The sequence below is a fragment of the Adlercreutzia sp. ZJ176 genome (genome assembly GCF_011038975.1).
Classification (GTDB): Bacteria; Actinomycetota; Coriobacteriia; order Coriobacteriales; family Eggerthellaceae; genus CAAEEV01.
In genome coordinates this window covers 56,747-114,417 of the sequence record NZ_JAAKEC010000009.1, presented here as the reverse complement: position 1 = coordinate 114,417, position 57,671 = coordinate 56,747, and the positions used below count along the sequence as shown (strand labels likewise).

Annotated in this window: 48 protein-coding genes (2 of these 48 running past the window's edge); 28 read left to right on the top strand and 20 right to left on the bottom strand. The window is 64.5% G+C overall.

Annotated elements, in window-relative coordinates; genetic code table 11:
- On the top strand, nt 1–706 hold the 3' portion of the coding sequence (locus tag G7Y50_RS06405) for an ATP-binding protein (RefSeq protein WP_165056989.1). It extends 704 nt beyond the left edge of the window; the window shows 706 of its 1,410 coding nt (coding positions 705–1,410); the start codon falls outside the window, past its left edge; the stop codon is at nt 704–706.
- Nucleotides 707–1,554: 848 nt separating this feature from the next.
- Here G7Y50_RS06405 and G7Y50_RS06400 read toward each other — a convergent pair.
- On the bottom strand, nt 1,555–2,109 hold the full coding sequence (locus G7Y50_RS06400) for a TetR/AcrR family transcriptional regulator (protein ID WP_165053164.1): 555 nt from the start codon (nt 2,107–2,109) through the stop codon (nt 1,555–1,557).
- Between the two features lie 117 nt (nt 2,110–2,226).
- Here G7Y50_RS06400 and G7Y50_RS06395 point away from each other — a divergent pair, with 117 nt between their 5' ends.
- Nucleotides 2,227–2,919, top strand: a complete 693-nt coding sequence (locus G7Y50_RS06395; protein ID WP_165053167.1) for a hypothetical protein — start codon at nt 2,227–2,229, stop codon at nt 2,917–2,919.
- A gap of 1,552 nt (nt 2,920–4,471) precedes the next feature.
- On the opposite strand, the gene G7Y50_RS06390 is transcribed toward G7Y50_RS06395, so the two are convergent.
- Nucleotides 4,472–7,312, bottom strand: coding sequence for an EAL domain-containing protein (locus G7Y50_RS06390; protein ID WP_165053170.1), 2,841 nt, complete (start codon nt 7,310–7,312; stop codon nt 4,472–4,474).
- Between the two features lie 166 nt (nt 7,313–7,478).
- Here G7Y50_RS06390 and G7Y50_RS06385 point away from each other — a divergent pair, with 166 nt between their 5' ends.
- From G7Y50_RS06385 to G7Y50_RS06375, 3 genes are all read left to right on the top strand, one after another.
- Nucleotides 7,479–7,952: an SOS response-associated peptidase family protein gene (locus G7Y50_RS06385; protein WP_165053365.1), complete on the top strand. Its 474-nt coding sequence runs from the start codon at nt 7,479–7,481 to the stop codon at nt 7,950–7,952.
- 134 nt (nt 7,953–8,086) lie between these two features.
- Nucleotides 8,087–8,620, top strand: a complete 534-nt coding sequence (locus tag G7Y50_RS06380; protein WP_165053173.1) for a type IV toxin-antitoxin system AbiEi family antitoxin domain-containing protein — start codon at nt 8,087–8,089, stop codon at nt 8,618–8,620.
- Entirely contained in the window at nt 8,617–9,435 is an 819-nt protein-coding gene (locus G7Y50_RS06375) for a nucleotidyl transferase AbiEii/AbiGii toxin family protein (protein WP_165053176.1), read from the top strand. Before G7Y50_RS06380 ends, G7Y50_RS06375 begins: the two co-directional genes overlap by 4 nt.
- 207 nt (nt 9,436–9,642) lie before the next feature.
- Here G7Y50_RS06375 and G7Y50_RS06370 read toward each other — a convergent pair whose 3' ends face one another.
- On the bottom strand, nt 9,643–9,849 hold the full coding sequence (locus G7Y50_RS06370; RefSeq protein ID WP_206214788.1) for a diguanylate cyclase domain-containing protein: 207 nt from the start codon (nt 9,847–9,849) through the stop codon (nt 9,643–9,645).
- Nucleotides 9,850–10,461: 612 nt separating this feature from the next.
- Between G7Y50_RS06370 and G7Y50_RS06365 the strand changes: the two genes are divergently transcribed.
- Entirely contained in the window at nt 10,462–11,238 is a 777-nt protein-coding gene (locus G7Y50_RS06365) for a MerR family transcriptional regulator (protein ID WP_165056987.1), read from the top strand.
- Here the strand turns inward: G7Y50_RS06365 and G7Y50_RS06360 are convergent.
- Together G7Y50_RS06360 and G7Y50_RS06355 are read right to left on the bottom strand one after the other, a co-directional pair.
- Complete coding sequence (locus G7Y50_RS06360) at nt 11,166–11,597, bottom strand: hypothetical protein (protein WP_165053200.1); 432 nt, start codon at nt 11,595–11,597, stop codon at nt 11,166–11,168. The two genes, G7Y50_RS06365 and G7Y50_RS06360, sit on opposite strands and share 73 nt — an antisense overlap.
- A gap of 177 nt (nt 11,598–11,774) precedes the next feature.
- Nucleotides 11,775–12,761: a TDT family transporter gene (locus tag G7Y50_RS06355; RefSeq protein ID WP_165053203.1), complete on the bottom strand. Its 987-nt coding sequence runs from the start codon at nt 12,759–12,761 to the stop codon at nt 11,775–11,777.
- Between the two features lie 468 nt (nt 12,762–13,229).
- On the opposite strand from G7Y50_RS06355, the gene G7Y50_RS06350 reads away from it, so the two are divergent.
- Complete coding sequence (locus G7Y50_RS06350; protein WP_165053206.1) at nt 13,230–13,913, top strand: ATP-binding cassette domain-containing protein; 684 nt, start codon at nt 13,230–13,232, stop codon at nt 13,911–13,913.
- A gap of 1 nt (nt 13,914) precedes the next feature.
- Nucleotides 13,915–14,712 carry an iron export ABC transporter permease subunit FetB gene (gene fetB, locus G7Y50_RS06345; RefSeq protein WP_165053209.1) on the top strand — a complete coding sequence of 266 codons (798 nt, stop codon included), beginning with the start codon at nt 13,915–13,917 and terminating at the stop codon, nt 14,710–14,712.
- 10 nt (nt 14,713–14,722) lie between these two features.
- On the opposite strand, the gene G7Y50_RS06340 is transcribed toward fetB, so the two are convergent.
- The 3 genes from G7Y50_RS06340 to G7Y50_RS06330 form a co-directional block, all read right to left on the bottom strand.
- Nucleotides 14,723–15,544, bottom strand: a complete 822-nt coding sequence (locus tag G7Y50_RS06340) for a MerR family transcriptional regulator (RefSeq protein ID WP_165053212.1) — start codon at nt 15,542–15,544, stop codon at nt 14,723–14,725.
- A gap of 132 nt (nt 15,545–15,676) precedes the next feature.
- The gene (locus G7Y50_RS06335) at nt 15,677–16,399 is read right to left on the bottom strand and encodes a cyclopropane-fatty-acyl-phospholipid synthase family protein (protein ID WP_165053215.1); all 723 of its coding nucleotides are present in this window, start codon (nt 16,397–16,399) and stop codon (nt 15,677–15,679) included.
- A gap of 310 nt (nt 16,400–16,709) precedes the next feature.
- A complete protein-coding gene (locus tag G7Y50_RS06330) occupies nt 16,710–17,324 on the bottom strand; it encodes an HXXEE domain-containing protein (protein WP_165053218.1) in 615 nt (204 codons plus the stop codon).
- Between the two features lie 113 nt (nt 17,325–17,437).
- On the opposite strand from G7Y50_RS06330, the gene G7Y50_RS06325 reads away from it, so the two are divergent.
- The 6 genes from G7Y50_RS06325 (at nt 17,438) to G7Y50_RS06300 (ending at nt 24,273) form a co-directional block, all read left to right on the top strand.
- The gene (locus tag G7Y50_RS06325) at nt 17,438–17,983 is read left to right on the top strand and encodes a TetR/AcrR family transcriptional regulator (protein WP_165053221.1); all 546 of its coding nucleotides are present in this window, start codon (nt 17,438–17,440) and stop codon (nt 17,981–17,983) included.
- 283 nt (nt 17,984–18,266) lie between these two features.
- Entirely contained in the window at nt 18,267–18,722 is a 456-nt protein-coding gene (locus G7Y50_RS06320; RefSeq protein WP_206214787.1) for a hypothetical protein, read from the top strand.
- Between the two features lie 65 nt (nt 18,723–18,787).
- Nucleotides 18,788–19,381, top strand: coding sequence for a GNAT family N-acetyltransferase (locus G7Y50_RS06315; protein ID WP_165053224.1), 594 nt, complete (start codon nt 18,788–18,790; stop codon nt 19,379–19,381).
- Nucleotides 19,382–19,498: 117 nt separating this feature from the next.
- Nucleotides 19,499–19,753, top strand: coding sequence for a type II toxin-antitoxin system RelB/DinJ family antitoxin (locus G7Y50_RS06310; RefSeq protein ID WP_165053227.1), 255 nt, complete (start codon nt 19,499–19,501; stop codon nt 19,751–19,753).
- 825 nt (nt 19,754–20,578) lie between these two features.
- A complete protein-coding gene (locus tag G7Y50_RS06305) occupies nt 20,579–23,410 on the top strand; it encodes an EAL domain-containing protein (RefSeq protein ID WP_165053230.1) in 2,832 nt (943 codons plus the stop codon).
- A gap of 272 nt (nt 23,411–23,682) precedes the next feature.
- Nucleotides 23,683–24,273 (top strand): TIGR00730 family Rossman fold protein, encoded by a 591-nt coding sequence (locus G7Y50_RS06300; RefSeq protein ID WP_165053232.1) that lies wholly within the window; start codon nt 23,683–23,685, stop codon nt 24,271–24,273.
- 91 nt (nt 24,274–24,364) lie between these two features.
- On the opposite strand, the gene G7Y50_RS06295 is transcribed toward G7Y50_RS06300, so the two are convergent.
- The 3 genes from G7Y50_RS06295 to G7Y50_RS06285 are packed head-to-tail and all read right to left on the bottom strand — an operon-like array spanning nt 24,365 to nt 29,111.
- The gene (locus G7Y50_RS06295) at nt 24,365–26,158 is read right to left on the bottom strand and encodes an ABC transporter ATP-binding protein (RefSeq protein WP_165053235.1); all 1,794 of its coding nucleotides are present in this window, start codon (nt 26,156–26,158) and stop codon (nt 24,365–24,367) included.
- Nucleotides 26,155–27,156, bottom strand: coding sequence for a BadF/BadG/BcrA/BcrD ATPase family protein (locus G7Y50_RS06290; protein WP_165053238.1), 1,002 nt, complete (start codon nt 27,154–27,156; stop codon nt 26,155–26,157). The genes G7Y50_RS06295 and G7Y50_RS06290 overlap by 4 nt, the downstream gene beginning before the upstream one ends.
- 2 nt (nt 27,157–27,158) lie before the next feature.
- Nucleotides 27,159–29,111: a fructose-1,6-bisphosphatase gene (locus G7Y50_RS06285; RefSeq protein ID WP_165053241.1), complete on the bottom strand. Its 1,953-nt coding sequence runs from the start codon at nt 29,109–29,111 to the stop codon at nt 27,159–27,161.
- A gap of 752 nt (nt 29,112–29,863) precedes the next feature.
- Between G7Y50_RS06285 and G7Y50_RS06280 the strand changes: the two genes are divergently transcribed.
- Entirely contained in the window at nt 29,864–30,742 is an 879-nt protein-coding gene (locus tag G7Y50_RS06280) for a TIGR02452 family protein (RefSeq protein ID WP_165053244.1), read from the top strand.
- A gap of 8 nt (nt 30,743–30,750) precedes the next feature.
- Nucleotides 30,751–31,791 (top strand): RsmB/NOP family class I SAM-dependent RNA methyltransferase, encoded by a 1,041-nt coding sequence (locus tag G7Y50_RS06275; protein WP_165053246.1) that lies wholly within the window; start codon nt 30,751–30,753, stop codon nt 31,789–31,791.
- A 649-nt stretch (nt 31,792–32,440) separates the two neighbouring features.
- Here the strand turns inward: G7Y50_RS06275 and bfr are convergent.
- Nucleotides 32,441–32,911 carry a bacterioferritin gene (bfr, locus tag G7Y50_RS06270; RefSeq protein WP_165053249.1) on the bottom strand — a complete coding sequence of 157 codons (471 nt, stop codon included), beginning with the start codon at nt 32,909–32,911 and terminating at the stop codon, nt 32,441–32,443.
- 209 nt (nt 32,912–33,120) lie between these two features.
- On the opposite strand from bfr, the gene G7Y50_RS06265 reads away from it, so the two are divergent.
- A complete protein-coding gene (locus G7Y50_RS06265) occupies nt 33,121–33,540 on the top strand; it encodes a peptide deformylase (RefSeq protein WP_165053252.1) in 420 nt (139 codons plus the stop codon).
- 87 nt (nt 33,541–33,627) lie between these two features.
- Here G7Y50_RS06265 and G7Y50_RS06260 read toward each other — a convergent pair whose 3' ends face one another.
- On the bottom strand, nt 33,628–36,354 hold the full coding sequence (locus G7Y50_RS06260; protein WP_165053255.1) for an RNA helicase: 2,727 nt from the start codon (nt 36,352–36,354) through the stop codon (nt 33,628–33,630).
- A gap of 104 nt (nt 36,355–36,458) precedes the next feature.
- On the bottom strand, nt 36,459–37,115 hold the full coding sequence (locus tag G7Y50_RS06255) for a phosphatase PAP2 family protein (protein ID WP_241156461.1): 657 nt from the start codon (nt 37,113–37,115) through the stop codon (nt 36,459–36,461).
- A 118-nt stretch (nt 37,116–37,233) separates the two neighbouring features.
- Here G7Y50_RS06255 and G7Y50_RS06250 point away from each other — a divergent pair, with 118 nt between their 5' ends.
- A complete protein-coding gene (locus G7Y50_RS06250; protein ID WP_165053258.1) occupies nt 37,234–38,607 on the top strand; it encodes a Na+/H+ antiporter NhaC family protein in 1,374 nt (457 codons plus the stop codon).
- A 634-nt stretch (nt 38,608–39,241) separates the two neighbouring features.
- Here G7Y50_RS06250 and G7Y50_RS06245 read toward each other — a convergent pair.
- Nucleotides 39,242–39,724, bottom strand: a complete 483-nt coding sequence (locus tag G7Y50_RS06245) for a YkgJ family cysteine cluster protein (RefSeq protein ID WP_165053261.1) — start codon at nt 39,722–39,724, stop codon at nt 39,242–39,244.
- A 31-nt stretch (nt 39,725–39,755) separates the two neighbouring features.
- Nucleotides 39,756–40,979, bottom strand: coding sequence for an LL-diaminopimelate aminotransferase (locus tag G7Y50_RS06240; RefSeq protein ID WP_165053264.1), 1,224 nt, complete (start codon nt 40,977–40,979; stop codon nt 39,756–39,758).
- 311 nt (nt 40,980–41,290) lie between these two features.
- On the opposite strand from G7Y50_RS06240, the gene upp reads away from it, so the two are divergent.
- From upp to fdhF, 4 genes are all read left to right on the top strand, one after another.
- Nucleotides 41,291–41,920 (top strand): uracil phosphoribosyltransferase, encoded by a 630-nt coding sequence (gene upp / locus G7Y50_RS06235; protein ID WP_165053267.1) that lies wholly within the window; start codon nt 41,291–41,293, stop codon nt 41,918–41,920.
- A gap of 5 nt (nt 41,921–41,925) precedes the next feature.
- On the top strand, nt 41,926–43,209 hold the full coding sequence (locus G7Y50_RS06230) for a radical SAM protein (RefSeq protein WP_165053270.1): 1,284 nt from the start codon (nt 41,926–41,928) through the stop codon (nt 43,207–43,209).
- A 243-nt stretch (nt 43,210–43,452) separates the two neighbouring features.
- Nucleotides 43,453–45,291, top strand: a complete 1,839-nt coding sequence (locus G7Y50_RS06225) for an NAD(P)-binding protein (RefSeq protein WP_165053274.1) — start codon at nt 43,453–43,455, stop codon at nt 45,289–45,291.
- Between the two features lie 7 nt (nt 45,292–45,298).
- Nucleotides 45,299–48,013: a formate dehydrogenase subunit alpha gene (gene fdhF / locus G7Y50_RS06220; protein ID WP_165053372.1), complete on the top strand. Its 2,715-nt coding sequence runs from the start codon at nt 45,299–45,301 to the stop codon at nt 48,011–48,013.
- Between the two features lie 55 nt (nt 48,014–48,068).
- Here fdhF and G7Y50_RS12050 read toward each other — a convergent pair whose 3' ends face one another.
- On the bottom strand, nt 48,069–48,929 hold the full coding sequence (locus G7Y50_RS12050) for a 5-formyltetrahydrofolate cyclo-ligase (RefSeq protein WP_241156463.1): 861 nt from the start codon (nt 48,927–48,929) through the stop codon (nt 48,069–48,071).
- 122 nt (nt 48,930–49,051) lie between these two features.
- Here G7Y50_RS12050 and ettA point away from each other — a divergent pair, with 122 nt between their 5' ends.
- The 4 genes from ettA (at nt 49,052) to G7Y50_RS12155 (ending at nt 54,740) form a co-directional block, all read left to right on the top strand.
- Nucleotides 49,052–50,731 (top strand): energy-dependent translational throttle protein EttA, encoded by a 1,680-nt coding sequence (gene ettA / locus G7Y50_RS06210; protein WP_165053277.1) that lies wholly within the window; start codon nt 49,052–49,054, stop codon nt 50,729–50,731.
- 394 nt (nt 50,732–51,125) lie between these two features.
- On the top strand, nt 51,126–52,250 hold the full coding sequence (locus G7Y50_RS06205; protein ID WP_165053280.1) for an AAA family ATPase: 1,125 nt from the start codon (nt 51,126–51,128) through the stop codon (nt 52,248–52,250).
- A gap of 815 nt (nt 52,251–53,065) precedes the next feature.
- On the top strand, nt 53,066–53,521 hold the full coding sequence (locus G7Y50_RS06200) for a hypothetical protein (protein ID WP_165053283.1): 456 nt from the start codon (nt 53,066–53,068) through the stop codon (nt 53,519–53,521).
- 256 nt (nt 53,522–53,777) lie between these two features.
- Nucleotides 53,778–54,740: an ORF6N domain-containing protein gene (locus G7Y50_RS12155; RefSeq protein ID WP_165053285.1), complete on the top strand. Its 963-nt coding sequence runs from the start codon at nt 53,778–53,780 to the stop codon at nt 54,738–54,740.
- Between the two features lie 84 nt (nt 54,741–54,824).
- Here the strand turns inward: G7Y50_RS12155 and G7Y50_RS06190 are convergent, their stop codons facing one another.
- From G7Y50_RS06190 to G7Y50_RS06180, 3 genes are all read right to left on the bottom strand, one after another.
- On the bottom strand, nt 54,825–54,974 hold the full coding sequence (locus G7Y50_RS06190) for a hypothetical protein (protein ID WP_165053287.1): 150 nt from the start codon (nt 54,972–54,974) through the stop codon (nt 54,825–54,827).
- 75 nt (nt 54,975–55,049) lie between these two features.
- A complete protein-coding gene (locus G7Y50_RS06185; RefSeq protein ID WP_165056985.1) occupies nt 55,050–55,757 on the bottom strand; it encodes a hypothetical protein in 708 nt (235 codons plus the stop codon).
- A 60-nt stretch (nt 55,758–55,817) separates the two neighbouring features.
- Entirely contained in the window at nt 55,818–56,516 is a 699-nt protein-coding gene (locus G7Y50_RS06180) for a hypothetical protein (protein ID WP_165053292.1), read from the bottom strand.
- A gap of 162 nt (nt 56,517–56,678) precedes the next feature.
- On the opposite strand from G7Y50_RS06180, the gene G7Y50_RS06175 reads away from it, so the two are divergent.
- Nucleotides 56,679–57,026: a hypothetical protein gene (locus G7Y50_RS06175; RefSeq protein ID WP_165053295.1), complete on the top strand. Its 348-nt coding sequence runs from the start codon at nt 56,679–56,681 to the stop codon at nt 57,024–57,026.
- A 271-nt stretch (nt 57,027–57,297) separates the two neighbouring features.
- Nucleotides 57,298–57,671 carry the start of a hypothetical protein gene (locus G7Y50_RS06170; protein WP_165053298.1) on the top strand. 766 nt of this gene lie beyond the right edge of the window, so 374 of the gene's 1,140 nt are visible here — the first part of the coding sequence; its start codon is at nt 57,298–57,300; its stop codon lies beyond the right edge, outside the window.

The following is a 57,671-nucleotide window of genomic DNA, read 5'->3' as shown; positions in this document are numbered from 1 at the left end:
CGAATTCTGCGCTCGGTTCTTATTCCTTCAGCGTTGGCGCAGCGGCAGCATTGCGCGCGAGCATATATCGAGTTTGATTCCGCGTCTGGAAAACCAGATGAAAGAGGCTCGCAAACTATATGAGACGACACCGGGCGGTAAGCTGCTCAGCGCTGATGAACCCGTGAAGGTTTTTTCCTTGCTAGATGCGAACCTGGATCAGAAAAAGCTGGTCCCGCTTATCATCGCAAAATACGTGTACCGGGAGCAGCGCTCACGCGGTCGCAGCGAGCAAGACTCAAGCGTTCATCTCATCGTTGACGAGGCTCATAATATCCTCTCGTACGATTCCCAGCGCGAAAGCGAAAGCTGGCGTGATTACCGACTGGAGACCTTCGAGGAGATTGTGAAAGAGGGTAGGAAGTTCGGAATGTATCTAACGGTGAGCAGCCAAAGGCCTTCTGATATCTCGCCGACAATCATTTCCCAGATGCATAACTATTTCATTCATCGGTTGGTAAATGACGACGATCTTCGTGCCGTCGGAAAAGCCGTGTCGTTCATCGATCATGCAACTAGCAGCATGATTCCCGTTCTTCCACAAGGCGCGTGCATTGCCAGTGGCACCGCGATCCCTTATCCAACGCAGGTCCAAGTGGACAAGATGCCAACGATCAAGCAGCCGCACAGTTATGATCGTGACTTAGCTACCGCATGGGGCTTCTAGAGCGTAATAAGGTTGGTTCACTCCTGTTCGCTATCTGAATCCGACCAGGAACTGGCCTATCAAGGGGCGAGGCGCTCACCGCTTCGAATGGCAGTAGTAGGCATGGGTGGATAACGTGATTGCCGCTATTGCGTGCGTCAAGGTTCAGCGATCGACACTGAACGCTACGAAAACATCGATCTCGTTTGACGCTCACGGCAGATTGCCCGCTAGTCCGCGCAGACCACCTTCATCTCCGCGGCTCTAAGCCCGGAGATTCCCGCACCGGATACGTCACTGCTGACTCACTGTCTGACCTTACTCTGACTTACTCTGACCACAGGTTAGACTTCCCGTCTGCGGAAATAAAGCGGCAGCAGCCTGCAGTGTCGTTCTGCTCTGCCCGCTCTAACCTACTCTGACCTATCGGAGGGTATAGTACTGTGACGGATCGTTGATGCTCGTGCTGTGCCGGGATATGTCAATCGCGCCTTCAAGCCAATCGCGAAAGCGCTGTTTCTTCAGGTGCGGTATTGGACATACTGGAGCTTGCGCATCCTTGCGGATACAGACTCTTTCGGCAAGCTGCCTAGATGTCGTGCCACTGTTGCTATATCGGTATCTATATAGGTTCCGATGGAGGATATATGTCACGTACGATACCGAAAGGGCTCTCTGGTGTGCTTGAGGCGCTCGAGCTCGAGCGCCCGCAGCTCGTGACCATGCCTCAGCTTGCCGGCATATGCGAGAAGGCGGGCGTTCGCACGCCCGCCAAGGTCGTCGCCTCCCGGCTACGCGAAAGGGGGTGGCTGCTTCCTACGACGCAGCGCGGGGTGTGGGAGTTCGCTCCGGCAACCGCTGGCAAGTTCTCACTTGTCTTCTCGGATCTGCCGCTCCTTGGCATTCACCACAACCGGAAGGGCGAGCGTTTTCAGCGCGCTTGCAAGTTGCTTCGCATCCGGAGCCGGCTCTTGCAAGACGAAGCGCTTCATGACATTGAACACGCCTCCCGCGATAAATGCCTGCATAGCCCGATCCGATGAGCCGAACCCTCTAAGGGATCCCATCGACACGAGAAGCCGCTCGAAGCGGAAGAGTATCCTAGAATCCAGTCCGGCCTTGAAGAGGCAACTGAGAAACTGCCGATTGCCCGCGAACAGCTTGCCCAAGGATTCGAACAGTCGATCGAATGTCTGCCCCTGTTCCTCGTTCTCGAACACCTGATGGAGTAGGTCGTCGAGATAGCGGAGGTAGACATCCTCCTTTCCTTCGTAATGCCTGTAGTAGGTCTGACGGGACACGCCTGCGCGTTTGCAGATGTCCACGACACTGATATCTCCGTAAGCCTTCTCGCTCTGTAACTCTATGGTTGCATCGAGGATCCTGCTCTCCACATCGGATAAATCCGCCGTCAGCCTTCCCATGCGCTTCCTCTCAAAGTGACAATGCCTGCGGATGTGCTCCATCGAGTCAGCGTGTCTCATGCCGTCAACGATACCATTGCGATGTTACATCTGTCACTTTGAGATAGGAGGAACGGGATGGTATTCGTTGGCATTAGCGGTCTGTTCTGGACCATCGTGTACATCCTCATCATCCGCAGGGACTTCGCGGACAAGACCTATGGCATGCCGCTCGCGGCTCTGGCAATCAACATCGCATGGGAGGTCAGGTTCTCTATGCTCTTCTACTCGCCGGATATGATGCTGTTGCCTCAGGTCATCAATACGGTTTGGGCTCTCTTCGACGTAGTCATCGTGTTCACGGTGCTCAAGTTCGGAGGCAGGGCGTTTTCGGACACGTACAAGGCCAAGCCTGGGAAGTACAGCTTCTGCGGCATGTTCATCCTCATGCTCGCCTTCTGCTTCATCTTCATCTTCATCGGAACGGAATTCCTTGCCACCATCCCCGCCTTCCATGATCCGAATCTCGGCGGAGCGACCTGGGAAGCTGCCAAGTTCATCGCCTATTCGCAGAATCTCCTCATGAGCGCGCTGTTCATCGCGATGATCTGGCAGCGCGACAACGTGCAAGGCCAGTCCTTCTGGATCGCTTTCTGCAAGTGGTTCGGCACCTTCATCGTCATGTTTAACTACCTGCCCGCCCATTCCTTCGATCAGTTCGGCGTCATGTGGCTGATCTTCGCTGCAATCGAGATCTGCGATGTGTGGTACATGGTCCTGGTTTGGCGCAAATGCAAGCAGCTGGACATCAACCCCTTGAAGCTTGTCTGATGATCTACTCCAGATATTCAAATTCAAGAAAGATTCCCCGCTGCTGTGCAGTGGGGAATCTTTCTTGAATTCGCGAATTGAGCCGTCTGGAATTCAGCCTTCGGTTGAACCTATTAGGCTGATTTGGCCATTGGCTAGTAGCATCCGCAGTCGCTTTCTGAATGAGCGCTATGAGACTTCGCGTTGAAGCAGAGCATCACAAGCAAACCACGTGCTACTAATGCGTGAAATGCGAGTTGGTGGCTATCGTGGTCTGAACTGGGAGCTTGTCGCTGTCGCAACGACTGCAAGTCTGCGGTCGCCAGTGGCTTTTTCTCGAATAGCGGATTTGGCGTCATGTTACGGCGCTCGAAATCGTGTTCCAAGAACGAGTTGACCGCATGTCGGCTCATCGCGGAGCATGGCGCATCGAGAACGGCAGAGATAGCGGAGGCCGTCAACTTGACTCCGCGGGGCACCCTGAAGCTGCTCCAGTGATTGGAGAACAAGGGAGTCATCGTGGGACGAGGCTCAACGAGTGATCGCACCTACCGGCTGAAGTGATACGCGCTCCGTGCCTATCATTCCCGCCCTTTACAACATTCTCGTCTGTAGAACGACAAACTAGTTCGACCGCTTTTCCTTGATTCACGCCAAATTCAATAACATGACATGGCGTGTCGATTGACATAATCTGACGCTTTGTGTGCATCGCACCGAAAAGCTGCGAGGACCTGCTCGAAAGGCGCGGTATCTGAGGGCGTCAGTTGGCTCGCCGATCGCGGCGAGCCAACCACTTCTCAAGCATCGTCCCATGTCAGGCTCACGATGCCAATTTGTCATCGTTGCTGTTTAAATGTGTTTTGTCACCTGCGGTCGCGTGCATGGCAAAGATTGATGACATTTACAGGGCGGTCGATGACTTCGGAAGGCGCAGGTGTGGCCGCCGAAGGTGCTTGAGCAGCCGGGCTGGGCCGAGCTCTACGCCGTGCAAGCCGAAGGTCTTCCAGTTGCCCCGTCAGTGGGCGAGGCTATAGATTGGACAAACTCACTCATAGACCAAATCCGACAGGCGGATTAAGGCGAACGTCTCGCGCTGTGCCTTCGGTTTGAATTCGCAGAATTACCAGCACTGTGGTTGGGCTATTCAAGAGCGCTTCTCGCTCAAGTTACGGGTGCGAACTCAATCTTAACTCAGCATTTCGCGTTATCGCAGGTCAGCGATTTACTCCGCTATGCGATATTTACTCCTGAGCTGTTCCAGGGGAGTAAATCTTCGGGAAATGGGAGCCCTCCTTCTGGGCTGTGGGTAGTGTGCCCATTGCCGGTGTTTGGCGATTTCGCTTTGAAGGGCAGACCGTAGGGCCTGACCGAGAAAGCGGAGCATCATCTAGAGCATGATTGCCTTTGCCGCATCTTAAGCGGCCCTCTTCCCGATGGCAACACTGATCGATTCTGGAAAGGAAAAAGCCCGGCGTTGTCGGGCTGAGGGCAGTGCATCGGTGCGCACCGGTGGATCACGAAGCGGTACACTGGTGCGCTGCGGAATCATGCACCGATTGGCGCGTAATACTCATAGTCTGGTACCTTCCCTTCTTCCTTTTTCCGTCAGCAGGTAGGCCTTTAGGTCTCTGGGTGGCAGAGACTTTGAGAAATAGTATCCCTGGCAGCAGGTTGCGCCGAGAGAGCGGAGGTACTCGTAGGTCTTCCGGTCTTCGATCCCCTCCAGGCAGCTATGGAGGCCCAGTCTCCGTGTGGCATCCACGATTGCGCCCACATACGCCTGATTAGCCTCCCGGCTGCGTATATCCGTGATGAAGGACTTGTCCAGCTTGACCTCGTCTATCGGGAGATTGAGCAAAACACCCAGGGAGGAGAAGCCGGTACCCACATCGTCCAAGGCGATCTGAATGCCAAACCTGTGAAAGAACTCGATCTGCGACTTCAGGTATTCCTCGTCCAGTTCGCGACAGCGCTCCGTCAGCTCCAGGCAAAGCTGCTGGGGCGGGAAGCCGGTCTCCCGCAGCACATCCAGCACCATGGCGTTGAACCGTTCGTCCTCCAACTGCAGGACGGTGATATTGACCTTGATCACGAAACCAGGCACCACCGGCAGCATCTCCCGGGCATCTGTGAGGGCTTTCCGAAGGATCCACCAGCCCACCTGGAAGAAGCAGGGATCGTTTTCCAGCCAAGGTACAAACTGTCCCGGGTGCACCTTGCCGAATTCTTCGTCCCGCCACCGCAGCAGAGCCTCCGCCCCGATGGCCTCTCCGGTATCCATTTGGTGAATGGGCTGATACTCCAGGCGAAAGCCCTTCCGCTCCGTCACCGCGTCCTGATAGATGGCGGTCAGCAGTTTGAAGTCTACCTGGCTCTCGCCTCGAGCCGGATCGCCGTAGAATGTGAGACGGCCGTGGCCCTCCTGCTCGGAACGCTCTAGCACGCTGGTCAGATTGTTCCGGACGGTGGCGACGCTGCCGGTATATTTCTCGTCCACGGCAAAGGTTCCACCCGCCAGCCTCAGGGGAATGGTGATGGAGTCCATGGTGATCTCGAAGCGGGCGGCGCTTGTCAGGTCTGTATAGAGCTTGGAAACATCCTCCGCATCCATTCCCGGCAGGCAAAGAGTAAACCTGGTGTCTCCGATCCGGAAAATCCGTCCTTTTTGGCCAACGATCTTTCTCAGAATACCGGAAAACTGCCCCAGGATCTGGTTGCCGGTTAAGTGGCCATACAGCAGGTTGATCCTGCTGAAGGAGCAGATCTTCACCGTCAGGAAGGATACCCTGGTCTTCTCCCGTAGCAGCTTTTCCATGTAGGGAGCCAGGATGCGCTCGTTGTGAAGCCCGGTAATGGGATCGATGGTTTCTCCGATGCCGTGATTGATCAGGGTGGCGACAAACAGATCCGGCTCACCGCTTTTGCCTTTCAGTATTCTGCCCCGGCAGGTGCATACCACATATTCTCCCCGTTTGTTGCGAACGCGGTATTCTATGTCGTGCTCCTTCTTTTTTCCGTTGAAAACCGCGCTGATGTCCGCCCAATAGGTGGCGCGGTCATCCGGGTGGATATACTCCATCCAAACGGTGGCGTTGTCGTAAATGAACTCGCCGGGCAGGCCGAAGTAGTCCACCGCCGCCTGAGACCAGCGGGAAACGTTGGTGGACAGATTGCCCATGGTAAGGTAGTTCCTTCCGCCTGTTGCGGCAAAGGCATCGAAGATGCGGTCGGTCAAGCCGGTGACATTCAGCTGCTGCCCGTCCTGTGACAGGCGGGCTTTTTCCCGCCTCATGTCCGTCTTGTTCTGATACATGAGATAATCGGCCATCTGCAGCACATTGCGCAACGAGGCGTATTCCTCGCCGGATACGGCGTAGCCGACGGCAACGCTCATCTGGTAGGGCACCTTTTCGGACATGGCCTTGCAGTCCGCATTGACCCGATCGATCTCCTGCTGGATTTTCGCTTCGTCCGCATTGCGGTATATGGCCAGAAACTCATCGCCGCCCATGCGGTAGATGCTTTTCGCCCCCTGCAGATCCCGCGTCAAGATCTGGGCGATGTCACCGATGTAATCATCCCCTTTCAGGTGGCCAAACTCATCGTTGACCTCCTTCAGGTCGTTGATGTCGCAGAATACCATCCCGAAGCGAACATCCCGGTTCTGGACGAACTTCTCCTCCATCTGCTGGATCTCGAGCTCATAGCTGTTGCGGCTCTTCACGCCGGTGAGGGCGTCAATCAGCAGCTTCTGCCTAAACACATCCGCCGGGTTTTCCAGGGAGAAGAAAAACGCCACCGTGACAACGGTTACCGCGCCGCCTGTAATCAGCAGCTCGGGCACCGCGATTTGGATGCACTCCGCCGCCACCATCACCGTGAGCATGGGAATTAAGGCCATCCGAACATGGGGCGCCAGCTTTTTGAAATTCACGGTCAGGATCACGGCGCTGCCTGCTAGAAATATCATGCCAAGGCCATAGCCTACAACGGCTGCCGGCCCTAGGCTGTAATTGGTTCCGTTGCCCTGAAGATACTCAATGGGCATCACCGGCAGGAGGAGCAGATAGAGCCCCACCAGGGAAAGGCCAATAATTCTTACCGCCTTCTGAATCCGCTTCGCACTGTAGGACAGAGCAATCACATAGCAGAAGAACTCATGGGCAAACAAAATGGCGAACAGGTAAAACACCACATGGGCTATGTAGTTGACCCAGATGGGGACCTGGTCCAGATTGTTCACCGTCAGCACGGTGATTATGTCGAACACAACATGGCCAATGGCAAAGAACAGCATTCTCTTAAAGCTGCCATTGTCTTTTCCCATTTTGTAATAGCGGGCGTTGATGCCGAGAAAAATCAGGAGTATCAAGCAGACGATCTCCACTCGGACGATCAGCAACGGATACAAGTGCTCACCACCAGACGTACTTATAGTTTTATCCCAAACGCTCTTCCTATATCAGATTCGTTTCAAAAACACAAGAAGAACTCTTCCACGACGGCATTTCCCCCTGCTTCCTTGTCGCAATTTGCAGTCTACAATGAACAACTGACAATTATGACTATCGGCTTGAATACTTGCCCTTGCATCGCCTCCCGCCCTCGCCTTCGGATCGCTTTCCGCTCGCGGGCTCTCGTGGGGGTTCGAGGAGCCGTGGAAATCCGGCGTCGTGTTCAACACGCGCATCGAGAGCGTGGAAAAGCCCACCTGGCGCGAATCGATGGAGCATCGCCGCTGCGTCATCCCGGTGCGAGCGTTCTTCGAGGCGCACCGCGAGGAGACCTGCTCCTCGCCGAAAACCGGCAGGTCTGTCAAGCGCCAGTACGAGTTCCGCGTTCCCGGTCAAGACGTCATCCTCATCGGCTGCACCTGGAGGGGCGGCACGTTCTCTGTGGTGACAACCGAGGCGAACGCCGACATGGCACCGATCCACCACCGCATGCCGCTCGTCGTGCGTCAGGAGGAATTGCCGCTGTGGCTCGGCCCCGGCTACCGCAAACTCGCCGACCGTTCGTCCATCAGGCTCGAAGCGAAGCACGGCGCTTGAGGGTATCGGTCGGCTCACTGGTCGCGGCGAGTCGACCATTGCCGAGACGTCATCCCAGATCGGGTCTAAATTGGCACGATGCGGTTTTGCGTACTTTGTTGGCAGAACAATACCGATAATGGTATAGTTCTGCCATGAGCTATTACGATGACATATACGAGATCGCGGTAGATAACTACTACCTCATATCTACTGAGGACGCCTGCGAGGCGGGGATACCGCCCGTGGAGCTTGCCAAGCTCGCCCACCGTGGGAAGCTGGAGAACATCTCCCGCGGGCTCTATCGACTGACCAAATACGTTCCGAGCAGCTATGACCCCTACGCCATAGCGGTCGCGCGTTTGGGTAGGAAGGCATACCTATATGGCGAATCCGTGATCGGCATGCTGGATCTTGCCCCGACGGACCCCAATCGCATCTTCGTCGCTGTGCCTACGCGGACCAGAAGGAAGCTTCCTTCTGGTGTCCGCGTGAGGAAGCCGGGCAAGGGAGATGTCGTGACGCGCTACGAGGGAATTCCCTCCCAGAACGTGGCCACGGCCATTCGCGCAGCCAGGCAGACGATGATGGACGAGAGGCTGCTGACTGCCACGAAAGAGGCGCAAGCTCAAGGATATCTCACCAAGCGGGAATACGAAGAGCTCGAGAAGGACATGGGGTGGCGATGAAAAGACCTAACAGCGTTAGAAATCTGGATATGGCGATCCGCCGTTTCGGTGTGAGCGAAGAGGATTATCTGGGGAATCGCACCGTGATCGCTAACACTATCGTGGGACAGATGCTGAGGGGTGTCGTGATAAAGGGTGGCTCGTCCCTCAAGATTCGCTTCGGCGATGCGGCGACGAGAGCCACGACTGACCTCGATGCAGCGAGGTCAGTCGATCAAGACGAGTTCGCCGACGACTTCTCCCGGCGCCTTTCGGATGGCTGGGAGGGCTTTACGGGTCGGCTCGTAGAGATGCCCAAAGCGCATCCCGAAGACGTTCCTGACTCCTATGTCATGCAGCCCTATGCGGTGAAGCTGAGCTATCTCGGCAAGCCTTGGTGCACCGTGACGTTCGAGCTCGGCCATAACGAGATCGGTGATGCCGACGACGCTGACCTCGTCGTGCCGAAGGATGCCGCGAGGATGCTCAAGGCGATGGCTTTCCCGGAGCCAAGCCCTGTGTCCCTCATGAGTCTTCGCTATCAGATTGCCCAGAAGCTCCATGGAGTGAGCGAGCCAAACAGTCAGCGTGCCCACGACCTGATAGACCTCCAGCTCATCGTCACAAACGGCGAGGTCGACCTACATGATGTGAGGGAGGTGTGCGAGCGCTTGTTCTCGTACAGGCGAAAGCAGGAGTGGCCTCCGACCATAGTGAAGGGCGATGCGTGGGACCTCCTCTACTCGGAGGCCGCTGCTGGCCTTGACGTCTTGCCCGGTGCAGATGAGGCTGTCGCTTGGGCCAACGATCTCATCCGGCGCATCGCCGCCGCGTAGGGACGAGCACATTGCAATCCGTCCTGCTACTCAGGCTTGACGAGCAAAAGCAAACCCCCTGCGACCATTGGTGCTGGGGAAATGAGGAGTAAATCAAGGGAGTGGTAGCGCTTTTCGGGTTAAAAAGGATACGTTCACGACTGCGGTCAGTGAGGTGGGTCAGAGATCGAACATGAGGTTGGCAACCACTTGGCCGAGCCTTTTCCATCAGGATGCCCTGTTGGCAATCAGGAAGCGGTCCTTCCCTTTTCGCTTGGCCTCGTATAGGGCTTCGTCCAGCTGCCGGGCAAAGCTCCTCAGGGCCATATCTCCCTCCGGGTGGCCGAACTTGTCGTTGGTCTGTTTGGCTGAGCGAAAGGTGACCAACACCAGAAGCAGGCAGGCTACCAGGGATGCTCCCACCATAATGACCATGATCCGGTCTAGGCTTCTCAGAGCCTCTGTGCGGCTCATGCAGGTGACGAAATACCAGTGCACAAAACGTCTGGAAGGCGGCGCATGACACGAAGCGTGTCGACGGCGTGACGTCGCGGCTCTTTCCGGTCTCGCCAACGCCCGCCACCTTCGGTCTCGCACCGAGGCGAAACGAAAGGAAGCGGCGCATACGCCAAGCGCAACACGCAAGCGCAACGCAGGGAGGGGAGAGCTGCTCGCAGGGCTGGCGCGCTTGAGCAGGTCGCGTGGCTTCGCGTGTCGAACTGAGTGGCCATGGCGGCCAAGAAGGGCAGCTGGCCGCTTTCTGCGGAGGGGCTGCGGCTTTGCGTGCGATCATATGGAACCGGGCATCCCCTGTGAGCTTCCGGGAGGCGACAGAACGGCACGCTTCACCCGTTCCGCGCAGAGCGCTCGCGCATGGAGTCGACCCGTCGCAAGGTGCGATGCGTGAGGATGTGGCGGCTCTCGAAGGAGCGCTGGGCCTGCCTGGGCGACCGTGATGGTTGACCCTGACGCCGCGTCAGGGTTTAAGCTCGTCCGCAGATGGCAATGAGCAACGGAACGACTGAAGAAGGGAAGAGGGCGGCTGCGATGGCACGCGAAGGCACGTACGGCATCAAAGAGCTCGCCAAGTTGGCGGGTGTGAGCGCGCGCACGCTTCGCTATTACGATGAGATCGGTCTCTTGGTGCCGCATCGCGCTGAGAACGGCTACCGCATCTACGACACCGAAGACGCGCATGCGCTCCAGCACATCCTTCTGCTGCGAAGGTGTCGGATACCCCTTTCCGTCATCGCCAGCGCGCTCCACGAGCCCGACTTCGAGATCGGTCGCATGCTCTCATGCCATCTAGGCGATCTACGTCGACAGAGATCGGATTTGGACGAGACTATCTCCATCGTGCAACGCGCGGTGGAGGGATTGGAGGCATTCGAGGCCATGGACGACAAGCAAAGATTCGAGCAGCTCAAGCGGGATTCCGTCGCCCTCTTCGAAGGAGAGTACGGCGAGGAGGCGCGCGAGCTTTACGGCGACGACGCCATCGACGCGTCAAACGAGCGTATGCTCGGGATGTCGCGGGAGGCGTGGGACGCGAAAGAGGGTCTGGAGCAGCGCATCAAGGACGCCCTGAAGGAGGCCATGGACACGGGCGACCCCCGCTCGTCGCTGTCAAGGACGGTGGCGGAGATGCATGCGCGGTGGATACGTCTTCACTGGGGTGATGACGCCTACACGCCAGAGGCCCATAAATCGCTCGCAGAAGGATACCTGCTGGATCCGCGCTTCGTAGCCTACTACGATGGGGCATGCGGCGAAGGCGCTACCGAGTTCCTTTGCAGCATCATCAAGGAGAACGTCGCTGCGTAAATGCTTGAGCCATGTTGCTGATCGCGGCATGACGCTGGCAGAGCCCTCCTCCGTCGACAGGGGCGCGCAAAGGTCCGTCGCAGCCCAGCTTCTAGCACCTGAAAGCGGGCGACCCTGAGGGCAGCGGCTGCGACGGCGGCGTTACGGCGGAAGATGTCGAGGTCCTTGATGTAGTTGTACATGATGGGGCGCACGGCCTCGTCGTAGTACGCCTCATCGAGCAAGAGGGTCTTCTCAAGGTCGAACTCCTCGGCAAGAAGCTCCAGGAAGGGATCCTTCTCGGCTGCGTGCTCGAGCACGTCGTGGTTACGCGGGCATTTCGCCTGGCACGCGTCGCATCCGTGTATGCGCTCGTCCATGTCGGCCCAGATTTCCTCCTGCGCGCCGCTTGCGGTCAATGGCGAAGCATCGCCGGCGGAATTGGCGGGCAAGCGAGCAGCGCCCCAGCCTTGTTGATGGCGCTCACCCGTCCAGGGCTGATGGTTCTCAGCGCCCAGGGCTTCTCTGCCAGCGCGTCGGCCCAGTCGCGTTCGTCGCTACTTCTCGAAGCACTCCTCGAGGCGCTCGTCCGCCCTCCTTTCGGCGAGGACGTCGGGCGCGCAAGGCTCGGTGAACGCGCGGTAGAAGAAGCGCAGGTAGTGCGCGAGCACGAAGACGACCATGCCGGTGGCGAAGAGCGTCTCGCAGACGGTCAGGGCGCCGAGCAGCGCGCCTGCCGCAGAGCCCTCCAGCGCGAGGATCCCGGCTCCCGCCAGGCACTCGGTTCCCTGCGAGAGCGCGGTGGCCGATATGACGAACGGGAACGTCATGGCCGCGAAGCTCGGGTAGAAGCTCAGCTTCAGGAACTTCGGGAGATGGAAGATCACGAAGAAGTAGAGCGCCTGGGCAAGCGCGAGCAGCACGGCGACGAACGTCGCGTTCGGCTCGTCGTACACGGAGAGGTAGCCCACCAAGGCCAGGCTCATCGGGGCGGCGTAGATGCAGAAGAGGGGCCGCGCCGCTTCGGGAGCCGGGTGCTTGGCGTAGCGAAGCGTCACGAGCACGAAGAGGGCGATGTAGCAGGTGAAGCCGAACCAGAAGAGGATGCGGCCGAGCTCTTGCTGCCCGAACGCAGGGGAGGTGACGGAAGCGACGATGATGCCCACGTAGCAGATGAAGTACGTGGGGAAGACCTCGGGCAGCTTCAGCTTGCGTATGAACTTGACCGTGAACCAGACGATGAGGACGCAGTGGCCGACAACGGCAAGGGCCCAGATGGCGAAGGCCGCCTCGAAAGCGACGGGCGCCGCGTACCGCGCGAGCAGCATGATGCTCATGAAGAGGGTCCCCGATACGCTTGCGGCTATGGAGTTGCCGAGGTCATCGCGCATCAGCTTGGGGTGGACGACGACCTTCAAGACGAGGAGGGCCACCATGGCAAGAGAGAGGCTCCCACAGACGATGTGGAGCGCAGGGCTCCACGGCGCAAGCAGGTTTCCCAGAGACGCAAGCCCCAAGGCGACGCCCGCCGTCGGGACGGGCACTTTGGCCAGCGCCTTCTTCGGGCTTGTCGCCCTTCTTTTCGCCAGCGCGCCTTTCGTTGCGCTTGTTGCGCCTGTTGCGCCCGTTGCGCCTGCTGCGTCGGCTGGTTCCGCGCTCGATTTCATCCAGGACTCCGTTCAGTGCCAGAAAACGCTGCCTCTTTGAGAACTGCGGCATTATAACCCTTCGGGAGCGTGCGGCTGCCAATCGACGGCCAATTGGCCGCCAATCGACGGCATCTCCAATTCTCGCTTGCCGGTTGTCGGGCAAACGGCGCTGCCGCGTCCTTTCGCGGTTTTCGCAAGCGCGACTTTGTGGGCAAAACCTGATTTTGCCCCTCGACGCCAGGATGGTCGCACGCGTCGGGTTCCGTTGCTGCTCCATGAATAGTAATATTTGCAGCGGTTTGCTCTTAGGCACATGCGTTGTTCGTAATCTTGGTCGCAAAGGACGCGTGGAGGTCAGCTTACATGACGTTTTTCGAGGCACGAGAGCTCACGGTATCCTATAGGCGAAACGGCGTGCCGTACGAGCCTTTCAGCGGTATCGGCTTCGAGCTTGCGGAGGGGCAGATCGCGGATCTCGTGGGCCCCTCGGGATCGGGCAAGTCGAGCCTGCTCTGCGCGTGCGCGCGCCTTCATCCCAAGGCGAGCGGCACCCTTTCGCTCAAGGGAGTTGACTCGAGCTCGTTCTCGCCGGAGGAATGGCGAAGGCGCGTCTGCTACGTGCCGCAGAAGCCCACCGTCATCGCCGGCACCGTGCGCGACAACCTCCTGCTGCCGTGGAGCCTCCGGGTCCGTCGAGGCGACGACCCGCCTCGTGACGAGGTGCTTTGCTCGCTCATGGACGAAGCCTCGCTTGGCGACGTGGGCCTCGACCGGGACGCCGCGCAGCTGTCAGGCGGCGAGCTCGCCCGGGTCGCGCTCCTTCGCGCCTTCGCGACCAGGCCGGACGTCCTTCTGCTCGACGAGGTTGACGCCGCGCTCGACGACGCGACGGCGAGGTCGGTTTCCCAGCTCACGCGCAGGCTGGTTCGCGACGGAACGACGTGCCTGCGCATTCGCCACAGGCCCCCCGATGGCGTGGCCGACAGGACGCTCAAGCTGGAGCACGGCAAGATCACTCAGCTCGACCACGCGGAAGAGGGGGCGTAAGGTGGACGCAGGCGTCATCGACATAGGGTATCTGGAGCTCTTCGGCGCTACGGCCTTCATGCTCGTGGCAGCCGTCGTCGCGTGGGCGCTCAGGCTCAGGCAGACCAAGGCAATCGTGGTCGCCACCGTTCGCTGCTTCTTGCAGCTGCTGGCGATGGGGCTGCTCCTCGTCTATTTGTTCAAATACCAGTCGTGGTGGCTCGTCTGCCTTGTGCTCGTGGGGATGTCGCTCGCCGCCACGCAGATCGCCATGGGGCGCGTGAAGGGCAAGGCGCTGCGCATCTGGCCGGAGGTGTTCGGCTCGATCTTCGTGTCGTCGATGATCGTGGCGTTCACCGTGGTCGAGGCCATCGTCCACGCCTCGCCCTGGTATGACGCGCGCGTGCTGGTGCCGATATCGGGAATGGTGCTCGGCAGCACCCTGAGCGCGACCGCCGTGGCGATCGACCGGCTCTTCTCTGACATGGACGCGCGCTCTGACGAGATCATGGCGTATCTGGCGCTCGGCTCCACGCCGCGGGAGGCGGCGTTCCCCTCGATCCGTTCGGCGATAGGGTCGGGCCTCACACCTGCCCTCGCCACCATGTCGGCGGCGGGCATCGTCCAGATCCCCGGCATGATGTCCGGGCAGGTGCTCGCCGGCGCCGACCCCATGATCGCGGCAAAGTACCAGATCGTTGTCTTGCTCATGATCTCCGCGGCCACGACCTTGTCCATCGTCGCGATCTGCTTCACCACCTATCGCAAGCGCTTCACGCCAGACGGCTGCTTTCTCTCGCCTGCGCTGCGCGACGAGTAGCTTGCCGCCGCTACGCCTGGGGCTCCGCGGCCTTGCGGATGGGGATCTGGACCTCGGTCAACCATTCGGACACATCGTCCTTGTTCCAGATGCCGTCGATGTAGCTCGTGCGGGGGTCGCCGGCGACCTCATATCCGTTCTGCTCGACCCACTCGAGCGCGTGGGCGAACGCGGGCCCCATGTCCTCGTAGGGACCCTGGTGCATCACCGACGCCACGTCGAGCGCGGGCGCCACCATGAAGCGGATCCCGTCGAAGTCGTCCTTCAACTTGGTCACGGCCTCGCAGTAGAGGATGTGGTTGTCCGTCTCGCGCCACTCGCGGTCGAGGTTCACCGTGTAGCAGTACTTGGGCGTGGCGCACCTGAGATCGGGGTACTTCGCGCGCAGCTTCTCGCCGAGCGCCGGCATTTCCCTGAAGTAGTCCGCAAACGTGCGCATCATGTATTCCTTGCAGTAGATGATCTGCTCGGGGATGTGCTTCACCGTCGTCGTGTATGGCATAGCGCCCTCCTTGTTCTCTTTCAGAATGAACTGGACGCGAGAGAGCATGGCCTGCCGCTCGGCGATCTCCTGCTCAAGCTCCATGGAATGCTGTCGCAGTATCTCGTTCGCATCGTCTCCGGATACGATGCGGGCGACCTGGCCGAGGGGAAGCCCCGCTTGGCGAAGCGACTGGATGCGGTGCAGGTCCACGAGCTGCGCCGCATCGTAGAGCCGGTATCCCGTGAACCGGTCTACCGCGCGCGGCTTCAAAAGCCCCACCTCGTCGTAGTAGCGCAGCGTCTTCACCGTGGTCATGGCCATCTTCGAGAACTCGCCGATGCGGAACATCTCCCACCTTTCCCTCGCGATGCCACCAGTCTCATCCCTCCCGCAGCGGGAGAGTCAAGGAGCTTTTTTTGATTATCCCCCATGCGGGGAGGGTGGCCGGCGACGAGGCGCGCCGGCCACCGCGTTTTCCCTTTACAGCTTTCTCAGCACGATGCCGATGCTGTTCAGCAGCTTGCCTGCGCCGGCCTCCATCGAGGCGCGGTCGCCGGCGGCGTACTCGTTGTCGCAGGCAAGCCAGTCCGCCCACGCCTCGTCATGGCAGCTCAAGGGCGTCATGCGCTCGATGCGCACGCCGTGCGTGGGCTCGATCATGGCGCGCCACCAGTCGATGTCGTGCATGTACTCAAGTTGCTCGGGCGTCCAGCTCAACAGCAGCTCAGAAGGCAGGTCGTCGTGGCAGTCCCGCACCATGCCGGGGATGGCGAAGTACAGAAGCCCGCCGTGCTTGACGTGCGGCAGGAGCTTCTCGCCGAGGTAGGCGGAATCGCGGCCGAAGTAGTTGTAGGAGTCGATGCTGACGACGGCGTCGAAGAACTCCGTGGCGAAGGGCAGCCCCTGTGAGGCGTCGGCCTTGACGGGGCAGATCTGCCGGTTGGACAGCCCCATCTCCTCGAAGAAGCGCATGTTCTCGCCGGGGTCGCTCCACAGGTCGACGGCGAAGGTGGCAAAGCCGTACTCGCGGGCCAGCATGCACGAGGTGATGCCCGTGCCCGAGCCGAGGTCGAGCACCACGGCGCCTTGCGGGACCTCGTGCTCGCAAAGGAGCTCCTCGCAGAGCTTCAGGGGGTTGGGGCCCATGATCTTGGATTGGACGACGTTCAGGGGAAACGTCCCTGATTTGGGGAAGTGGTTCATAACGGTCTCTTTCTGTAGTTCCGTGGTTTCGAATGGATGAAGTCGAATGAGGCGAACACCAACCATGCGGCCTGACGGCCACCCTTTGAAAGAGCTATTCGGTTGGGTGTTCTCTACAGAACAATGACCAAAAAGACATCCCCTTGAAGGACTTGGGTTTTACAACGGCCCTATTCTAGGGCAGCTCACGAAGGTTTTCAAGGGCACGCCGCGCGTCGAGAGCTTTACGCTGTGCCGCGCGCCGTCTTGCGCGCGTTTTGCGGCGTCCGGATGCTTGGATGCTCGGCCGTTTCACAAGGGCTCTGATACGTCACCGGCGCCCATCGCCGCCTCTGAGCTTCGCCATCTTCTGAGGGAGATCCTTGGGGCTGATGCCGAAGGCGCGCCAGACGAGCACCTCCATCACGGCGAAAACGGCGAGGTAGTAGGCAATGGCAGCAGCCCATCCCCAGCCTGCGCCGGGGGCGGCGTACGTGAAGATGAGCACGGATGAGGGAAGCAGGCAGACCAAGGCAGTTGCCATGCCGGGGGAATAGGGGTACTTCAGCCGATGTATGCGGATGCCGGCTACGTGGATGAAGGCTTCGAAGACGCCGAGCACGCCCGACACCAGCGCGAGCCAGCGGATGTCGCTCAGGAGGAACGGGACGAAGGCGAAGAACACGATGGCGATGACTGCGGCGCCGTGGGCTCTCCCCACCTGCTGAGGCGTGTACTCGCTGATGCCGAACTTCCTCGTCATGAGATCGAAGAATCCGCCGGGGAAGCGCGTCTCCTCCCACTCGTGCAGGGTGATTCCGATTACGAAGAAGCCCAAGGCGCGCTTGAGCGGGGGCATCGTCTCCCAGCAGACGCCGAGGTAGACGGCTACGCAAAGGCATGCGAGCGTGAGGAGGTGCAGGTTGTACGTATCCCAGAATCTCATCAGGAATCCTCTCTGAATTTATCCGACACCATGTCGGATAAATGTTATTATCTTGGCGAAGGGACGGAGCATCAACCACCAAACGCAGCGGAGAGTGTTGGAGGATAGGGACGATGGCCAAGAAGGATCCCCAGAGAAGGGCGCGGACGAGGAAGCGGATCATCGACGCCTTCTGGCTGTTGGCGGGCTCGCAGCCCATGGGGGCCGTCTCCGTGAGTGCGGTCGTCAAGGAGGCGCGGGTCAATCGGAGCACGTTCTACGAGTACTTCTCCAGCGCGATCACGCTGAGGGAGGCTGCGGAGGATGAGCTCCTCGCCTTCATGAGGGAAAAGGCGCGCGGGATTACCCAAGCTGACGAGGGTGCTCTGGTCGAGTACGTCGGCGCCATCTACGCGGAGCAGTCTGACAAGCTCAGGCTGCTGCTCGGTCCTGGCGGCAACGCGTCTTTCGTCATGCGCCTGAAGGAGGCTCTGAGGCCGGTCATGGCGGGTCTCGTTCCCGAGGGGATGCCAGAGCAGGAGGCGCAGCTGCGCCTGGAGTTCGCGCTGAGCGGGATGATCGCGGCCTACTCCCGGTGGTTCCAGGCAGGCGAGTCGCTGCCCGTAGGCGACGCGTCGCGCCTCGTGAAGCAGATGGTGATGAGCTGTGTTGAATCCTGACTGACGCTGTCTTTCGCGTTGACCGTGGTGCGCGTTTCTTATGTGGGGCGCTACGACATCTGCTACGACATCTACTACGTAGTAGAGGAGAGCTCTCGGCTGGCGCCCTGTTCATAGAGGGCCAGTGCTGCGATTTCCTCAAACGCTTCTACGGCGTATATCCTTACGGGGAAGACTAGGACGCTCAATAGGGAGATTGAGGAAGAGTCCTCCGATTTGGCCAACGCGGGTCGGCGCTTGGCGTCGTCGGGGTATAATCGCCCCACGTTCTTGGGAGGCTGACATGCTCAGGGTTCGAGGGAAATATCTGCTGACCATCGCTTCCGCGGTGTGGGTTTTTGCCGGGCTGAACGTCCTTCGCCTGGGGGTCTTGGCTTGCCTGGAGGGAAGCACCCCGATCTGGGTCATGGCGGCGGGCATCCCGCTCATCTTCCTGATCTTTCACCTGATGTTCTCGAAGCTCGTCGGCAAGCACTCCGACCGCATCCGCGGCTACGGCGAGGAGAGGACGCACGTCCTGAGGTTCTTCGACGTGAAAGGGTACGTCATCATGGCCGTCATGATGGGCGGCGGGATCTCGCTGCGCGCCTTCGGGCTGGTCCCGACGTGGTTCGTCGCCTTCTTCTACACGGGGGTGGGAATCGCCCTCGCGCTTGCCGGCATCGGGTTCATGATCCACTTCGCGAAGCGCGGCGGCTACGTCATGTGCCCCGTCACGAAGAAGACGCGGCTGGCGTAAGCTGCGGGGCAGGGGCCTGTTGGGCTCCGCCTTGGCGCTGATCCCGGACCTGAGGAGGGTGTGCGATGGTTTTGACGACGGAGCGCCTGGTCCTCCGCCCTTGGGCGGAAGGCGACGCCGAGGATCTCTATCGCTTTGCGAAAGATCCGGCGGTGGGACCCATTGCCGGATGGCCGCCGCATACGAGCGTCGAGAACAGCCGCGAGATCATCCGCGACGTCCTCTCCGCCGAGGAGACTTACGCCGTGGTGTTGAAGAAGACGGGGAGGCCCGTCGGCAGCATAGGCCTGCTGTTCGGGGAGGACGGGACCGTTCCGCTGCCGGAAGGGGAGGCCGAGCTCGGCTACTGGATCGGGGTGCCCTATTGGGGGCGTGGCCTCATCCCCGAGGCGTCTCGGGAGCTCATTCGCCATGCGTTCGAGGACTTGGAGCTTGGCGGCATTTGGTGCGGCAACTACGAGGGGAACGCGAACTCCCAGCGGGTGCAGGAGAAGCTGGGCTTCGTCTTCGACCGCAACGTGCAGAACGTCCTCTGCAAGCCCATGGGCGAAACCCGCAACGTGCGCATAACCTATCTGAGCAGGGATCGGTGGATTGACGGACGGCGGACGCAGGATCGCGAAACGCGCAAGACAGATGGAACAAGCCGTCCTGCTTGATCTGGAGGCTCGGCAGCAGGCGTTCTCAGGTGAGGGCGAGAGCTTCAGCTCCGTCGAGGACCTGATGGCGGATTTCCATGTTTAGGTAGATTCGCCGCACGCTTCGTTTCAATCAATATGCGCGCACACCCGCAAGCGAAGGCTGATGCCGAGAGCATCTTCTCGAGCTTGGGCATGACGCTCACCGAAGCGATCAACGTGTTTCTGCATAAATCGGTCATGGAAGGCGGCCTGCCCTTCGACGTACGTCAGCCTCGCTACAGTGCGGAAACCGAGGCGGCCATGTGCGAAGCGCGTGACATTATGAACGGCAAGATTCGGGCCGAGTCTTACGATTCTGCAGCGGCGCTGTTTGCCGCACTTGACGAATAGGCGCATGTTATGGCCTTGAGGCTCCGCGCGCCGGTTGCCTCCAGCGTTACCGACAACGGCGCTTTTCCATCCACCCCTCAGGCGATTCTGGATGAAACAGGGCCGTTATCGGTGGTTTTTGGATAAAAGTGGCTGGAGAATGCCCGTTGTCGGTGGTTTTCGGGGCTTGGAGCACCGATAACGGGCGTTTTCCATCCAGCTTTTCCGAACGATGGATGCAAAGAGGGCGTTATCGGTGGCTCGGGTCCCGTGGGCTTGGGTCGGCGAGCTGATTGTACGATGGTGCGCGATGGGTGAACCGCAAGAGCCCCTGCTATAAAAACCATCGATGATGGCTCACTGCTTTGCTGTCTCGCTTCGCCCAGATATGCTCGACGTCTGGCAGCCTTACACCGCCAGGTGGACTTGATGGACCTCGGGCATGGGTGCTCTGTCCAGGTCGACCTACCCAGACTGGCTGATTGCCTTCCTCATCAGCGTGAAAGGCACGGAGGGGTGGCGAATGGCAGGGGGAGGGGAGACGCGGCGCGCCGGGCGTGCCAGTCGGCGTGCTCGTGGCCCCTTCCGCGCTGCTTGCAAGCTCTCGTGCGCCTCGATTGGTTTATGATGCGCTTCACAAGAACGAAAGCAAAAGGTTTCCGCATGAAAATCTACTGCGAAAAAACATAGATGCTGCTCACTCAAGGCGACGTTGCAAAGCGCAACCCAAGAGGGGTTTGGGAGCTGCTGTCGACCCAATGAGCAGGCCGAACGAGGGCGAGGAGCTTCCCTCGTCGCACCGCCTGCGCGTTGCGAGGGCACAAGGGTGCTGGAGGTGATGCGGACATGCTGAATTTCTACACGGTGATCGTTCTGGAAGTCGTGCTCCTCATGGCGCTTCTCGCGTTCATGGCGAACACGAACGACATGTTCTCCAAGAGCAAGAAGGGGCAGTTTCTGCTGCTCTTCTCCAGCGTCGTCCTCGGCATCGTCGCGGAGTGGTCGGGAAGCGTGGCCGCCCTCTCCGGAGGGGAGCTGCGGGAAGTCGTCGTGTGGACGAAGATGGTGGAGCTCTCGGTGACGCCCGTCGTCCCGTTCGCGTGCGCGGAGGTCTTGCGGCAGACCGCGATCGCTCCCGCGAGGAGCAGGCTGCTCCTCGGCATCCTGGTCGCCCACACCAGCCTGGAGGCCCTGTCGGCCTTCGGAGGGTTCATCTACTACGTGGACGCCGACGGCGTGTTCCTCCACGGCCCGCTCTACTGGATTTACCTCGTGACCTACCTGGGCGCCGCCGTCTACGCGCTGCAGGTCGGGTATCGCGTCAGCCGCCAGTACCAGGGCAAGAACAGGGCGATGCTCCTTCTGATGCTGGGCTTCCTGCTGCTCGGCGTGGTCGCGAACCAGGTGGACAAGGACGTCAAGTCCGCTTGGCTCACGGTTGCGATCGTCGTCACGCTGCTCTACATCTTCTACAACGACATGCTCCAGCGCGTCGACGAGAAGACGATGCTGCTCAACCGCGCCAGCTGCAAGAACCTGCTCGAGCGCCTGCGCAAGCCCGCGATCATCCAGCTGCTCGACGTGGACTCGTTCAGGGCCGTCAACGACGAGTACGGCCGCGACTACGGAGACGAGTGCCTTCGGGTGGTCGGGAAGGCCATCCGCAAGGCCTACGGACGGCACGGCGCGTGCTGCCGGATAGAGGGCGACGAGTTCTGCGTGATCCTGGACGTGGACGAGGGCGCCATGGAGGCGCTCAACGAGCAGTTCCACGCCGTCATGGAGGAGGGCCGCGCGGCAGATCCGCGCCTCCCGCGCGTCTCCGCGGGGTACGCCTGCTTCGACCCCTCCCAGAAAGACGTGCGCGTCGCCGAGCAGGCGGCGGCTTCCGCCATGCGCCGCAACAAGGAGCGGAGCCGTATCAAGCACGGCCCCATCCCGCGCTCTGCGCTCAAGGAGTACCGGCCGTCACCTGCGCAGATGCTGGCCGAATCGCAGAAGCCGGCTTCGGAGGAGCTTGACACCACCGGGTTGGCGAACCGGACGTTCGCGGCCTTCTCCAGCACCTCGGAGCGCAGCTACATCTACCTCTGCAACATGAGCACGGGGGTGTCCCGCTGGTCTCTGGCCGCAGTGCAGTACTTCGACCTGCCGGGCGAGTACATGTTCGACGCGGGGAAGATCTGGGAGTCCCTCATCCACCCGCAGGACCGGCAGATGTACCACGATGACATCGTGTCGGTCTTCTGCGGGCACAGCCAGGTCCACGACCTGGAGTACCGGGTGAAGAACCGCCTGGGCGAGTACGTCGTCTGCACCTGCCGGGGCGTGGTGCTGAAGGGGGAGGGCGCCGAGCCTGACCTGTTCGCAGGCACGATCATCAACCACGGCCTCGTCGACGAGGTGGACCCCATCACCGGCCTGCACACCAACGCGGAGTTCACCAAGAGCCTGCACCGGCTGATCGAGGAGCGGATCAGCGCCTGCGTGGTCAAGGTGGGGATCGAGAACTTCCGCCACGCCAACGCCATGTACGGCCAGGAGGGCGGGAACCAGATCCTGCGGCTCTTCGGCATCGAGCTCCAGGGGCTCGTCGCGGGCAAGGGGCGGGTGTTCCGCCTGGAGGGGGCGAAGTTCGCCTTCTACCTGTACGACGCCGACCGAGACGAGGCGCGGAGGTTCTTCCAGCAGCTCCGCCGCGTGGCGGAAAGCGAGATCCAGATCGACAACCTGCAGGTCCCCTTGCAGATATACGGCGGCGCGGTGCAGATCGACCCCCGGCACCCCCGCAACGAGCACCTCGTGCGCAGCAGCCTGATCTACGCCGTTGAGCAGTCCCTGGAGAACCACCGCAACGAGCTGATCTTCAGCGAGGACGTCCGCCAGGTGCTCAACGTCGAGAACATCCAGCTGCACGCGGAGATCCACCGCAGCGCCATGGAGGGCTGCCGCAACTTCTTCCTGTGCTACCAGCCCATCGTGTCCTTCTCCACGGGGAAGGTGATCGGCGCGGAGGCGCTGCTGCGCTGGAGGCAGGAGCCCTACGGCGTGGTCCCCCCGGACAGCTTCGTTCCCTGGCTGGAAAACGACCCCGCCTTCATCCCGGTGGGGAATTGGATCCTCCGCCAGGCGATACGGGAGACCGCGCCTCTGCGCCAGGCGGACCCGGGCTTCATCCTGAACGTCAACGTCGCGGACACGCAGCTGAAGCACAGCAGCTTCCGCGAGGACGTCCTGAACATCCTCGCGGAGGAGGGCTGCCCGCCCGAGAACCTCTGCCTGGAGCTCACGGAGCGGTGTCGCCGCATGGAGCCGGACTTCCTGGAGGACGAGCTGAGGTTCTTCCGCTCGCGCGGCATCACCATCGCGCTCGACGACTTCGGGACGGGCATGTCCTCCTTGGCGCTGCTGCTCCAGCTCCCCGTTGACGAGCTGAAGGTGGACCGGGTGTTCCTCCTGGGCGCCCTCGAGAGCAAGCGGAGCCTGTCGCTGATGGAGACCATCGTGCAGAGCGCCCGGAAGGCGGGCCTGCGCACCTGTGTGGAGGGCATCGAGACGCAGGAGCAGTGCGAGCTGATCGCCTCGCTGGGAGGCGACTGCTACCAGGGCTACTACGCCAGCAAGCCCACCCCGATCGAGGGCCTTTTGGAGATCTGCCGCGAGAGCCGGGAAGATTAGGCGCAGACGCTCGCGCCGATGTCTGCTAGGATGCTTCGGGATGAGAATCGCGGGCGTGCGCGAGCGCGGGTGTGGGGCGTGGGGCGCGTGGGGCGCACGCTGCGCCTGGGGCTGCGCCTGGGACGCGGGCGTGCTTGCGCGTGCGATGCCCGCCTGCGCCTGGGGCGTCGGCGTGCTTGCGCGTGCGATGCCGCCTGCGCTTGGGGCGCTGGCGCGGGGGCTGCGCTTGGGACGCTGGCGCGCCTGCGCGAAGAGGTTTCGAAGGAGCTGTCATGAACGTTGTCGTATACTGCGGGTCGAACGGCGGGGCGAACGCCCGCTTTGCCGAATGTGCGCGTGATCTGGGCACGTGGATTGCCCGGCACGGCCATGCGCTCGTGTACGGCGGCAGCTCGGTGGGGCTCATGGGCATCGTGTCACGCGCCGTGCTCGACGGCGGCGGCGAGGTGTATGGGGTCGAGCCTCGTTTCTTCATCGAGGCGGGCGTCGCGCAGCACGACCTGACGGAGCTCATCGAAGTGGAGACGATGGGCGAGCGCAAGGCGAAGATGATCGAGCTGGGGGACGTGTTCGTCGCCATTCCCGGCGGCGTGGGCACGCTCGAGGAGATATCCGAGATCATGTCGCGCATCCGGCTGGGGCTCGGGCCGACCGAGTGCTACTTCCTCAACCTCGACGGCTTCTACGACCCGCTGCGGGCGCTGCTCGGGAACATGCTCGCTCAGGGCTTCGTCGAGCAGTCTGACATGGAGCGCTTCCACTTCCCCGAGAGCCTGGACGCCCTGACGGCGAGCATCGCGCACGGGCGGAGCTGCCCCGCGCAGCGCCTCGTGACGGCAAGCGAGCTCATCTCGCCGCGCTGAGGCAGCTCCTGGTCACGCCAGGCAGCCTCCCTGCCGGGCCAGCGCGATTTCTGCCACGCCAGCGCGCCTCCGGCGCATCGGCGCGCCTCGCTTACTCCAGGTAGGCGCCGGTTTGACGGCTCCAGAGGCGCGCGTAGGCGCCGCCGGCCTCGATGAGGCTCTCGTGCGGGCCGTCCTCGGCCACCTTCCCGTCAGCTAAGACCACGATGCGGTCAAGGCTCGCTACCGTGGACAGGCGGTGCGCCACCACGATGCACGTGCGCCCCTCCATGAGCGTGGCGAGCGCGTCCTGCACGAGCCGCTCGCTCTCGGAGTCCAGCGCGCTCGTGGCCTCGTCGAGCACGAGCACGGGGCAGTCGGCCAGAAGCGCGCGGGCGATGGCGACGCGCTGGCGCTGCCCGCCCGAGAGCTTCACGCCGCGCTCTCCCGTGATGGTGTCGAAGCCCTGCGGCAGCTTCTCGATGAACTCGAGCGCGTTGGCGAGCCGCGCCGCCTCGCGGATCTCCTCGCGCGTGGCGTCAGGCCGCCCGTAGGCGATGTTCTCGGCGATGGTGCGGTGGAACAGCAGCGCCTCCTGCGGCACGTAGGCGATCTGACGGCGCAGCGACTGCTGGGTGGTCTCGGCGACGTTCTGCCCGTCGATGAGGATGGCGCCCTCCTGGATGTCGGCCAGCCGCAGCAGGAGCTTGGTGAGCGTGGTCTTCCCCGCGCCCGACATGCCCACGAGCCCCACGCGCTGGCCGGCGGGGATGTGCAGGTTGAAGTCGTCGAACACGGTGGTCTTCGCGTTGCCGTCGGTGTAGTGGAACCCGATGCCCTCGAAGTCGATGGCGCCTTCGCGCACCTCGAGGTCGGGCGCGCCGGGGACGTCGGCCACCAGGCGCGGCTCGTCGAGCACGAGTGTCATGCCGCTTGCGTCGCCGAACGCGCGGTTGAAGCGCTGCAGGCCGTTGTTGATGAAGTTGAACTGGTTCGTGATGGTGTAGGTGTAGGTGAACATCATCACGAGCGTGCCGGGCGTGATTCCGAACCACGCGTTGCCGCCGGCGATGAACACCGCCACCACGCTCATGATGACCACGGTGATGGCGGCCGTGATGATGCCGCGCGTGAGGCTCGCGCGCATGCGCTTGGAGTCGCGCGCCACCACTTCGCGGTTGAACTGGTCGAACAGCCCGCGCTCGTAGTCCTCGCGCCCGTAGGTCTTCACGGCCAGGATGTTCGCCACCGAGTCGGACAGCTCGCCGGAGAGCTGGTTCTGGGCGCTGGCGGCCTTCTCGTTCAGCGTGAGGATGCGCTTGTACATGCGGTACGACACGACGGCGTACACCACGAGCAGCACCATGAGGATGACTACGTAGGCGGGCACGCGCGGCGCCAGGATGCCGCAGGTGAACACGATGGAGCAGAACACGGGCATGAACGGGAAGTTCAGGTTCTCGAGCACCAGGTTGTAGGCGGCGAGGAACTTGGTGGTCTGGCTCACGAGCGTGCCGCCGAAGCGGTTGGAGTGGAACGACATCGACTGGTTGCACAGCGCGTCGAAGCAGAGCGTTGAGAGGTCGTAGCTCGCGGCGATCTCGAGCTTGTAGAGCGTGTAGTCCTGCAGCTTGCTGGCCGTCTGGCCGAGCACGTTGATGGCGACGAGCGCCGCGACGTAGGGCGCGAACACGCTGATGACCTGGTCGGGCGCCACGGGGCTCGCGCTCACGCGGTCGACCACGAGGCTCATGACGTAGGGGTTGCCGTAGGAGAGGAGCGCCACGTAGGCGAACGTGGAGAGCTGCAGCGCCACGAAGAGCCCCAGGTGCGAGCGCGTGATCTGCCAGAAGTAGTGCAGCGTGCGCCGCGTGGTCGAGGGCGCGGCGGGGGTGCGTTTGCTCATGCTGAGGTCCTTTCGTGTCTCGGCATGATTATAGAGGGTTTGCCGAGGGGCAGCCGGCCGTCGCGCGCCCAGGCGCGGGCCATGCGGATGCCTCCCTCGGCGGGGGAGGTGCTGACGTGGCGGATGCTGCGCGCGGGCAGGGACGTGCGCGCGAGGATCTCGTCGACGACCAGGTTGCGGAAGCGCTCGTTGCGGAACAGGCCGCCCGCGAGGGCCACGACCGCCTCGGCGTCGCCGCGCTCGGAGAGGGCGCGCACGAGGGAGGCGGCGTAGCCGGCGAGGTAGCGCGCGGCTTGGCGGCGGATGTCCTCGCAGGCGGGCGACGCGGCGCACTCGAGCGCGATGCGGGCGAGCGCGGCGAGCTCGTCGGCACGCGTGAGGCGCGCGGCCGCCTCGCCCAAGCAGGACGCGCCCTCGGGCGCAAGCGCCTCTCTCACCAGCGCGAACGCGGGGTCGTCCTCGCGGCAGCTGTCTTCGTGCAGAAGCGCCTCGCGCAGGAGCGCCGCGCCCGCCCAGCAGCCCGACCCCAGGTCGCTCACCTGGTAGCCCCAGCCGCCGATGCGGCGCGCCACCGCGCCGCCTGCGTCAACGCAGAGCGCCACCGAGCCCGTGCCCGCGACCACCACCACGCCCGCGCCGTCCGCGACCGTGCGCAGCGCGAGCAGCGCGTCGTTGCAGACGTGGTGGCGCTCAAGGTCAAGCCCGCAGGCGGTCAGCGCGCTTCGGTACGCCGCCGCGTCGGCGGCCGAGTCGCACCCTGACAGGCCCCACACGCCGCGCACGTCCGCCAGCGCCGCACCCTGTTCGTCAAGCTCGCGGCGCAGCCGCCTCACTCCTTCGCCGATCTCAGCCCGCGCGGCATCCGGCCCCACCGACTTGAAGCTCGTCGAGCCCACCTGGAAGCGCGCGAGCTCCGCTCCCTCTGCGTCAGCCAGCAGGAGCTCCGTCGAGCTGCCGCCTCCGTCAACGGCCAGCAGGAGGTCGCGCGCCGCTCCCAAGTCTAGCCCCGCTCGGGGATCAGGCCGCGTCGGTACGCCTCGAGCAGGCGCTCCAAGTCGGCGATCTGGGCTTTCAGCTTCGCGCCCGTGTCGGTGTCGGCCACGCGCGTGCGCTCCTCCACGCGCTCGACCACGTGGCGTGACGAGTGGATGTCGAGCTCGTTCTCCACGGCGGCGCGCGTCGACTCGAGCGGCTCGTGCGCGGCGAGCACGAAGCCGTAGGAGTTCGAGATCAGCGTGTAGCCCGCGATGCCGGTGGTGGGCTGGTAGGCCTTCGAGAACCCGCCGTCGATGGTGAGCACGCGCCCGCCGCATTTCACCGGGTCCTCGCCGTCCTTCACCTTCACCGGCACGTGTCCGCACACGATGCGCGACGTGGCGGGGTCCATCCCGAAGTCCTCGAAGATGCCCGCGATCACGCGCTCGTCGTTGAGCAGCGTGTAGAACGGGTTCTTCACCTCCTTGCGCGCGGCCTTGTCGGCGATCAGGTACAGCTCGAACGTGGCCATCTTGCTCTTCGCGAACAGAGGCGAGCCGGGCGAGAGCCACATCCACCACAGAAGGTCGCGCCCGCGCGTGCGCGCCGCCTCGTCGGGGCCGAAGAACGCCTCGCGCACGTAGTGCTCGAGCGCGTCGTAGAGCGCGCGGCCGGCGAGCTTCTCGCCGAACACGTCAACCTCCATGAGCGAGCCGTCGGGGTTGAGCGGGACGCTCGCGTGGAACAGCAGGTTGGAGTTGTAGATCTTGTAGAGGCTGCCCGCCTCCAAGAGGAAGCGCATGTGGCGCTGCAGCTTCTCGCAGCCGACGAACGCCTGCTCGAGGCGCTGCATGACGTTCTCCTCCTCGGGCGTGAGGCGGTAGGGGTTGGCTGGGTCGATGGTGGGGAACACCTTGTCGGTGAGCTCGTACTCCACGCCGTCGAGGAGCACGGTGCCGCGCTCGTAGTCGATCTTGTCCAAGAGCTTGCGGTCCTCAAGCCCGAAGCTCGGGTTCTCGTCGATGAGCTGGCCTTCCACCTTGAACTGGATGACGGCCATGGCCTTCTGGATCTTCACGTTCACCACGTGCTCGCGCTCGGTGAGCTGCGGGTTGCCCTTGAGGCCGAACGCCACGCAGGGGTCGTCGGCGTAGGCGCGCTGCGCGAACCCGGCGAGCGGCAGGATGTTGATGCCGTAGGCGTCCTCGAGGATGGAGAGGTTGCCGTAGCGCGCGCAGTTGCGCACCACGTGCGCGATGCAGCCGCGCTGCCCGAGCGAGGCGCCCATCCACACGATGTCGTGGTTGCCCCACTGGATGTCGACCGAATGGAAGTTGGCCAGCGTGTCCAGGATGGTGTGCGGGTAGGGCCCGCGGTCGTAGATGTCGCCCACGATGTGCAGATGGTCGATGGCCAGCCGCTGGATGAGCAGACACAACGCCTCCACGAGCGCCCGCGCGCGGCCTGTGCGCATCACCGCGTCGATGATGTCAGCGAAGTACGCCTCGCGCTTCACGGCGAAGTTGTTCTCCGTCATGAGCTCCTCGATGATGTAGGCGAACTCGGGCGGCAGCGCGCGGCGCACCTTCGAGCGCGTGTACTTGCCCGACGCCTGCTTGCACACCTCGACGAGCCGCAGGATGGTGGTGGAGAACCAGGCGCGCTCGTCCTGCACCTGCGGCAGGACGAGGTCCATCTTCTCGCGCGGGTAGTAGATGAGCGTGGCGAGCGAGCGCTTCTCGGCGAGGGAGAGCTCGTCGCCGAAGGTGTCGTCGATCTTGAGGCGGATGGAGCCCGAGCCGTTCTTCAGGAGGTGCGAGAACGCCTCGAACTCGCCATGGATGTCGGAGGCGAAGATCTCGGTGCCCTTCGGCAGGCTCAAGACCGCGCTCAAGTTGATGATCTCGGCCGATGCCTTCGCCTCGGAGGGGAACAGGCGGGAGAGCAGTTCCAGGTATCGGGTTTCGCTTGCGTCCATGATGCTCCTTCGGGTTGCGCGCGGGCCGGGCCTGCGCAAGTGCTCGCTTGCCCGCGGCGACGCGTGCGCCGCGGACGGGGTTGGCGCTATTGTAGCGAAGCGCGCGCCGCCCTGGCCGGCCGCAGGCGAAGCGAGCGGCGCGCGGCGCGAACGCGCAGGTGAGGGCGGATGGCGGCGGGCGCTTCGCGCAGGCGGCGCGGGAGCGGGTGGCGGGCGGCGGGGCGCACGCGCGGACTATGGTATCCCGAGCGAGGCGCCCCTCATGTCATCCTGAGCGAGCGAAGCGAGTCGAAGGATCTGGCCCCGGGCGCGGCGCGCCCGCATGCGCAACCTACTCGCAACCAGATCCTTCGACTCCGCGCCTGCGGCGCTCCGCTCAGGATGACATGGGGGGCGTGCCGCGGCGCGCCCGGGGCGCAGGTGAGGGCGGGTGGGTGCGGCGCGCGGCGCGCCCGCATGCGCAGTTCGCTCGCGACCAGATCCTTCGACTCCGCGCCTGCGGCGCTCCGCTCAGGATGACATGGGGCTTCACAGCCTCGCGCTCTCTCAGGACGCAGGGGGGAATGACAAGAAAGGGGCGCGCATGGGGCAGGACGACGCTCGCGTGTCTCTCCGATAAGGTACACCGCGTGAACAACACGCTCGTCCACCTGTTTTTGCGCTAGGGAGCGCCGCTCCTCGGGCGCGACGTGCGCCCAAGTGGGATATGATGGGGGTCATCCACATCCGAGGCCCACTCTCAAGGAGGCATCATGGCAGACAGGGACGAGCGTCGCGAGCAGGCGGCCAAGCACAACGCGCTCATGAAGGGCGCGTTCGCGAGCGAGACGGCGGCGTGCGCCGCAGCGGCGACGATCTACGAGGAGGGCGCGGGACGCGTGCTCGAGCTGGGCGAGGCCCCCTTCGCCGCCACCGAGACGCGCGTCACCACCTCGTTCGCGCCCGAGGCCCTCTACCGCCAGGGCGCGGGCAAGACGGCCGTGGTCGACCCGGCGGCCTTCACGCGCCCCGGCGGCGCCTACGAGGACGGCGCGTTCGGCCCCGAGCAGATCCTGTGCGCCGCGAGCAACCTCTACCAGGTGCTCTGCGAGGTCAAGGGCCTCTACCACGACAAGAACCGCGACTACCGCCGCGGCGGGCTGTTCACCGACCGCGCGGCGTACCTGCCCGACGTGGTGTTCTCGCGCGACGGCAGCATCCGCAAGGCGGACGTGATCGTCATCCCCGAGCCGCTGCGCGCCCGCGCCCTCGAGAACCACCGCTCCGAGCGCGAGTGCGACCGCGCGCTGGCCGACCGCGTCGAGACGATCATGCGCATCGCCGCCGCGAACGGATGCGAGACGCTCATCGTGGGCGCGTTCGGCTGCGGACGCCTCGGCTACCCCGCCGAGCAGGTGACGTCGCTGTTCAGCGCATGGATCGAGGCGCACCCCGGCGCCGTCGCGCGTGTGGTGTTCGCCGTGCCGCGCGCCTCCTTCGACGCGTTCGACGCGGCCTTCGGGAGGTCCGCGCAAAAGGAGGCCGAAGCTGCCGCCGCGGCGGCAGCCGCCCAGGCGAGCACGGAAGACGAGGACGGCGAGGAGTTCGACTGGCGCAGCGTCGAGCTCCCCGAAGGCGTCACGATCCGCTAGGGCGCGCCGTGAGCACGACCGAAGCGCAGGAGCGCGCGGCCGCACGCGGGCTTCCCCCCGAGCTGCTCGCGCGTCTTGCCAGCCACTACGCCCCCGAAGTCACGGATGCCGTCATCGCCGGGTACGCCGCCCCGCGCGCGTGCACGCTGCGTGCCAACACGCTGAAGGCCTCGCCTGCACAGGTGGCCGCGGAGCTTGACGCGGCGGGCATCGCCTGGCGCACGCCCGCCTTCTACGCCGACGCCTTCGTCACGGACGCGGGCAGCGAGCCCGCCCTGCGCGCGCTTGACGCCTACGCGCAGGGGAAGGTCTACCTGCAGAGCCTCTCGGCCATGCTGCCGCCGCTCGCGCTCGACCCGCATCCGGGCGAGAACATCCTCGACATGGCGGCCGCGCCCGGCGGCAAGACCTGCCAGATGGCCGCGCTCTCAGGCGGCAAGGCGCTGATCACCGCCTGCGAGAAGAACGCCGTGCGCGCCCAGAAGCTGCGCCACAACCTCGAGAAGCAGGGCGTCGCGCGCTGCAACGTGATGGAGTGCGACGCGCGCAAGCTCGACGAGTTCTTCACCTTCGACAAGGTGCTGCTCGACGCGCCCTGCTCGGGCTCGGGCACGGTGTCGCTCGCGGGCGGCGCCTACCGCGGAGGGTTTTCGGACGAGCTGCTCGAGCGCAGCGTGAAGACGCAGCGGGCGCTCCTGCGCAAGGCGTTCGAGACGGTGCGCCCCGGCGGCATCGTGGTGTACGCCACGTGCTCGATACTGCCCGAGGAGAACGAGCTGCTCGTCGAGAGCGTGCTCAACCCCTCGAAAGACGAGCTGGCAGCCGCATCGCGCGACGGCAGGCGCGGCGGCCGGCGCGGGCGCGGCAAGCGCCGCGGCGGCGATGGGCCGCGTCCCGTCAAGCCCGTGAACGCCGAGGTGGTCCCGCTGCCGGACGAGCTGCTCGAAGGCGTGCCGCTTCTGCCGTGCGCGCTCGAGGGCGCAGCATGCGTGAGGCCCACCGAGCTCTACGAGGGGTTCTTCGTAGCAGCGCTGAAGCGGCTGAGCTAGGCGCCGCCCGTCCGGGAGCGCGTCGCGCACGCGCGCATCCGCCCTCACCTGCGCGCCCGTGTCGCGTGCCCGCCCTCACCTGCGCGTTCGAGCATGCCGCGGCACGCCCCCCCATGTCATCCTGAGCGGAGCGCCGCCATCCGCCCTCACCTGCGCGTTCGAGCATGCCGCGGCACACCCCCCGTGTCATCCTGAGCGGAGCGCCGCAGGCGCGGAGTCGAAGGATCTGGTCGCAAGCAGGTGGCGCATGCGGGCGCGCCGTACCCGGGGCCAGATCCTTCGACTCGCTTCGCTCGCTCAGGATGACACGGGGGACACCTCCTGACGTTCGCCCAGGATGGCATGAGGAGGGAGATTCGCCCAAGGTGCGGAGCCGCTCGATCAGTGTGACAGGGGGGCACCTCCTGACGTTCGTTCAGGATGATATCGGGGCACCTCCTGACGTTCGTTCGGGATGACATGAGGAGGGAGATTCGCCCAGGGTGCGGAGCCGCTCGCTCGGGGTGACATCGGGGTATCTCCTGACGTTCGCTCGGGATGACATGACAGGCGCCTGATGCGGACGCTCCCTAGCGCAAAAACAGGTGGACGAGGGCCAGCTTGGCCGCAGGGCAGGGCTGGCAGGTGCGGCAGGCGCTGTCGCCTAGCGCTACGCTTGCGTCTTGGTGGAGAGGAAGATCTGCAGCGACATCTGCTCGATCTGGTCCTGCAGCTCCTCGATCTCGTCGACGTGGCGGTCCTCGTCGGCGAGGATCTCGGTGAGCATGTCGCGCGTGGCGTAGTCGAGCACCTCGCCGGCGAGCACGATGGCCTCGTTGTAGCGGCGCACCGTCTCCAGCTCGAGCTCGAGGTCGTTGTCGACCTGCTCGGGCACGGTGGCGCCGATGGTCATCTTGTTGAGCTTCGACACCACGGGCGTGCCCTCCAGAAACAGGATGCGCGCCATGAGCTTCTCGGCGTGGCGCATCTCGGTGATGGCGCGGCGCTCGTACTCCTCGTGGAGCTGGGCGTATCCCCAGTCCTCGCACATCTCGGCGTGCAGCATGTACTGGTTGATGGCGGTGAGCTCGTCGGCGAGCAGGTTGTTCAGGGTGTCGATGAGCTTCTGGTTTCCCTTCATGGCAAGGCTCCTTCGGTTGGGTGCGGGTGCAGCTCGGCCGCGGGCCGCCGATGAGGCCGGCCGTCCGCGCGCCGTGAGGCTCACCTGCCATCTTAGGGGCGCCCGCGCGGCCTGCGCGGCGGGTGGGGCTGCCGTTGCCGTCTTGCCACCCTCCCGACGTCATGCGGTATCATGGGACGCGTAACGTTTCCGGCCAGAAGGAGAATGCGGTGATCAAGGAGATCGTGAAGGACGAGGCGATTCTGTCGCAGGCGTGTGAGAAGGCGACGGCGGATGACGCGTCCGTAGCCCAGGACCTGGTGGAGACGCTCGTCTCGCTCGAGGACGCGGCGGGTCTGGCCGCCAACCAGATCGGCGAGACGAAGGCCATCGTCGCGTACCTGGACGACGATGACAACCCGCACGTGATGTACAACCCCGTCCTCAAGCAGGGGCTGGCGCCGTTCAAGGCCATCGAGGCGTGCCTGTCGCGCGAGGAGGAGAAGAAGGTGACGCGCTTCGCGCGCATCCAGGTGGCCTACCTCGAGCTGGTCGACGGCGAGCTCGTGGAGCGCAAGAGGAAGTTCGAGGGCTGGACGGCGCAGGTCATCCAGCATCTGATCGACCACTGCAAGGGCAAGCTGATCTAAAAGGGCCCAAGGCGCGGAGGCGGCGAGGGAGGTGGCGCGCCGCGCCGCATCGCCCCCCTCGCCGCCTCCGCCCTCTTTCGCTGCTCTCTACCGCTCGAGCAGGTCCTCGATGAACCCGGCCCGGTAGTTCTTGAACACCACCTCGCCCTGCTCCTGCGTGGCGTCGAGGTCGACGTCGGCCATGATGCCGAAGTCGCGGTCGCCCGCCTCGTCGCTGAACGTCTGGTGCACGTGCCACACGTGCGCGGCCTTCTCGTCGGCCTCGTCGATGACGAGGAACGCCGCCGAGCGCGCGTCGGCGTCGGTGAGCACCTCGTCATGCGCCTCGTAGTAGGCGTCGAGCGCGTCTGACCAGCGGCGCTCGCCGAACCCCCACTCCGCGTCGAGGCGGCCCAGCTCGGCGGCCTTGTCGGCGGCGGCCAGGCGCACGCGCGCGAACAGGGCGTTGCGCACGAGCACGGCAAGGCCGCGCCGGTCGCGCACCACCTCGTCCGCGGGCGCGGGGGCGGCGACGTCTATGGCGCTGCCGGCGTTCTCCCATTCGTCCACCAGGCTCGAGTCGGTCGAGCGCACGATGAGGCCGAGCCACGAGATGACGTCGCGCAGCACGTCGTCGCGCGCGGACTGGGGCAGCGTGCGGTCGAGCACGCGGTAGGCGTCGGAGAGGTAGCGCAGGAGCGTCCCCTCCGAGCGCGCGATGCCGTAGCGGTTCACGTAGGTCTTGAAGTCCGAGGCCGTCTCGATCATGTCGCGCAGCACCGACTTCGGCGCCAGCTCGAAGTCGCGCGCCCACGGCACGGCGCGGCAGTAGTGCCCGAAGGCCGCGTTCAGCACGTCCTCGAGCGGGCGCGGGTAGGTGACCTCGGCCAGGCGCTCGAGGCGCTCCTCGTACTCCACGCCGTCAGCCTTCATCTCGGCCATCGCGCGGTCGCGCTCGACGCGCTCCTGGGCGCGCAGGACCTGGCGCGGGTCCTCGAGCGTCGCCTCCACGAGCGAGATCACGTCGAGCGCGTACGTGTCGCTCTGCGGGTCGAACAGGTCGAGCGCCGCGAGCATGAAGGGGGAGAGCGGCTGGTCGAGCGCGAAGTCCTCGGGCATCTCCACCGTGGTGACGTAGCCCTCGCTGCCGTCGTCGCCCACCGTGCGCTCTACCACGCCCGCCTCGATGAGCGTGGCGAAGATCTCGTCGGCGCGCACGTGCAGCTTCGCCTTCTGCTCGTCGGTCTGGGCCGACGCGGCGATGAGCTCGCGCACGCGCGCGCGGGCGTCGCCGCCGCGCGAGATCACGGCGAGCACCATGGAGTGCGTGATGCGCATGCGCGGCGTGAGCGTCTCGGGCACAGCGTCGATGAGGCGCGTGAAGGTGGCCTCGTTCCACGCCACGAACCCCTCGGGCGGCTTCTTCTTCTTGATCTTGCGCAGCTTCTTGGGGTCGTCGCCCGCCTTCGCCACCAGCTTGGCGTTCTCGATCTCATGCTCGGGCGCCTCGGCGATCACCATGCCCTCGGTGTCGAAGCCGGCGCGTCCCGCGCGCCCGGCGATCTGGTGGAACTCGCGGGCGCGCAGCCGGCGCATCTTGTGGCCGTCGAACTTGGTGAGCTGCGTCAGGACCACCGTGTGGATGGGCACGTTGATGCCCACGCCGAGCGTGTCGGTGCCGCAGATCACGGGCAGGAGGCCCTGCTGGGCGAGCTTCTCCACGAGCAGGCGGTAGCGCGGCAGCATGCCGGCGTGATGCACGCCCACGCCGCACTCGAGCAGGCGCTTCAGGATCTTACCGAAGGCGGTGGTGAACGCGGTTCCCTTGACGGCGGCCTTCACGGCCTCGCGCTGCTCCTTGGTGGCCACGCCGTAGCTGGCGAGCGACTGGGCGGTGGCGATGGCGGCGTCTTGCGAGAAGTGGACGAGGTACAGCGGCGCCTCGCCCTTGCGCAGGGCGAGCTCGACGGTGCCCTCGAGCGGCGTGAGCGAGTACTCGAAGGCGAGCGGCACGGGACGCGGCGCGTCGGCCACGGTGTCGACGGGCTTGCCGGTGCGCTCCTCGAGCGCGGCCGCGATGGCGGAGGTGTCGCCGAGCGTGGCGCTCATCAGCAGGAACTGCGCGCGCGGCAGCGTGAGCAGCGGCACCTGCCACGCCCAGCCACGATCGACGTCGCCGTAGTAGTGGAACTCGTCCATGACCACGCAGCCCACGTCGGCGCCCTCGCCCTCGCGCAGCGCCTGGTTGGCGAGGATCTCGGCAGTGCAGCAGATCACGGGCGCCTCGGTGTTGATGGTGCTGTCGCCGGTGATCATGCCCACGTTGTCGCGGCCGAGCACGTCGACCATGTCGAAGAACTTCTCGCTCACGAGCGCCTTGATGGGCGCGGTGTAGTAGGCGCGCCGCCCGGTGGCCATCGCCATGAAGCAGAGGCCCTGCGCCACGAGCGACTTGCCCGACCCGGTCGGCGTGCCGAGGATCACGTGGTCGCCCACGGCCAGGTTCATGAGCGCGTCCTCCTGGTGCGGCCACGGCTCGATGCCGCGGGCGTCCACCCAGTCCAGGAAGCGCTCGAGGGCCTCGTCGGGCGTGAGCCACGGGTCGGTCTCGTCGAGGTCGGGGGCGGGCGTGGGCGTGGGTGCGCCGCTGGGGCTGGCGGGCGCGGGCGCGCCGGGGTCGGCGAGCGCGCTAGCGTCTGCGGGGCCGTCGACAGCGCCTGCGGGGCTGTCGGTGGCAGCGTCCTCTTCGAGGGTGTCCTCGGGCAGCCACCAGCTCGGCGCGAGGGCGCTGAGCGAGCCGGGGGCGAACGGGTCGGTTATCTCAGGGTGGGTCATGGCGGCATCCTCGCTTCGTCGAACGTGTTCGCCCCATTGTAACGGTTAAGCGCGTGACGCGCGGCCCGCCCGGGCGTTTGCGCGCGAAGCGCTCTGGCGGGCTGCTAGAGCAGGCCGCAGAGGGCGTAGGCCGCGGCGCTCAGGACGAGGGCGCTTGCGGCGCCGGCGATCACGTCGCGGGGGTAGTGCACGCCGCCGAGCACGCGCACGCCGCCCATGAACGCGCCCGCAGCCATGAGCGCGGCGCCGACGACGGGCTGGAACGTCATCCACGCGGCGGCGATGGTGAACATCGAGAACGCGTGGCGGCTCGGGAACGACTTTCCGCGCGTGTCCTTCTTGATGAGCGGGTCGATGGGAAGCGCCTCGTAGGGGCGCGGCGCGTTCACGACGCGGCGGAACAGGCTGCATGCGGCGAACAGCACCGACGGCACCGCGACGCAGCACGCGAGCGGCCACCACGCCGCCAGCGCACCCGTGTGCGCGGCGCCCGCGTCACCGTTGGCGCCCGCGGCTTCCGCGCTCGCAGCTCCGCCGGCCGCTCCTGTCGCCAGCTCGCCCGCGCCCACGCCGCCCGCCGCCGCCAGCTCGCCCGCGCTCGCGCCGCCCGCGAGCGCAGAAGCCGCCAGCAGCGCGAGCAGCAGCGGGTAGGCCACGTATCCCACGCACGTGAGTAGCTTGTTCGCCGCCAGCAGCGCGCGGGCGGCGCGCGGGTTCGCGCGCAGGGGCGCGGTCCACCGCGCGTACTGCTCTTCGATCAACGTGCCGCCTCCTTCCGCATTCCCTCATTTTTGTTCAAACATTATGAGCGAAGAGCGCCCCGCTGCGCACAGTGATTGCTACAATGTGCGGACTATTCGAACGCGTGGGAGGATTGAGATGACGGAAGAGAAGAACGTGACGGCCGGCGCGTCCGCGGCGAGCGGCCAAGATGAGCCCGCGAAGAAGGGCAACGTGGGCGCGCTCGCGCCCATCGGCGTGTTCCTCGTGCTGTACCTGGGGCTGGGCATTCTGTTCGAGTACGTGCTCGGCATCCCCATGGGCTTCTACAACATCCCCATCGTGGTGGTGTTCCTGGTGGCGCTGCTGGTGGCGTGCGTGCAGAACCGCAGGCTGCCCTTCGACGACAAGCTCGTCATCATGGGCCGCGGCATCGGTGACAAGACCATCGTCACCATGATCCTCATCTTCATGGCGGCGGGCGTCTTCGTGGGCACGGTCGGGCGCGACTCCGCGGAGAGCGTGGCGTACCTCATGCTGTCGGTGTTCCCCGTGCAGTTCGCCGTGGCGGTGCTGTTCGTGGTGAGCTGCTTTGTGTCCGTGTCGATGGGCACGTCGGTGGGCACGATCACGCTGATCACTCCCATCGCCGTGGCGGTGTCGGCGGCGTCGGGCTTCAGCTTGCCGCTGTGCGTGGCGAGTGTGATGGGCGGCGCGATGTTCGGCGACAACCTGTCGTTCATCTCGGACACCACCATCGCGGCCTGCCAAGGGCAGGGCTGCCAGATGAAGGACAAGTTCCGCGAGAACTTCAAGATCGCCCTGCCGGCGGCCCTCGTCACGCTCGTGATCATCCTGGCCATGTCGTTCAACGCCGACCTCGCGGGAGGCGTGAGCCATGAATACGAGCTCATCCAGCTCATCCCGTACCTCATCGTGCTCGTGGGAGGCATCGCCGGCGTCAACGTGTTCGTGGTGCTGCTTCTGGGTATCGTCTCGGGCTCGCTCATCATGGTGCTCACGGGCGCCACGGCTCCCACCGACCTGCTCGCCAACATGGGCTCGGGCGCCGCGGGCATGTTCGAGACGACCATGGTGGCCGTGCTCGTGAGCGCCATCTGCGCGCTCATCCGCGAGCACGGCGGCTTCGTGGCGCTTCTGAACGGCATCCGCAGCCTGTTCAAGAGCCGCAAGGGCGGCCAGCTCGGCATGGGCCTGCTGGTGGTCGCGATGGACGTGGCCACGGCCAACAACACGGTGGCCATCGTGATGGCGAACCCCATCGCCGCCGAGATGGCGCAAAGCTACGGCATCTCCAAGCGCAAGACGGCGTCGCTGCTCGACACGTTCTCGTGCGTCTCGCAGGGCGTCATCCCCTACGGCGCGCAGATGCTCGTGGCCATATCGGCCGCCACCGAGCTGGGCTACGCCGTGTCGGCCTTCGACATCATCCCGTTTCTGTTCTACCCGTTCCTGCTGCTGGTAAGCTCGCTCGCGTTCATCTTCCTCGTGCCCGAGAAGGCTCAGAAGTAAAGGGAGAGCTGCGGAAGGGGAGGCGAAGGGAGGGGCCCATGCCATCCTGGGCGAGCCTCCCTCTCCCGTGTCACCTGGGCGATCGACTCCGTCATCTTAGGTGAACCTCCCTTTTCATGTCATCCCGAGCGAGAGCAGCCCCCCTCTAGGCCACCGATAATCGTTACGGGATCTCGCCCTTCTGCTTCCGCCGAATCGGAAGGGCGGTAACCTACGTTGCGGGGACGGCGCGGTGGCTCGTACCATGCCATCCCGAGCGAGAGCAGCCTCCCTCTATGTCATCCTGAGCGAGCGAAGCGAGTCGAAGGATCTGGTCCCGAGCGCGGCGCGCCTGCATGTTCTACTCGCCTGCGGCCAGATCCTTCGACTCCGCGCCTGCGGCGCTCCGCTCAGGATGACACGTGAGAGGGAGACTCGCCCAGGGTGGCGCGGGCGCTCCGCTCAGGGTGACACAAAGGGTTTTCGCCCTTTGGGTGGTCAGGGTACTCCTCCCGGGATGGGGGCTGCTTGAGCGGGCGCTTCGCTCAGGATGACACGTGAGAGGGAGGCTCGCCCAGGGTGGTGCGGGCGCTCTGCCCGGGATGACAGGGGGGATTGCTGCCCTCCGGGTAGCGCGGGGCACTTCCCAAGTTTGCTAGCTGGCGCGGGCTACTTTGCTTGCGGCGGCTATGGCTGCGGCGCGGTCGATCTCCTCGAGGGAGTGCTGCGGGCGGTAGCGCGGGTCGGACGCGTCGCCGAGGATGAACGTGTCGTGCAGGTCGATGAGCGGCTTGTCGTCGTCGACCACGATGTCGGGGTTGCGGCGCAGTATCTCGAGGCGCGGCACGTGGCAGTTGTACAGGCGGCAGATCTGCGGGCGCGCCTCCCATATCCGGCAGATCCCGCCCTCCTCGGAGAAGCAGCAGCGCTCCTTGCGGTAGTTGCGCGGCATGATGCCGTGCTCGGCCATGTAGGCGCGCATGCGCGCCACCTCGTCAGGAGAGGCGCTGATCACGTTGAGGCCGCAGCAGTGCCCGCACTGCTCGCAGTCGGGGTAGCTGTTGTCGCCGTCGAAGCGCAGGGGCGCCGACGCGTCGCCCGCGCCCGCGCCCCTTGGTATGTCGTCTCGGGGGTCCATGGACCCCACTCTAGCACGTTTGCGGCGCGCGTCAGGCGCTCAGCAGCTCCTTGATGCGCCGGACGGCCTCCTTCGTCGCCTCGGCGTCGCCGAAGGCGGTGAGGCGGACGTACCCCTCGCCGGCGGGGCCGAACCCGGCGCCGGGGGTGGTGATCACGTTCGCCTGCTCTAGAAGCAGGTTGAAGAAGTCCCACGACCCCATGTCCTCGGGCGTGCGGCACCACACGTACGGGCTGTTCACGGCCCCGTACACCTCAAGCCCGGCCGCGGAGAGGCCGTCTTTTATCACGCGGGCGTTCTCGCGGTAGTACGCGAGCGTCTCCTCAACCTGGCGCGCGCCGGCCTCGGTGTACACGGCGGCCGCGCCGCGTTGGATCACGTACGACGCGCCGTTGAACTTGGTGGTCTGGCGGCGGTTCCACAGGGCGTTGAGGCTCTGCCCGTCGCGCACGAGCGCCTTGGGCACCACGGTGTAGCCGCAGCGCGCGCCCGTGAAACCGGCGGTCTTCGAGAACGAGCGGAACTCGATGGCGCAGGTCTGGGAGCCCTCCACCTCGTAGATGGAGTGCGGGACGCCCTCCTCGGTGATGAAGCGCTCGTAGGCCGCGTCGAACATGATGAGGGCGTCGTGCTCGTTGGCGTAGTCGACCCAGGTCTTCAGCTGGCCGGCGTCAAGCACGGTGCCCGTGGGGTTGTTCGGCGAGCACAGGTAGATGACGTCGACGGGCTCGTCGGGGGTGGCGGGGCAGAAGCCGTTCTCGGCGGTGGTGGGCATGTACACGATGTCCGTCCAGCCCTGCGCCTCCTCGTCGTAGTCGCCCGCGCGGCCGGCCATGGCGTTGGTGTCCACGTAGACGGGGTACACCGGGTCGCACACGGCGATGCGGTTGCCTACCGCCAGGATGTCGCCGATGTTGCCGCAGTCGCTCTTCGCGCCGTCGGACACGAAGATCTCATCGTCGTCGATCATGATGCCGCGGGCGCGGAAGTCGTGCTCGGCGATGGCCTCGCGCAGAAAGCCGTAGCCCTGCTCGGGGCCGTAGCCGTGGAAGGTCTCGGGCGCGGCCAGGTCGTCGACGGCGGCGTGCATGGCCTCGATGACGGCGGGTGCGAGCGGGCGGGTGACGTCGCCGATGCCCATCTTGATGAGGTCGGCTTCGGGGTGCGCCTCTTGGTAGGCGGCGGTGCGGCGGGCAATCTCGGAGAAGAGGTAGCTTCCGGGAAGCTTGGCGTAGTTTTCGTTGACGTGGGCCACGGGCGTTCCTTTCGCGTGGGGCGCAGCCTTCAGGGCTGCGGGGGCGGGCTTTCGGGCGCGAGGCGCCCTGATTATGTCTCCGCCTCATTCTAGGGGCGAATTGTTTCGAAAGTGCTTCGGGAAGCGACGCGTTGCGAAGCAGCGCGCGCTGCCCGGGGTGCGCCGCCTCGGGCGGGCTGCTCCCGGCCGCGCGCCGCTGTGCCGCGCGCTGCCGCGCCGTCCCCCGCGCCAGGTGGCCAATTTCGCTTCGACGTTTATAATAGGAGGCTGCGCCCGCACGGGCCTGAGCCGACTACGAAGGATGCCGAGACATGAGTGAAGTGCACGTTCTTACCCACCCGCTGATCGCCGACAAGCTGACGCGCATGCGCCGCGAGGACACCTCCTCGCAGGACTTCCGCCAGCTTCTCAAGGAGATCTCGCTGCTCATGGGCTACGAGGTCACCCGCGACTTCGCCACCAAGCAGGTTGCGGTGAGGACGCCCGTCTGCGAGGGGACGTTCCCCGCGCTCGAGCACCGCTTCATCACCATCGCCCCCATCCTGCGCGCCGGCATCGGCATGGTGGACGGCCTGCTCGAGCTCATGCCGTTTGCGCACGTGGGGCACATCGGCATGTACCGCGACGAAAAGACGCACCAGCCGGTGGAGTACTACTACAAGATGCCCGAGAACGTGGAGAACTCGATCATCATCGTGGTCGACCCCATGCTGGCCACGGGCGGCAGCGCCGATGACGCCATCAGCAGCCTGAAGAGCCGCGGCTGCACCAACATCCGCCTGATGAACCTGGTGGCGGCGCCCGAGGGCATCCGCGCCGTGCAGCAGGCGCACCCCGACGTGGACATCTACGTGGCGGCGGTGGACGAGGGCCTGAACGAGCAGGCTTACATCGTCCCCGGCCTGGGGGATGCGGGCGACCGCATCTTCGGCACGAAGTAGGCGCCATGGGAAACGCTGCTTTGGACAAGGCACTCGCGGAGTACGCCGCCGTGGGCGAACGCTACGTGAAGGCGCTCGAGGAGAAGGGGCTCGTGTTCGCGGAGGCGGGCGCGGGCCAGGCGCGCTGCGCCGAGCTGCGCGCCGAGCTGGCCGCGCGCGGCGTGAAGGCGCGCAACGCCGGCGCCTCGCTGTCGGTGGGGCACCTGTCGCCCGCGTGCGTGGAGTGCACGGGCAACCGCGGGTCGGAGACGTTTTCCACCACGTTCCGGTGCCATCGCGACTGCTACTTCTGCTTCAACCGCAACCAGCCCGACTACGAGAAGTTCTTCCACGAGGGCTGCCCGTGGGAGGAGGGATTGAGCCGATCGGCCGCCGAGAACGACGCGCTCGCCTGCGTGGGCCTCACGGGCGGTGAGCCCCTGCTCGACCTGGACAACGCGCTGGCGCTCCTGCGCCGCGCCGGCGAGCTGTGGCCCGGCGCGCACAAGCGCATGTACACCTCGGGCGACCTGCTGACCGAAAAGAGCGCGGCGCTTTTGCGCGACGCAGGGCTCGACGAGATCCGCTTCAGCGTGAAGGACGACGACGCGCCCGAGCAGCAGGAGCGCGTGCTGGCCGCCATGGCGCTCGCCAAGCGCCACATCCCCTCGGTCATGGTGGAGATGCCCGTGATCCCCGGCGCGAAGGCCCACATGCAGGACCTGCTGCGCCGCTTCGAGGAGGTGGGCATCGACGGCATCAACCTGCTCGAGTTCTGCTTCCCGTTTGCCAACTGGGACGAGTTCGCGCGCCGCGGGCTCACGCTGAAGAACCCGCCGTTCGACGTGATGTACGACTACGGCTACTCGGGCGGGCTCGCCGTGGCAGGCTCCGAGGAGCTGATCTTGGAGCTCATGGTTTGGGCGCTTGACGAGGGGCTCGGCCTCGGCCTGCACTACTGCTCGCTCGACAACAAGCACCGCAGCGAGATGCGCCAGAAGAACGAGCGCGCCGCGCACGTTCACCCCTGCGTCGAGTTCGACGAGGGCGACTTCTTCCTGAAGACGGCGAAGGTGTTCGGGCCCGATGTGGACGTGGCGCGCCGCCTGCTCGAGGACGCGGGTTGTCGCGACTTCATGGAGGACGCCGAGGAGTGCTCGCTCGCGTTCCCGCCGCGCTTCGCGGGCGTGCTCGCGGGTGCCGTGCGCACGGACGGCGAGCCCCTGCGCGTGATGACGTGCTCGTTCGTGTACGAGTGCGAAGAGGGCGGCGGGTACCTGATCGACGTGGCGCTCAGCGACGCGCGGTAGCGTTCGCGGGCGCCTGGGAAAGCGGCGGCGCTGCGCATTTGGGGGAGCACTTGGGATGCGGGGACTCTCGTCGGCGCTGCGCGCGGTAGCGCTCGCGGGCGCCGTGTGCTCGTTCGCGGGCCGAAGTCGACCGAACTCCCCAAGCGCCGCGCGGATGAGGCGGGCGAGCGGCTAGAGTTACACGCATTTCAAGCAGTTCACGTACTTCACCGTGCAGGAAGCGAGATGAGATCGGAGGATCCCATGAGCGTCCTTTCCATTGAACCGCGTGCGGCTGACGACGCCCGCGTCGTCGCGCAGCTCGACCGATTCGCGCGGCGCATCGCGTCAACGCCTCCCGGCACCTGCCCCGTGGCGATGCAGGTGTCGCTGCTCGAGGCTGCCGCCGCCCAGACCTGCGGCAAGTGCGTTCCCTGCCGCGACGGCCTGCCGCAGCTCGCCGACCTTCTGCGCCGCGTGCGCGACGGCGAGGCCGGCCCCGCCGACCTCGACCAGGTGCGCGTCCTGGCGGCGCTCGCGCGCGACGCGTCCGACTGCGCCATCGGCTACGAGGCGGGGCAGGCGGTGCTCGACGGGCTCGACGCCTTCGCGGACGAGTATGCCAGCCACGTGGGCCAGGGTCGCTGCCAAGCCGGCGTGGGCCAGACGCTTCCCTGCGAGACCGACTGCCCGGCGCACGTGAACATCCCCGCCTACATCGCTCTGGTGGGCGAGGGGGACTACGAGGGCGCCGTGAACATGGTGCGCAAGGACAACCCGTTCCCGACAGCCTGCGCGTTCGTGTGCGAGCACCCCTGCGAGGCCCGCTGCCGCCGCGCGCTCATCGACGCGCCGCTCAACATCCGCGGCATCAAGAAGTTCGCCTGCGACCAGGCGCCCGCTGACCGCTGCGCCACGCCGCCGGCGCTGCCGCCGACGGGGCGGCGCATCGCGGTGGTGGGCGGCGGCCCCTCCGGGCTCACGTGCGCGTACTACGCGGCGCTCATGGGGCACGCGGTCGACGTGTTCGAGATGCACGCCCAGCTCGGCGGCATGATGCGCTACGGCATCCCCGCCTACCGCTTTCCGCGCGAGCGCCTCGACGAGGACGTCCGCGCCATCTTGGGCGCGGGGGACATAACCGTGCACACGGGCGCCTGCGTCGACGCCCGCGAGCTGCGGCGCCTGTCTGACGAGTACGACGCGGTGTACGTGTCGATCGGGGCGCACGCGGCCAAGCCGCTGCGCCTGGAGAACGTCGAGGCCGAGGGCGTCATGTCGGCCGTCGAGCTGCTTGGCGCCATCGGAGACGGCGAATGCCCCGACCTCTCGGGCAAGAAGGTGGTCGTCATCGGCGGCGGGAACGTGGCCATGGACTGCGCCCGCACCGTCGTGCGCGCCGGCGCCGAGGAGGTGTCGATCGCGTACCGCCGGAGGCTGGAGGACATGACCGCCCTGCGCGCTGAGGTCGAGAGCGCCGTCGCCGAGGGCGTGGAGATGATCACGCTCGAGTCGCCCGTGCGCGTCGAGGTGGACGAGCGGGGCCGCGTGAGCGCGCTTGTCACGCAGCCGCAGATGATCGGGCCCGTGCGCGGCGGCCGGCCGGCGCCGCTCGACGCTTGCAAGCCCGAACGGCGCATCGAGGCCGACGTCATCCTGCTCGCCGTGGGGCAGGACGTCGTGAGCGCGCCCTTCGAGGAGGCGGGCATGCGGGCTGACCGCGGCCGCCTCGTCGCCGACGCCGCGCTGGCGGCGCCCGGCTTCGACAACGTGTTCGTCGGCGGTGACTGCCAGAGCGGCCCCGCCACCGTCATCCGCGCCATCGCCGCCGGCAAGGTGGCTGCGCGCAACATCGACGAGCATTTGGGGTACCACCACACGCTCGACTGCGGCGTGAGCGCTCCTGCGGCGCGCGCGAACGACCGCACGCCCACCGGCCGCGTCAACGTCGCCGAGCGCCCCGCGCGCGAGCGGAGGGGCGACTTCGAGGCCGTCGAGGTCGAGATGACGCTTGAGGAAGCCCAGCAGGAATGCGCGCGCTGCCTGCGCTGCGACCACTTCGGCTGCGGCTCGATGGATGAGGGGAGGATCCAGTATGTCTGAGGTCGCCATGATCACGCTCACCGTAGACGGCTCGCCTGTCAGCGTGCCGGCAGGCACCACCATCCTGGCCGCCGCGCGCAAGGCGGGCGTGCGCATTCCCACGCTGTGCTTCCTGAAGGGCGTGAACGACATCGGCTCGTGCCGCGTGTGCTCGGTCGAGGTGGCGGGCCGCCCCGGGCTCGTCACGGCTTGCAACACGCCCGTCGAGCAGGGCATGCAGGTTGAGACCGGCACGCAGCGCGTCATCGACGCGCGCAAGGCCGCGCTCGGGCTCACCTTGTCCGCCCACGGCCTGAACTCCACGAACTTCTGCTTCTCGTGCGCGCGCAACGGCTCGTGCGAGCTGCAGGACGTGTGCCGCGAGGTGGGCGTCACCGAGCCTCTGTTCCCTGCCGAGCCGCGTCGCAAGCCCGTGCTCGACAGCAACCCCTTCCTCGCCTACGACCCGAACCTCTGCATCCTCTGCCAGCGCTGCGTGGGCGCGTGCAACAGCTTCGCGCGCAACCACACGCTCAAGGCGGCGAAGCGGGGGCCGCGCACCACCATCGAGGCGCCGTTCGGCCCCGACTGGAAGACGACGAGCTGCGAGAGCTGCGGGTGCTGCGCGGCGGCGTGCCCCACCGGCGCGCTCACGTTGAAACGCCGCCGGGAGTACCGCAGCTGGGAGGTGAGCAAGACGCTCACCACCTGCCCGCACTGTGCGGTGGGCTGCCAGTTCAACCTGGTCGTGCGCGACGGGCGCATCGTCGACACCGAGCCTGCCTTCGGCCCCGCCAACCGCGGCCGTTTGTGCGTGAAGGGCCGCTCGGGCAGCTTCGACTTCGTGCAGTCGCCTGAGCGCCTGACCACGCCGCTCGTCAGGAACAGCGCGACCGGCCAGCTCGAGCCCGCTGCGTGGGACGAGGCGCTTGACCTGGTGGCGCGCCGCTTCAGCGAGATCAAGCGCGACTTCGGCCCGGACGCCCTGGCGGCCTTCGCCTGCAGCCGCTCCACCAACGAGGACGTCTACATGCTCCAGAAGATGGCGCGCTGCGCCTTCGGCACGAACAACGTGGACAACTGCGCCCGCGTGTGCCACGGGCCTTCCGTGGCGGGCCTGGCCACCACGCTCGGGTCGGGCGCGATGACCAACCCCATCGCCGATATCACCTCGCCTGACGTGGAGGTCATCATGCTGGTGGGGTCGAACCCCGAGGAAGCGCACCCCGTGGCGGGCATGCAGATCCGCGCCGCCGTGGAGCGCGGCGCCAAGCTCATCGTGGTGGACCCGCGCGACATCGGGCTGGCGGCGCAGGCTGACCTGCACTTGAAGCTGCGCCCCGGCACCAACGTGGCGTTCGCGAACGGCATGTGCCACGTGATGATCGAGGAGGGCCTCGTCGACCGGGAGTTCATCGAGAGCCGCACCGAGGGCTTCGAGGAGTTCGCGGCCATGGTGGCCGACTGCACGCCCGAGCGCGTGGCCGAGATCTGCCGCATCAGCGCCGACGACCTGCGCGCCGCCGCGCGCCTCTACGCCACCGCGCGCCAGGCGCCCATCATCTACTGCCTGGGCGTGACCGAGCACTCCACCGGCACCGAGGGCGTCATGTCCATGAGCAACATGGCCATGACCTGCGGGAAGCTGGGCCGACCCGGCTGCGGCGTCAACCCGTTGCGCGGCCAGAACAACGTGCAGGGCGCGTGCGACATGGGCGCCACGCCAGCTGACCTCCCGGGCTACCAGAAGGTGGCCAACCCCGAGGTGCGCGCGAAGTTCGAGGCGGCCTGGGGCGTTGAGATCAAGCCCGAGCCGGGCCTGTTCGCCACGCAGGTGTTCCACGCGGCCGTCGAGGGCACGGTGCGCGGGCTGTTCATCTTCGGCGAGGACCAGGTGCGCACCGATCCCGACATCAGCCACGTCATCCGCGGCATCGAGGCGCTCGACTTCCTGGTGGTGGACGACCTGTTCCTCACCGAGACGGCCGCCTACGCCGACGTGGTGCTGCCGGGCATCAGCTACGCGGAGAAGGAGGGCACGTTCACCAACACCGAGCGGCGTGTGCAGCGCGTGCGCCGCGCCGTGGCCTCGTCGGGGGATGCGCGGCCCGACACGTGGATCTTCTCGGAGATCATGCGGCGCATGGGCTACGCGCAGCCCGACCTCACGCCGGCCGAGATCATGGACGAGATCGCCTCGCTCACCCCGAGCTTCGCCGGCATCAGCCACGCGCGCCTCGACGGCCCCGAGGTGGCGGGGCGCGGCCTGCAGTGGCCCTGCACCGGGCCCGACCATCCCGGCACGCCCATCATGCACGTGGGGAGGTTCACGCGCGGGCTGGGGGCGTTCTCCACGGCGGCCTACAAGCCCGCAGCCGAGCTGCCGGACGCGGAGTACCCGCTCATGCTCACCACCGGGCGCATCTTGTACCACTACAACGCCTGCGCCATGACGGGCCGCACCGACGGGCTCAACGAGATCGTCAGCTCGTCGTTCGTCGAGGTGAACGCTGCCGACGCCGCCTCCTTGGGCGTCGATGACGGCGGCCGCGTGCGCCTGGAGAGCCGCCGCGGGTCTATTATGACCACGGCCCGCGTGTCGGACAAGACGAACCCGGGCGAGGTGTGGATGCCCTTCCACTTCCAGGACGGCAACGCCAACTGGCTCACCATCGACAGCCTCGACACCATCTGCGCGTGCCCCGAGTACAAGGTGTGCGCCGTGCGGCTCTCGAAGGAGTAGGGAAGCGAAAAGGCCCCGCGCGACGTCGTGCGGGGCCTTTTCGCGCAAGGGCAGGTCAGGCGGTTTCGCCTTCTTCTGTGAGCACGATGTCGACGGGCCTGTCGTGGGCGTCGAGCGCGTCTTGCGCGCGCAGGCTGGAAAGCAGGGACGCCTCGCGGCACAGCCCGACCGACGTGCCGGGGAAGGCGGCGAGGAAGGCGTCGTAGAAGCCGCCGCCGTAGCCGATGCGGAAGCCCTGCGCGTCGAAGGCGAGCCCGGGCACGAGCGCGAGGGCACGCGGGCTGCGAGTGCTTGCGGGTGCAGGCGCGGTGGTGCTGGCGGCGTCGGCGGCACCTGCGGCGGCACCAGTTCCGGCGACACCGGCATCGTCGGTCGCGGGCGTGTCCGTGGGCGCCAGCGTGCCGGGGTCGACGAGCGTGGCGGGGTCGTCGGGCGGCTCCTCCACGCCGAACGCGCTGCGCTCAAGTGCGCCGAGGCTGGTCACGCGATGCCAGCGCATGAGGCGCGTGCCCGACACGCAGCGCGGCAGCGCCACCGCCTTGCCCTCCGCCCATGCGCGCTCGATGATCGCGCGCGTGTCAACCTCGGATCCGAACGACAGGTACGAAAGCACCACGTCTGCGCGCCGCCATGCGTCCAGCTCGAACAGCTGCGCGGCGATGCGCGCGTCGGCCGCCGCGCGCTCATCGGGCGACAGGGCCGCCCGCGCGTTCTTGAGCCGCGCGCGCAACGCGCGCTTGGCCGCCTCGACGTTCCCGCAGCTGACGCCCCCGCAGCTGGCGCCCTCGCGTCCTGCGCGCACGCGGCCTGCACTCTCGCGGCCGACGCCCTCGCAGCTGTCGTTCCCGCGCTCGACGCCCCCGCGGCTGACGCCCCCGCAGCCGACGCCCCCGCCGTTGTCGCTCCCGCTTCGCATGGGCCCCCTTCCGGACGTGCTCTTTCCGCAAACGAAGCGGCAAACGCCGCATCGTGATTGGAATGTGCGTTGAGGCAAATTATAATTTCAGAAATCGTCTCTTATCGCAAAGGAGTTTCGGCGTGGCTGAATTCGTTTACCAGATGTACAAGGCGCGCAAGGCGCATGGCGACAAGGTCATCCTCGACGACGTGTCGCTGTCGTTCTTCCCGGGCGCGAAGATCGGCGTGGTGGGCCCCAACGGCATGGGCAAGTCCACGCTGCTCAAGGTGATGGCGGGCCTCGAGGAGGTCACGGCGGGCGACGCGCGCCTCACGCCGGGCTACACCGTGGGCATCCTGCAGCAGGAGCCGCCGCTCGAGGAGGACAAGACGGTCATCGAGAACGTGCGGATGGCGTTCGCCGACGTGCTGGCGAAGGTGGAGCGCTTCAACCAGGTGAGCGCCGAGATGGGTGACCCCGATGCCGACTTCGACGCGCTCATGGACGAGATGGGGCGCCTCCAGGACGAGATCGACGCCGCCAACGGGTGGGATCTGGACAGCCAGCTCTCCCAGGCCATGGACGCGCTGCAGTGCCCCGACTCCGACATGCCCGTGAGCGTGCTCTCAGGCGGCGAGCGGCGCCGCGTGGCGCTGTGCCGCCTTCTGCTCGAGGCGCCTGACCTGCTGCTCCTCGACGAGCCGACGAACCACCTCGACGCCGAGAGCGTGCTGTGGCTCGAGCAGTTCCTGAAGAGCTACCCCGGCGCGGTGCTCGCCGTCACGCACGACCGCTACTTCCTGGACAACGTGGCCGAGTGGATCTGCGAGGTGGACCGCGGCCAGCTGTTCCCGTACAAGGGCAACTACTCCACCTACCTGGAGACGAAGGCGGCGCGCATCGCCGCGCAGGGCCAGCAGCAGGCCAAGCTCGCCCGCCGCATGGAGCGCGAGCTCGAGTGGGTGCGCTCGTCCCCGAAGGCGCGCCAGGCGAAGAGCAAGGCGCGCTTGGAGCGCTACGAGCAGATGGTGGCCGAGGCCGCGGCGGCGAAGAAGCTCGACTTCACCGACATCCGCATCCCGGTGGGCCCGCGCCTGGGCTCGAAGGTGCTCGCGGCCGAGCACCTGCACAAGGAGTTCGACGGGCGCGTGCTCATCGACGATTTGTCCTTCGAGCTGCCGCGAAACGGCATCGTGGGCGTGATCGGCCCGAACGGCGTGGGCAAGACCACGCTGTTCAAGGCCATCGTGGGGCTTGAGCCGCTCGACGGCGGCACGCTCACGCTCGGCGAGACGGTGAAGATCTCCTACGTCGACCAGGGCCGCGCGGGCATCGACCCCGACACCCGGCTCTGGGAGGTGGTGAGCGGCGGCACCGACTACATGGTGGTGGGCGACACCGAGATCCCGAGCCGCGCCTACGTGGCGGCGTTCGGCTTCAAGGGCTCCGACCAGCAGAAGCCCGCGGGCGTGCTGTCGGGCGGCGAGCGCAACCGCCTGAACCTGGCGCTCACGCTGAAGGAGGGCGGCAACCTGCTGCTGCTCGACGAGCCCACCAACGACCTCGACGTGGAGACGCTCTCCTCGCTCGAGGCGGCGCTTCTGGACTTCCCGGGCTGCTCGGTGGTGGTGAGCCACGACCGCATGTTCCTCGACCGCATCGCCACGCACATCCTGGCGTGGGAGGGCACCGACGAGAACCCCGGCAACTGGCACTGGTTCGAGGGCAACTTCGAGGCGTACCAGGCCGACCGCGAGGCGCGCCTCGGCAAGGAGGCTGCCAAGCCCCATCGCCTGCACCGCAAGCTGACGCGCGACTAGCCGAAGCACAGGGCGTGCGGAGGCGCGGGGCGTCTGGGGAAGCGCGGGGGCGCCCGCGGAGGCGCGGGGCGCCCGGGAAAAGCCGAAGAAGAGTCGAAAGAGGCGGGGCCGCAGCTTAATACAAGCTGCGGCCCCGCCTTTCGCTTGTATCTTGCATGAACGCTGACCAAAACGCTGGTGGTGGCTGTGTCAAAAATGAACCCGAGTATTTTTGACACGGCTAAACACCTCGACTCTTCCGCCCAAAGCGCCAAAGGATGCTAAAGAAACTAAAGGAAGCTAAAAGTTCTAAAGGACGCTAAAACTTGTAAAACCCGCTAAAAGCTGTAAAAATGGCTAAAGCGCGTAAAGGGCACGGAGCAGTTGCGAAAAGCGCACGAGGAAGGTGATGGCAATGCCTCAAGCTCAAAGGGAGAACCCCAACCAGCCTGCCAATCCCTTCACGCCCGTCTTCGGCAAGGTCCCCTCCTATCTGGCGGGGCGCGAGCTCATCATCAGCGACATGGTCTGCGCCTTTGAGGTGGGCGAAGGCGATCCGAACCTCTCATCGATCTTCGTTGGAGCGCGTGGAACGGGGAAGACTGCGCTGCTTTCCCGCCTCGCCACCGAGGCTTCGTCAAGGGGCTGGGTGGCGGTGAGCGTGACGGCTGTTCCGGGAATGCTCGATGACATCGTGCAGCGTGCGACCGAGCAAGCTGCCCACTTGCTCGAGGCGGCTCCGAAGAGGAAGGCTACCGGCATCGGCGTGGGCGGGCTCGTGAGCATCAGCTGGGAGAACGTTGCCGATCCGTCGCTGAATTGGCGATCGAAGATGAACCTGCTGCTCGATCAGCTCGCTCAGACGGATACGGGACTTCTGATAACCGTCGATGAGGTCAACCCCCATCTTGACGATATGGTCCAGCTTGCGACCACGTACCAGCACTTCGTCCGCGAAGGCAGGAAGGTGGCGCTTCTCATGGCCGGACTGCCCTACAACGTGTCGGTGCTCCTCTCGGGCGAGTCCACCTCGTTCCTCAGGCGTGCGTTCCGGCATGACCTCGGGTCCATTCCCGCCCATGACATTGAGGAAGCGTTTGTGGTGACGATCGAGGGCGCGGGGAAGGCCATCGGGCAGGCGGCCCTTTCCCGGGCCGTCGAGGCGACGGGCGGGTTCCCATTCATGTACCAGCTGGTGGGGTATCGCATGTGGAGCGCGTCGCGCGGCGAGGACGTCATCACCGAGAAGAGCGTCGAAGCTGGCGTGAGGCTCGCCCAGGGCGAGCTGCGGCGGCAGGTTTTCGACGCGACGTTCAACGAGCTGTCCGACGGCGACGTGGACTTCCTGCGTGCCATGCTCGCCGACGAGGGGGAGACCGACTCGTCGGCTCTAGTCGACCGCCTCGGCAAGTCGAGCGGGCACGTCTCGACGTACAAGAAGCGCCTCTTGGAGGACGGCATCATAGAAAAGGGCCTCAGGGGCAAGCTGCGCTTCAGCCTTCCCGGCTTCAGGGAGTACCTCAAGGAAGTCATCGAGTAAAGCGCAAGCCGCTCGCGAGGTACCTGAAACCTCGTTTCGGCTAGCCCACCCATTAACTGCTCCAATCACGGAGAATAGTAAAGAACCTGATCGACTTTCGCGGACAGACGCTTCACGATGTCATCACGCAATTGGAACCCGGGCTGTTCTTCCCAAACGGTCTGGATAAGAGATAACCTCAAGCAGAACAGTACAAAGATGATCCTGCAGTTGCTGAAGAGGTTTGCTAAGGCGGCCGCAAGCATTGAAATAGAAGATGCTCCTCAGAACTCAAATGACTCATTGAGCCCCGGCGACTTGAATCAGCGGTCGTCCCGGGGCTAAGTGCTTTGCGTTTTACTATATCCGCATGATTCGCGCTATGCGATACACCAATCATCACCGAATTTGCACCTCAACAGAAGGCGGTCTCTAGGGGCTGTTTTGCTGAGTGCAGGATGAGTGCATATTGAGCGAAATGATCATATTGTCGGAAGATGCGCGAGTACTGTTTTGCTGATTTGCTCTAAATCCAAGTGTGAGCTCACATTATCGTGATGAACTGTTTCGAGCTTCGATTTCATGGATCTGATAAGAGCAGATTAGCCATAAGAGATGCCCTCCCAGTAACAGCCAAGAGGGCATTTTCGAAAACAACTGTTCAATTGGTATGGAAGCAACTACGAGTCTCTCTAGCGTATCAAAGGATGTATAATGCCCCACAAATCAAAGCTCCCTTCTAATTGCTGACAGTGAAAGGGGCTGGAATCCGCACGTTCCGTTATTCCTGGGCACGAGAGGAAGCTGATCCACCTCATCCCGAAGGAGCGTCCGCTATGAGCCTCAAAAAGTTGAGCTGCTGCATAGCAGCAGGACTGGGTCTTCTGGCAGTGGTTGTGCTTGCCGTGCTTTCGATTGGGGTCGCTGCTGAACTGGAGGACATGCGCCAAGGAGTCCTCGAAGGCTTCGAGCTTGAAGGCACGTATCTGGAGCCTGGGCAAAACAGCGGGCGGTCTTTGAGCTTCGTAGAAGACCAGGGGGATCAGGAACGGCTGTCATGGCAGGCTCGGGACGAAGCCGGAGCCCGCGCTTCCGGTCATGTCGAGAAGACCCCGGACCCGAACCTCTATGTCTTGATCGACTCGGACGGCAACGAGGTCGGCTGGGTGCATCTTGCGTACTCGAACGGCAAAGCCGAGGGAACCCTGTTCGTCAAGTACGGCACGCGCGACATAGCCGAGCTGAGCAAGTACAGCCGAAACCCCATGATCGAAGAGCGCCCTGCCGAGTAACGCCGCCTGATCCGGCCTGCTGAACGCGAGGACTTTTGCGCTTGAGCGCTTGCGCGCAATGTCGGTGCAGACGGCCTCATGACTTGCCCGCTCTCGCTTGTCTCGCCCTGATGCGCGGGCTTCTCGGCGCCGTGCGGGCCAAGGCCCACCAGGCGATAGCGGCTGAATGGAGGCTGGCGGGGAAGGCTCTCCCGCACAAGCGCCTTCCCGCTTGGTATAATCCGCCTCACCAGACAAAGAGCGAAGGGCGGAAGCTATGGCAAGCGAAGAGAAGGGCCCGTCCGCCGAGCCCGTGGAGGCGGAAGAAGACACGTCGGCCGCGATCGTCCCCGTGAGCGGGTCGGCCATACGCGACCTCATATATACGATACGCGGTACTCAGGTCATGCTGGACAGCGATCTCGCGACGCTCTATCAGGTTGAAACCAAGCGCATCAATGAGGCAGTGCGCAGGAACAGGACGCGGTTTCCGGAAGAATTCTGCTTCAGGGTAACCAAGGCGGAAGAGAATGACCTAAGGTCGCAAATTGCGACCTTACGCCCTGATCTGGGAAAACAGGATTCGTGGTGGCGTTACCCGCCGCAGGCGTTCACCGAGCAAGGCGTTGCGATGCTGTCGGCAGTGCTCCGCAGCCAGGTCGCCATCGACGTGAGCGTTCAGATCATGAAGTCCTTCGTCGAGATGCGCCACTTCATCGCCGGCAACGCCGCCATGTTCGAGCAGGTGCGAGGCGTGGAGCTGAAGCTGCTCGAGTACCAGAGGACGACCGACGAGCGCTTCGAGCGGGTGTTCGACTACATGGGCACGCACGAGGCACCACGACAGAAGGTGTTCTTCGACGGCCAGGTCTGGGACGCCTTCGAGCTTTTGGTGTCGCTCGTGCGACGCGCCGAGCGCAGCATCGTGCTGGTCGACGGCTACGTGGACGCGGGCACGCTCAACATCCTGGCCAAGAAGCAAGACGGCGTGAACGTCACCGTGTGGACCCACCCGCGCACAAACCTCACCCAGCGCGATGTCGCGACCTTCAACGCGCAGTACCCGCGGCTCGCGGTCGAGCACACAACCGCCTTCCACGACCGATTCCTCATCCTAGACGGCGTTGAGTGCTACCTCGTCGGCGCCTCCCTCAAAGACGCCGGGAAGAAGAGCTTCGCCATCACACGCATCGAGGACGAGGAGTCCGTGCGCGCCATCCTCGCGCGCCTCGAGAGGTAGGGTCCTCGTCCGCGGGGGCCTTTTCCGCATTCGGACGTCGCTCATCCCTAATGATCAAAGGGGTGCCCTTCACGTCTCCGCGATCTAGGAAAGTCCGACAATGCCGCGCTCGATCGCCTGCGCGCCGCCCGCGATCTCCGGCATCGGCCACCTGTTGACCTTGGCAGATTTCGCCTTGTCGGAAGGCAGGTGATCCGCCACCAGGATGTCGACGACGAGCGCGCCGCGGGTCATGCGGTGGAAGGCGGCGCCGCGCAGCCCGAGCTCTATGACGACGTCCCACGGCCTCGTCAGCTTCGAGACCTCAGCTCAGCGCATTCCATCCAGAAGCCCTTCCAGGTAGTCGAGCCCGCACCTCCGCTCGCGCGCGTCCGCCGACATCGCGAGGTCCGCGGCGACGACGGGCTCGGGCATCTCGGCGGCGTCCGCCAGGGAACCCGGCAGGCCCTTCGCGAACCTCACCGTGCACGGCCCCGAGGCGTCCTCCACGAGGAAGAGGCCCCGCTCGACCTCCTCCGGCGTCCTTCCGAGCGCGTATCCGTCGAGGACGGGCGCCGTCGACGCGAGCCCCAGGCGGGAGGCGAAGGGGGAGGCCATCCCCGAGGCGACGAGCGCCTCCCTCACGTCGTCTTCGAACGACGGCGAGACGAGGTACCTCCTCGCCTCCATCCTGTTGCGGGCGAGCCAGACGAGCTCCTCCGCGCCGATCTCCCTGAGCTTCAAAAAGAGGCGCCTCCTCTTGTGGTACTCGAGCCACGAGGCGTCGTCGCCGCCGAGCGCCAGCAGCGCGGCCCAGGCGGTCTGCGGGCTCCACGGCCTCCCCCTGAACGGGGAGAGCGCTCCGTGGGCGTGCACGCTGCCGGGGTCGACGACGAGGTTGCCGGAGTCCGTCTTCCGGGCGCGGAGGGCGCCGGCGCGCACGAGCCTCGCGACCTCGTGTCTCCCGACGCCGAGGAGCCGCGCCGCCTGCGAGGCGGTGTAGCCGGACGATATGTCGCATCTGCCTTCCATTTGCATATATAGTACCGCATGTTAATATATATGGAAAGTGGGGCAGTGGGACACACTCCGTTGCTCTCATTGCTTACCTGTTGATATGCTCGTGCTTTTCGAGTCTACGCGCACTGCACTGCCAATCATGTCCGGCTCATCGTCTGAAGGAGGAAAGCTATCGGTAATCAAACCGCGTTGTGTAAGGTAATCGAGCATGGTTTCGATTACGTCATCTTCGTTTTTCCAGGCCCCGATGCTTCTGTAGTCAATTCCGGAAGATAGGTGGCTGGATTGGAAGTACTTTCTCAAGACACGTGTTATCGCTCGGTCGAGCTCGCCTGCAAGGTTCATGCGTTCTTTTCGACTGAGGCGATTGAATTCGCTTTTGGAAACGTCGTGCATGAGAAGGATATTCATAAGATACTGGTAAGTTCCTAGAGCTTCCTGCTCTGCATAGGAATAAGGGAAATGCGCTGGGTTGAGATAGGTTGTCTTCCAGTGCTCCCTTACACCTTCTTCTTCCATGATGGGAAACGTGAGCGTCTTAGCAAAATCACCTCCCGCCAAGAAATCAGGATGGACGTTAAGCTCTTTGGCTATACCATCGAGCAGGTCATCGTCCATGCATCCTGCTCGGAGACATCGCTTGAGTGTGCTTCTGCTTCTACCTTTAATACCTTCATCCCCAAGTTTGTTGACGCTTGTACCACAGCGCTTCACAACGTCTATAAACCAATTCCTGTCGATTTCTCTTTTCCCGAAGAACTTGCTTTTCTCGCTCATCTGCTGCTCCTTGTTTACCGGTGTCAAATACGACAGATTTGGCCGTATCTGTCACGCCCTTCGTTTTGTATAATATCACCGAATTCTAAGTGGTGTCATAAGATGACACCACTTAGAGCGAGAAGAGTGACATCTTTAGAGGAAAGCCATGAGGTGAGTTACGTGAATCATCAAAGCGATCGTTCGATTGACATGCTGCACAAGTCCAACAATTCAGGCATATTGGCGCTTTCACAAAGGGACTTCGAATCTGCCATAGATTCGAGTAATGCCGCCCGAATGCGCGTATTCAATATTCTGGACACGCAGGCGAAGGGGACGGAGACCCTCATGCAGTCAGAAAATCTGACAGAGGTTCAGTTCGATAAGCTTATCGAGGAAAGAAAGGCGATTCGAAGCGAAGCTTCTTTCGTCCAGAAGCGCTGCGAAGCAAGTAATGCGCACATGGTAATCGTAAAGGCGCTCGTTCGCGCAGTAGACGTTTTGCTCTACGTGTCGCGTGTCGCCTAGCCAGGAGGAGGCGAATTGAGCCTACATTCTTGTCATCTGAGTATGGATTGCATAGACGGAAAAGACGGCATTGCAGGAAGGCGCATGATGCGAAATGTTGCGTTGATCCTCATGAAGTCGTCGGAGGATCTGCCATTGCCCTAGCTTAAAAGGTTCCGATGGTGTAGCGAAACGATTAAGCTAAACCTTCTGGGACAAACGATGCGGTATTGGGCGGTCGCAGAATATAATTGTCGCTATCCAATGTATTTGTATTGTCCGGAGGTGTTGCATGAGGTCTTTCTCCCTGGAAAAGGCCAGAGAGTTTGCTAAGGCGGACCTTGGGAATGAGTCTTGGACTAAGTCCCTCCAAGAGAAGGTGAGAGACCTCTCTTCCAGTGATTTGGGTGCGCTCATTGTTGCGAACGCTGTTATGCAGGATGCGTATGATGTAAGGCAAAAGGCGCTCGCTGAAGAATACGCCACTGCGCTTGGCTACCTGGAGCAAGATGACTATGGTAGAGCAAGCTATTGCTTCGCGCAATTGGGAGGTTTTCGCGATTCGGAGGAAAAGGCGACGCTGGCTGGCAAGCTTGAAAGCGAGCGTCAGCAGACAATGGCGAGAGCGCGTGCCCTAATTGACGAAAAGCGTTACGGCTGGGCTGT

Bases quoted from the DNA above. Each gene is read 5' to 3' on its own strand.
- G7Y50_RS06400 (WP_165053164.1), bottom strand. From the start codon at position 2,109: ATGGGAAGGCTGACGGCGGATTTATCCGATGTGGAGAGCAGGATCCTC.
- G7Y50_RS06395 (WP_165053167.1), top strand. From the start codon at position 2,227: ATGGTATTCGTTGGCATTAGCGGTCTGTTCTGGACCATCGTGTACATC.
- G7Y50_RS06380 (WP_165053173.1), top strand. From the start codon at position 8,087: ATGAGCTATTACGATGACATATACGAGATCGCGGTAGATAACTACTAC.
- G7Y50_RS06375 (WP_165053176.1), top strand. From the start codon at position 8,617: ATGAAAAGACCTAACAGCGTTAGAAATCTGGATATGGCGATCCGCCGT.
- G7Y50_RS06370 (WP_206214788.1), bottom strand. From the start codon at position 9,849: ATGGTCATTATGGTGGGAGCATCCCTGGTAGCCTGCCTGCTTCTGGTG.
- G7Y50_RS06365 (WP_165056987.1), top strand. From the start codon at position 10,462: ATGGCACGCGAAGGCACGTACGGCATCAAAGAGCTCGCCAAGTTGGCG.
- G7Y50_RS06360 (WP_165053200.1), bottom strand. From the start codon at position 11,597: ATGGACGAGCGCATACACGGATGCGACGCGTGCCAGGCGAAATGCCCG.
- G7Y50_RS06350 (WP_165053206.1), top strand. From the start codon at position 13,230: ATGACGTTTTTCGAGGCACGAGAGCTCACGGTATCCTATAGGCGAAAC.
- G7Y50_RS06340 (WP_165053212.1), bottom strand. From the start codon at position 15,544: ATGTTCCGCATCGGCGAGTTCTCGAAGATGGCCATGACCACGGTGAAG.
- G7Y50_RS06335 (WP_165053215.1), bottom strand. From the start codon at position 16,399: ATGAACCACTTCCCCAAATCAGGGACGTTTCCCCTGAACGTCGTCCAA.
- G7Y50_RS06330 (WP_165053218.1), bottom strand. From the start codon at position 17,324: ATGAGATTCTGGGATACGTACAACCTGCACCTCCTCACGCTCGCATGC.
- G7Y50_RS06325 (WP_165053221.1), top strand. From the start codon at position 17,438: ATGGCCAAGAAGGATCCCCAGAGAAGGGCGCGGACGAGGAAGCGGATC.
- G7Y50_RS06320 (WP_206214787.1), top strand. From the start codon at position 18,267: ATGCTCAGGGTTCGAGGGAAATATCTGCTGACCATCGCTTCCGCGGTG.
- G7Y50_RS06315 (WP_165053224.1), top strand. From the start codon at position 18,788: ATGGTTTTGACGACGGAGCGCCTGGTCCTCCGCCCTTGGGCGGAAGGC.
- G7Y50_RS06310 (WP_165053227.1), top strand. From the start codon at position 19,499: ATGCGCGCACACCCGCAAGCGAAGGCTGATGCCGAGAGCATCTTCTCG.
- G7Y50_RS06305 (WP_165053230.1), top strand. From the start codon at position 20,579: ATGCTGAATTTCTACACGGTGATCGTTCTGGAAGTCGTGCTCCTCATG.
- G7Y50_RS06300 (WP_165053232.1), top strand. From the start codon at position 23,683: ATGAACGTTGTCGTATACTGCGGGTCGAACGGCGGGGCGAACGCCCGC.
- G7Y50_RS06295 (WP_165053235.1), bottom strand. From the start codon at position 26,158: ATGAGCAAACGCACCCCCGCCGCGCCCTCGACCACGCGGCGCACGCTG.
- G7Y50_RS06285 (WP_165053241.1), bottom strand. From the start codon at position 29,111: ATGGACGCAAGCGAAACCCGATACCTGGAACTGCTCTCCCGCCTGTTC.
- G7Y50_RS06280 (WP_165053244.1), top strand. From the start codon at position 29,864: ATGGCAGACAGGGACGAGCGTCGCGAGCAGGCGGCCAAGCACAACGCG.
- bfr (WP_165053249.1), bottom strand. From the start codon at position 32,911: ATGAAGGGAAACCAGAAGCTCATCGACACCCTGAACAACCTGCTCGCC.
- G7Y50_RS06260 (WP_165053255.1), bottom strand. From the start codon at position 36,354: ATGACCCACCCTGAGATAACCGACCCGTTCGCCCCCGGCTCGCTCAGC.
- G7Y50_RS06250 (WP_165053258.1), top strand. From the start codon at position 37,234: ATGACGGAAGAGAAGAACGTGACGGCCGGCGCGTCCGCGGCGAGCGGC.
- G7Y50_RS06245 (WP_165053261.1), bottom strand. From the start codon at position 39,724: ATGGACCCCCGAGACGACATACCAAGGGGCGCGGGCGCGGGCGACGCG.
- upp (WP_165053267.1), top strand. From the start codon at position 41,291: ATGAGTGAAGTGCACGTTCTTACCCACCCGCTGATCGCCGACAAGCTG.
- G7Y50_RS06230 (WP_165053270.1), top strand. From the start codon at position 41,926: ATGGGAAACGCTGCTTTGGACAAGGCACTCGCGGAGTACGCCGCCGTG.
- G7Y50_RS06225 (WP_165053274.1), top strand. From the start codon at position 43,453: ATGAGCGTCCTTTCCATTGAACCGCGTGCGGCTGACGACGCCCGCGTC.
- fdhF (WP_165053372.1), top strand. From the start codon at position 45,299: ATGATCACGCTCACCGTAGACGGCTCGCCTGTCAGCGTGCCGGCAGGC.
- G7Y50_RS12050 (WP_241156463.1), bottom strand. From the start codon at position 48,929: ATGCGAAGCGGGAGCGACAACGGCGGGGGCGTCGGCTGCGGGGGCGTC.
- G7Y50_RS06205 (WP_165053280.1), top strand. From the start codon at position 51,126: ATGCCTCAAGCTCAAAGGGAGAACCCCAACCAGCCTGCCAATCCCTTC.
- G7Y50_RS06200 (WP_165053283.1), top strand. From the start codon at position 53,066: ATGAGCCTCAAAAAGTTGAGCTGCTGCATAGCAGCAGGACTGGGTCTT.
- G7Y50_RS12155 (WP_165053285.1), top strand. From the start codon at position 53,778: ATGGCAAGCGAAGAGAAGGGCCCGTCCGCCGAGCCCGTGGAGGCGGAA.
- G7Y50_RS06190 (WP_165053287.1), bottom strand. From the start codon at position 54,974: ATGACCCGCGGCGCGCTCGTCGTCGACATCCTGGTGGCGGATCACCTG.
- G7Y50_RS06185 (WP_165056985.1), bottom strand. From the start codon at position 55,757: ATGCAAATGGAAGGCAGATGCGACATATCGTCCGGCTACACCGCCTCG.
- G7Y50_RS06180 (WP_165053292.1), bottom strand. From the start codon at position 56,516: ATGAGCGAGAAAAGCAAGTTCTTCGGGAAAAGAGAAATCGACAGGAAT.